This is a genomic window from Amycolatopsis sp. NPDC098790, assembly GCF_044759945.1.
Classification (GTDB): domain Bacteria; phylum Actinomycetota; class Actinomycetes; order Mycobacteriales; family Pseudonocardiaceae; genus Amycolatopsis.
On record NZ_JBIWAI010000001.1, the window covers coordinates 2,669,843 to 2,724,243 of the forward strand.

The 54,401-nt window shown below is 71.1% G+C and carries 59 protein-coding genes and 2 pseudogenes (1 of these 61 cut by a window edge); 25 read left to right on the forward strand and 36 right to left on the reverse strand.

Going from position 1 to position 54,401, the window contains the following annotated elements:
* From ACIQWX_RS13245 to ACIQWX_RS13255, 3 genes and pseudogenes are all read right to left on the reverse strand, one after another.
* A protein-coding gene (locus tag ACIQWX_RS13245; protein ID WP_400868981.1) for an FAD-binding oxidoreductase crosses the window boundary here: on the reverse strand, nucleotides 1–485 show its beginning. 901 nt of this gene lie to the left of the window's left edge; the window shows 485 of its 1,386 coding nt (coding positions 1–485); it begins with the start codon at nucleotides 483–485; its stop codon lies off the left edge, out of view.
* A gap of 89 nt (nucleotides 486–574) precedes the next feature.
* A pseudogene (locus ACIQWX_RS13250) lies at nucleotides 575–2,133 on the reverse strand (multicopper oxidase family protein).
* The gene (locus ACIQWX_RS13255; RefSeq protein ID WP_400868983.1) at nucleotides 2,130–2,480 is read right to left on the reverse strand and encodes a hypothetical protein; all 351 of its coding nucleotides are present in this window, start codon (nucleotides 2,478–2,480) and stop codon (nucleotides 2,130–2,132) included. The pseudogene ACIQWX_RS13250 and the gene ACIQWX_RS13255 overlap by 4 nt, the downstream one beginning before the upstream one ends.
* A gap of 77 nt (nucleotides 2,481–2,557) precedes the next feature.
* On the opposite strand from ACIQWX_RS13255, the gene ACIQWX_RS13260 reads away from it, so the two are divergent.
* Together ACIQWX_RS13260 and ACIQWX_RS13265 are read left to right on the forward strand one after the other, a co-directional pair.
* On the forward strand, nucleotides 2,558–3,433 hold the full coding sequence (locus ACIQWX_RS13260; RefSeq protein ID WP_400868985.1) for a LysR family transcriptional regulator: 876 nt from the start codon (nucleotides 2,558–2,560) through the stop codon (nucleotides 3,431–3,433).
* Between the two features lie 113 nt (nucleotides 3,434–3,546).
* Nucleotides 3,547–4,368, forward strand: a complete 822-nt coding sequence (locus ACIQWX_RS13265; RefSeq protein ID WP_400868987.1) for an aldo/keto reductase — start codon at nucleotides 3,547–3,549, stop codon at nucleotides 4,366–4,368.
* Between the two features lie 540 nt (nucleotides 4,369–4,908).
* Here the strand turns inward: ACIQWX_RS13265 and ACIQWX_RS13270 are convergent.
* On the reverse strand, nucleotides 4,909–5,406 hold the full coding sequence (locus ACIQWX_RS13270) for a DUF3830 family protein (RefSeq protein ID WP_400868989.1): 498 nt from the start codon (nucleotides 5,404–5,406) through the stop codon (nucleotides 4,909–4,911).
* A gap of 2 nt (nucleotides 5,407–5,408) precedes the next feature.
* Complete coding sequence (locus ACIQWX_RS13275; protein WP_400868991.1) at nucleotides 5,409–6,665, reverse strand: aspartate aminotransferase family protein; 1,257 nt, start codon at nucleotides 6,663–6,665, stop codon at nucleotides 5,409–5,411.
* A 92-nt stretch (nucleotides 6,666–6,757) separates the two neighbouring features.
* Here ACIQWX_RS13275 and ACIQWX_RS13280 point away from each other — a divergent pair, with 92 nt between their 5' ends.
* From ACIQWX_RS13280 to ACIQWX_RS13290, 3 genes are read left to right on the forward strand one after another with little or no spacing between them, the layout of a single operon-like run.
* Nucleotides 6,758–8,221 carry an NAD-dependent succinate-semialdehyde dehydrogenase gene (locus ACIQWX_RS13280; protein ID WP_400868993.1) on the forward strand — a complete coding sequence of 488 codons (1,464 nt, stop codon included), beginning with the start codon at nucleotides 6,758–6,760 and terminating at the stop codon, nucleotides 8,219–8,221.
* The gene (locus tag ACIQWX_RS13285) at nucleotides 8,218–9,276 is read left to right on the forward strand and encodes a tartrate dehydrogenase (RefSeq protein ID WP_400868995.1); all 1,059 of its coding nucleotides are present in this window, start codon (nucleotides 8,218–8,220) and stop codon (nucleotides 9,274–9,276) included. The genes ACIQWX_RS13280 and ACIQWX_RS13285 overlap by 4 nt, the downstream gene beginning before the upstream one ends.
* A gap of 60 nt (nucleotides 9,277–9,336) precedes the next feature.
* Nucleotides 9,337–9,798 carry a DUF4262 domain-containing protein gene (locus ACIQWX_RS13290; protein ID WP_400868997.1) on the forward strand — a complete coding sequence of 154 codons (462 nt, stop codon included), beginning with the start codon at nucleotides 9,337–9,339 and terminating at the stop codon, nucleotides 9,796–9,798.
* Between the two features lie 493 nt (nucleotides 9,799–10,291).
* Here ACIQWX_RS13290 and ACIQWX_RS13295 read toward each other — a convergent pair whose 3' ends face one another.
* Genes ACIQWX_RS13295 through ACIQWX_RS13305 form a run of 3 tightly spaced genes read right to left on the reverse strand, consistent with a single transcriptional unit; the run spans nucleotide 10,292 to nucleotide 12,559 of the window.
* Complete coding sequence (locus tag ACIQWX_RS13295) at nucleotides 10,292–11,011, reverse strand: GntR family transcriptional regulator (RefSeq protein ID WP_400868999.1); 720 nt, start codon at nucleotides 11,009–11,011, stop codon at nucleotides 10,292–10,294.
* A gap of 1 nt (nucleotide 11,012) precedes the next feature.
* Nucleotides 11,013–11,759, reverse strand: a complete 747-nt coding sequence (locus ACIQWX_RS13300) for a maleate cis-trans isomerase (protein WP_400869001.1) — start codon at nucleotides 11,757–11,759, stop codon at nucleotides 11,013–11,015.
* A gap of 59 nt (nucleotides 11,760–11,818) precedes the next feature.
* Entirely contained in the window at nucleotides 11,819–12,559 is a 741-nt protein-coding gene (locus ACIQWX_RS13305; protein ID WP_400869003.1) for an Asp/Glu/hydantoin racemase, read from the reverse strand.
* A gap of 104 nt (nucleotides 12,560–12,663) precedes the next feature.
* Between ACIQWX_RS13305 and ACIQWX_RS13310 the strand changes: the two genes are divergently transcribed.
* The 3 genes from ACIQWX_RS13310 to ACIQWX_RS13320 are packed head-to-tail and all read left to right on the forward strand — an operon-like array spanning nucleotide 12,664 to nucleotide 15,357.
* The gene (locus ACIQWX_RS13310; protein WP_400869005.1) at nucleotides 12,664–13,662 is read left to right on the forward strand and encodes a D-2-hydroxyacid dehydrogenase; all 999 of its coding nucleotides are present in this window, start codon (nucleotides 12,664–12,666) and stop codon (nucleotides 13,660–13,662) included.
* Nucleotides 13,659–15,041, forward strand: a complete 1,383-nt coding sequence (locus ACIQWX_RS13315; protein ID WP_400869007.1) for an amidase — start codon at nucleotides 13,659–13,661, stop codon at nucleotides 15,039–15,041. The genes ACIQWX_RS13310 and ACIQWX_RS13315 overlap by 4 nt, the downstream gene beginning before the upstream one ends.
* Before the next feature lie 58 nt (nucleotides 15,042–15,099).
* Nucleotides 15,100–15,357 carry a hypothetical protein gene (locus ACIQWX_RS13320; protein ID WP_400869009.1) on the forward strand — a complete coding sequence of 86 codons (258 nt, stop codon included), beginning with the start codon at nucleotides 15,100–15,102 and terminating at the stop codon, nucleotides 15,355–15,357.
* Nucleotides 15,358–15,371: 14 nt separating this feature from the next.
* Here the strand turns inward: ACIQWX_RS13320 and ACIQWX_RS13325 are convergent, their stop codons facing one another.
* Together ACIQWX_RS13325 and ACIQWX_RS13330 are read right to left on the reverse strand one after the other, a co-directional pair.
* Complete coding sequence (locus ACIQWX_RS13325) at nucleotides 15,372–15,815, reverse strand: hypothetical protein (protein WP_400869610.1); 444 nt, start codon at nucleotides 15,813–15,815, stop codon at nucleotides 15,372–15,374.
* A 38-nt stretch (nucleotides 15,816–15,853) separates the two neighbouring features.
* Nucleotides 15,854–16,048 (reverse strand): annotated as a pseudogene (locus ACIQWX_RS13330) (ArsR/SmtB family transcription factor); the annotation flags it as partial.
* Between the two features lie 56 nt (nucleotides 16,049–16,104).
* On the opposite strand from ACIQWX_RS13330, the gene ACIQWX_RS13335 reads away from it, so the two are divergent.
* Nucleotides 16,105–16,557, forward strand: a complete 453-nt coding sequence (locus ACIQWX_RS13335) for a MaoC family dehydratase (protein ID WP_400869011.1) — start codon at nucleotides 16,105–16,107, stop codon at nucleotides 16,555–16,557.
* Here the strand turns inward: ACIQWX_RS13335 and ACIQWX_RS13340 are convergent.
* The 8 genes from ACIQWX_RS13340 to ACIQWX_RS13375 form a co-directional block, all read right to left on the reverse strand.
* Nucleotides 16,535–17,767, reverse strand: a complete 1,233-nt coding sequence (locus ACIQWX_RS13340) for an MFS transporter (protein WP_400869013.1) — start codon at nucleotides 17,765–17,767, stop codon at nucleotides 16,535–16,537. The two genes, ACIQWX_RS13335 and ACIQWX_RS13340, sit on opposite strands and share 23 nt — an antisense overlap.
* Nucleotides 17,764–18,273: an ArsR/SmtB family transcription factor gene (locus ACIQWX_RS13345; RefSeq protein WP_400869015.1), complete on the reverse strand. Its 510-nt coding sequence runs from the start codon at nucleotides 18,271–18,273 to the stop codon at nucleotides 17,764–17,766. Before ACIQWX_RS13345 ends, ACIQWX_RS13340 begins: the two co-directional genes overlap by 4 nt.
* Nucleotides 18,274–18,328: 55 nt before the next feature.
* Nucleotides 18,329–19,147 (reverse strand): pyrroloquinoline quinone biosynthesis protein PqqB, encoded by an 819-nt coding sequence (pqqB, locus tag ACIQWX_RS13350; protein ID WP_400869017.1) that lies wholly within the window; start codon nucleotides 19,145–19,147, stop codon nucleotides 18,329–18,331.
* A complete protein-coding gene (gene pqqE, locus ACIQWX_RS13355; RefSeq protein WP_400869019.1) occupies nucleotides 19,144–20,208 on the reverse strand; it encodes a pyrroloquinoline quinone biosynthesis protein PqqE in 1,065 nt (354 codons plus the stop codon). Before pqqE ends, pqqB begins: the two co-directional genes overlap by 4 nt.
* Complete coding sequence (gene pqqD, locus ACIQWX_RS13360) at nucleotides 20,199–20,465, reverse strand: pyrroloquinoline quinone biosynthesis peptide chaperone PqqD (RefSeq protein WP_400869021.1); 267 nt, start codon at nucleotides 20,463–20,465, stop codon at nucleotides 20,199–20,201. Before pqqD ends, pqqE begins: the two co-directional genes overlap by 10 nt.
* Nucleotides 20,462–21,151, reverse strand: a complete 690-nt coding sequence (gene pqqC / locus ACIQWX_RS13365) for a pyrroloquinoline-quinone synthase PqqC (RefSeq protein ID WP_400869023.1) — start codon at nucleotides 21,149–21,151, stop codon at nucleotides 20,462–20,464. The genes pqqD and pqqC overlap by 4 nt, the downstream gene beginning before the upstream one ends.
* 3 nt (nucleotides 21,152–21,154) lie before the next feature.
* The gene (gene pqqA / locus ACIQWX_RS13370; protein ID WP_086670354.1) at nucleotides 21,155–21,250 is read right to left on the reverse strand and encodes a pyrroloquinoline quinone precursor peptide PqqA; all 96 of its coding nucleotides are present in this window, start codon (nucleotides 21,248–21,250) and stop codon (nucleotides 21,155–21,157) included.
* A 114-nt stretch (nucleotides 21,251–21,364) separates the two neighbouring features.
* The gene (locus ACIQWX_RS13375) at nucleotides 21,365–22,729 is read right to left on the reverse strand and encodes a wax ester/triacylglycerol synthase family O-acyltransferase (RefSeq protein ID WP_400869026.1); all 1,365 of its coding nucleotides are present in this window, start codon (nucleotides 22,727–22,729) and stop codon (nucleotides 21,365–21,367) included.
* A gap of 80 nt (nucleotides 22,730–22,809) precedes the next feature.
* On the opposite strand from ACIQWX_RS13375, the gene ACIQWX_RS13380 reads away from it, so the two are divergent.
* The 9 genes from ACIQWX_RS13380 to ACIQWX_RS13420 all read left to right on the forward strand — a co-directional run bounded on the left by ACIQWX_RS13380 (nucleotide 22,810) and on the right by ACIQWX_RS13420 (nucleotide 34,721).
* Nucleotides 22,810–23,988 carry an NAD(P)/FAD-dependent oxidoreductase gene (locus ACIQWX_RS13380; RefSeq protein WP_400869028.1) on the forward strand — a complete coding sequence of 393 codons (1,179 nt, stop codon included), beginning with the start codon at nucleotides 22,810–22,812 and terminating at the stop codon, nucleotides 23,986–23,988.
* A gap of 44 nt (nucleotides 23,989–24,032) precedes the next feature.
* Complete coding sequence (locus ACIQWX_RS13385) at nucleotides 24,033–25,655, forward strand: thiamine pyrophosphate-binding protein (RefSeq protein ID WP_400869030.1); 1,623 nt, start codon at nucleotides 24,033–24,035, stop codon at nucleotides 25,653–25,655.
* Nucleotides 25,652–27,673 carry a hydantoinase/oxoprolinase family protein gene (locus ACIQWX_RS13390; RefSeq protein WP_400869032.1) on the forward strand — a complete coding sequence of 674 codons (2,022 nt, stop codon included), beginning with the start codon at nucleotides 25,652–25,654 and terminating at the stop codon, nucleotides 27,671–27,673. The genes ACIQWX_RS13385 and ACIQWX_RS13390 overlap by 4 nt, the downstream gene beginning before the upstream one ends.
* The gene (locus tag ACIQWX_RS13395) at nucleotides 27,670–29,409 is read left to right on the forward strand and encodes a hydantoinase B/oxoprolinase family protein (RefSeq protein ID WP_400869034.1); all 1,740 of its coding nucleotides are present in this window, start codon (nucleotides 27,670–27,672) and stop codon (nucleotides 29,407–29,409) included. Before ACIQWX_RS13390 ends, ACIQWX_RS13395 begins: the two co-directional genes overlap by 4 nt.
* Nucleotide 29,410: 1 nt before the next feature.
* Nucleotides 29,411–30,196 carry an SDR family NAD(P)-dependent oxidoreductase gene (locus ACIQWX_RS13400; protein ID WP_400869036.1) on the forward strand — a complete coding sequence of 262 codons (786 nt, stop codon included), beginning with the start codon at nucleotides 29,411–29,413 and terminating at the stop codon, nucleotides 30,194–30,196.
* Between the two features lie 4 nt (nucleotides 30,197–30,200).
* Nucleotides 30,201–30,887: a GntR family transcriptional regulator gene (locus ACIQWX_RS13405; protein WP_400869038.1), complete on the forward strand. Its 687-nt coding sequence runs from the start codon at nucleotides 30,201–30,203 to the stop codon at nucleotides 30,885–30,887.
* A gap of 264 nt (nucleotides 30,888–31,151) precedes the next feature.
* Nucleotides 31,152–32,129: a helix-turn-helix domain-containing protein gene (locus ACIQWX_RS13410; protein WP_400869040.1), complete on the forward strand. Its 978-nt coding sequence runs from the start codon at nucleotides 31,152–31,154 to the stop codon at nucleotides 32,127–32,129.
* A 31-nt stretch (nucleotides 32,130–32,160) separates the two neighbouring features.
* Complete coding sequence (locus tag ACIQWX_RS13415; RefSeq protein WP_400869042.1) at nucleotides 32,161–33,360, forward strand: CaiB/BaiF CoA transferase family protein; 1,200 nt, start codon at nucleotides 32,161–32,163, stop codon at nucleotides 33,358–33,360.
* A 92-nt stretch (nucleotides 33,361–33,452) separates the two neighbouring features.
* Nucleotides 33,453–34,721, forward strand: coding sequence for an aspartate aminotransferase family protein (locus ACIQWX_RS13420; RefSeq protein WP_400869044.1), 1,269 nt, complete (start codon nucleotides 33,453–33,455; stop codon nucleotides 34,719–34,721).
* Nucleotides 34,722–34,777: 56 nt separating this feature from the next.
* On the opposite strand, the gene ACIQWX_RS13425 is transcribed toward ACIQWX_RS13420, so the two are convergent.
* From ACIQWX_RS13425 to ACIQWX_RS13450, 6 genes are all read right to left on the reverse strand, one after another.
* Nucleotides 34,778–35,215, reverse strand: coding sequence for a VOC family protein (locus ACIQWX_RS13425; RefSeq protein ID WP_400869046.1), 438 nt, complete (start codon nucleotides 35,213–35,215; stop codon nucleotides 34,778–34,780).
* A complete protein-coding gene (locus tag ACIQWX_RS13430; protein ID WP_004561810.1) occupies nucleotides 35,194–35,391 on the reverse strand; it encodes a hypothetical protein in 198 nt (65 codons plus the stop codon). The genes ACIQWX_RS13425 and ACIQWX_RS13430 overlap by 22 nt, the downstream gene beginning before the upstream one ends.
* Nucleotides 35,392–35,510: 119 nt before the next feature.
* The gene (locus ACIQWX_RS13435) at nucleotides 35,511–36,014 is read right to left on the reverse strand and encodes a GNAT family N-acetyltransferase (RefSeq protein ID WP_400869049.1); all 504 of its coding nucleotides are present in this window, start codon (nucleotides 36,012–36,014) and stop codon (nucleotides 35,511–35,513) included.
* A gap of 31 nt (nucleotides 36,015–36,045) precedes the next feature.
* On the reverse strand, nucleotides 36,046–36,834 hold the full coding sequence (locus tag ACIQWX_RS13440) for an IclR family transcriptional regulator (protein WP_400869590.1): 789 nt from the start codon (nucleotides 36,832–36,834) through the stop codon (nucleotides 36,046–36,048).
* Nucleotides 36,835–37,182: 348 nt separating this feature from the next.
* A complete protein-coding gene (locus ACIQWX_RS13445; RefSeq protein ID WP_400869593.1) occupies nucleotides 37,183–38,646 on the reverse strand; it encodes a PH domain-containing protein in 1,464 nt (487 codons plus the stop codon).
* A gap of 77 nt (nucleotides 38,647–38,723) precedes the next feature.
* Nucleotides 38,724–39,236: a PH domain-containing protein gene (locus ACIQWX_RS13450; RefSeq protein WP_400869051.1), complete on the reverse strand. Its 513-nt coding sequence runs from the start codon at nucleotides 39,234–39,236 to the stop codon at nucleotides 38,724–38,726.
* Nucleotides 39,237–39,409: 173 nt separating this feature from the next.
* On the opposite strand from ACIQWX_RS13450, the gene ACIQWX_RS13455 reads away from it, so the two are divergent.
* Together ACIQWX_RS13455 and ACIQWX_RS13460 are read left to right on the forward strand one after the other, a co-directional pair.
* Nucleotides 39,410–40,327: a proteasome assembly chaperone family protein gene (locus tag ACIQWX_RS13455; RefSeq protein ID WP_400869053.1), complete on the forward strand. Its 918-nt coding sequence runs from the start codon at nucleotides 39,410–39,412 to the stop codon at nucleotides 40,325–40,327.
* A 25-nt stretch (nucleotides 40,328–40,352) separates the two neighbouring features.
* The gene (locus ACIQWX_RS13460) at nucleotides 40,353–41,066 is read left to right on the forward strand and encodes a class I SAM-dependent methyltransferase (RefSeq protein WP_400869596.1); all 714 of its coding nucleotides are present in this window, start codon (nucleotides 40,353–40,355) and stop codon (nucleotides 41,064–41,066) included.
* A gap of 115 nt (nucleotides 41,067–41,181) precedes the next feature.
* Here the strand turns inward: ACIQWX_RS13460 and ACIQWX_RS13465 are convergent, their stop codons facing one another.
* The 3 genes from ACIQWX_RS13465 to ACIQWX_RS13475 form a co-directional block, all read right to left on the reverse strand.
* Nucleotides 41,182–41,532, reverse strand: coding sequence for a YciI family protein (locus ACIQWX_RS13465; protein WP_400869054.1), 351 nt, complete (start codon nucleotides 41,530–41,532; stop codon nucleotides 41,182–41,184).
* Nucleotides 41,533–41,554: 22 nt separating this feature from the next.
* The gene (locus ACIQWX_RS13470) at nucleotides 41,555–42,541 is read right to left on the reverse strand and encodes an MCE family protein (RefSeq protein ID WP_400869056.1); all 987 of its coding nucleotides are present in this window, start codon (nucleotides 42,539–42,541) and stop codon (nucleotides 41,555–41,557) included.
* 69 nt (nucleotides 42,542–42,610) lie between these two features.
* A complete protein-coding gene (locus ACIQWX_RS13475; RefSeq protein ID WP_400869058.1) occupies nucleotides 42,611–43,795 on the reverse strand; it encodes an FAD-dependent monooxygenase in 1,185 nt (394 codons plus the stop codon).
* 106 nt (nucleotides 43,796–43,901) lie between these two features.
* Between ACIQWX_RS13475 and ACIQWX_RS13480 the strand changes: the two genes are divergently transcribed.
* Complete coding sequence (locus ACIQWX_RS13480; protein ID WP_400869060.1) at nucleotides 43,902–44,564, forward strand: TetR/AcrR family transcriptional regulator; 663 nt, start codon at nucleotides 43,902–43,904, stop codon at nucleotides 44,562–44,564.
* Here ACIQWX_RS13480 and ACIQWX_RS13485 read toward each other — a convergent pair.
* Both ACIQWX_RS13485 and ACIQWX_RS13490 read right to left on the reverse strand, forming a co-directional pair.
* Entirely contained in the window at nucleotides 44,561–44,836 is a 276-nt protein-coding gene (locus ACIQWX_RS13485) for a YggT family protein (protein WP_400869062.1), read from the reverse strand. The genes ACIQWX_RS13480 and ACIQWX_RS13485 overlap by 4 nt on opposite strands.
* Before the next feature lie 62 nt (nucleotides 44,837–44,898).
* Entirely contained in the window at nucleotides 44,899–45,813 is a 915-nt protein-coding gene (locus tag ACIQWX_RS13490; RefSeq protein ID WP_400869064.1) for an MBL fold metallo-hydrolase, read from the reverse strand.
* An 86-nt stretch (nucleotides 45,814–45,899) separates the two neighbouring features.
* Between ACIQWX_RS13490 and ACIQWX_RS13495 the strand changes: the two genes are divergently transcribed.
* Nucleotides 45,900–46,838 carry an AraC family transcriptional regulator gene (locus tag ACIQWX_RS13495; protein WP_400869066.1) on the forward strand — a complete coding sequence of 313 codons (939 nt, stop codon included), beginning with the start codon at nucleotides 45,900–45,902 and terminating at the stop codon, nucleotides 46,836–46,838.
* On the opposite strand, the gene ACIQWX_RS13500 is transcribed toward ACIQWX_RS13495, so the two are convergent.
* Genes ACIQWX_RS13500 through ACIQWX_RS13520 form a run of 5 tightly spaced genes read right to left on the reverse strand, consistent with a single transcriptional unit; the run spans nucleotide 46,811 to nucleotide 49,554 of the window.
* Nucleotides 46,811–47,452 (reverse strand): YopT-type cysteine protease domain-containing protein, encoded by a 642-nt coding sequence (locus tag ACIQWX_RS13500; RefSeq protein WP_400869068.1) that lies wholly within the window; start codon nucleotides 47,450–47,452, stop codon nucleotides 46,811–46,813. The genes ACIQWX_RS13495 and ACIQWX_RS13500 overlap by 28 nt on opposite strands.
* A 5-nt stretch (nucleotides 47,453–47,457) precedes the next feature.
* Entirely contained in the window at nucleotides 47,458–47,901 is a 444-nt protein-coding gene (locus ACIQWX_RS13505) for a hypothetical protein (RefSeq protein WP_400869070.1), read from the reverse strand.
* Between the two features lie 3 nt (nucleotides 47,902–47,904).
* A complete protein-coding gene (locus ACIQWX_RS13510; protein WP_400869072.1) occupies nucleotides 47,905–48,429 on the reverse strand; it encodes a DUF2589 domain-containing protein in 525 nt (174 codons plus the stop codon).
* Nucleotides 48,430–48,442: 13 nt separating this feature from the next.
* A complete protein-coding gene (locus tag ACIQWX_RS13515) occupies nucleotides 48,443–48,898 on the reverse strand; it encodes a DUF2589 domain-containing protein (RefSeq protein ID WP_400869074.1) in 456 nt (151 codons plus the stop codon).
* Nucleotides 48,895–49,554, reverse strand: coding sequence for a DUF2589 domain-containing protein (locus ACIQWX_RS13520; protein WP_400869076.1), 660 nt, complete (start codon nucleotides 49,552–49,554; stop codon nucleotides 48,895–48,897). Before ACIQWX_RS13520 ends, ACIQWX_RS13515 begins: the two co-directional genes overlap by 4 nt.
* Before the next feature lie 294 nt (nucleotides 49,555–49,848).
* Here ACIQWX_RS13520 and ACIQWX_RS13525 point away from each other — a divergent pair, with 294 nt between their 5' ends.
* The gene (locus ACIQWX_RS13525; RefSeq protein WP_400869078.1) at nucleotides 49,849–50,112 is read left to right on the forward strand and encodes a hypothetical protein; all 264 of its coding nucleotides are present in this window, start codon (nucleotides 49,849–49,851) and stop codon (nucleotides 50,110–50,112) included.
* Between the two features lie 324 nt (nucleotides 50,113–50,436).
* Nucleotides 50,437–51,264, forward strand: coding sequence for a hypothetical protein (locus ACIQWX_RS13530; protein ID WP_400869080.1), 828 nt, complete (start codon nucleotides 50,437–50,439; stop codon nucleotides 51,262–51,264).
* A 686-nt stretch (nucleotides 51,265–51,950) separates the two neighbouring features.
* Here the strand turns inward: ACIQWX_RS13530 and ACIQWX_RS13535 are convergent.
* Both ACIQWX_RS13535 and ACIQWX_RS13540 read right to left on the reverse strand, forming a co-directional pair.
* Nucleotides 51,951–52,325 carry a hypothetical protein gene (locus tag ACIQWX_RS13535; protein WP_400869082.1) on the reverse strand — a complete coding sequence of 125 codons (375 nt, stop codon included), beginning with the start codon at nucleotides 52,323–52,325 and terminating at the stop codon, nucleotides 51,951–51,953.
* A gap of 555 nt (nucleotides 52,326–52,880) precedes the next feature.
* Nucleotides 52,881–53,699, reverse strand: a complete 819-nt coding sequence (locus tag ACIQWX_RS13540; RefSeq protein ID WP_400869083.1) for a hypothetical protein — start codon at nucleotides 53,697–53,699, stop codon at nucleotides 52,881–52,883.
* A gap of 167 nt (nucleotides 53,700–53,866) precedes the next feature.
* Here ACIQWX_RS13540 and ACIQWX_RS13545 point away from each other — a divergent pair, with 167 nt between their 5' ends.
* Nucleotides 53,867–54,085, forward strand: a complete 219-nt coding sequence (locus ACIQWX_RS13545) for a hypothetical protein (protein WP_400869085.1) — start codon at nucleotides 53,867–53,869, stop codon at nucleotides 54,083–54,085.
* Nucleotides 54,086–54,401: the final 316 nt, after the last annotated feature.

Below are 54,401 nucleotides of genomic sequence, written 5' to 3' on the forward strand. Positions count from 1 at the left end.
ACGTTGTTGCGGGTGACGCCGTACTTGACGGCCCGCATGCCACCGGCGTTGGTGCCGACGTTCCCGCCGACGCTCGCGCTCAGCTCGCCGGGGTAGACGGTGTAGCTGAGCCCGGCTTCGGCGGTCTTCGCGTCGAGTTCGGCGAGCGTGACACCGGGCTGCACGACGGCGACGTGGTTCCCGGTGTCGACTTCGAGCACGGCGTTCATCCGCTCGAAGGAGATCAGCAGCCCGTCTTCGCGCGGCCGTGCGGCGCCGGAGAGCCCGCTGCCGGAACCGCGCGCGGTCACGGGCACGTTGTGTTCCGAAGCAGCCTTAAGCAGCTCCGCGACTTCTTCCGCGGTTGCCGGCTTCGCGACGTACGCGGGCTTCTGAGGCTCCGCCGTCAACGCTTCGTCGTGCGCGTAGTCCTCGGAGATCGCCTCGCCGGTCAGCAGGTTCTTGTCCCCGACGATCTCGGCCAGCCGTGCCGCCACGTCGCCCATCGACAGCCTCTCCTCCGCGCCGTTGCTGTGGTTACCGCAGCGTAGTACGTACCGCCGGTACGCCGCTATGAAGGTTTTTCACATTCGGCTCAGACGGTCTCGAAGGTGGCCATCATGCCCATGTCTTCGTGCTCCGCGTTGTGGCAGTGGAACATGTACCGCCCGCGGTAGCCGTCGAACCGCGCGATCACCTCCACCGCCTCGCCCGGCCGCAGATCGACCGTGTCCTTGAGGCCGCCGTCGAACGGCCCGGGCGCGCGGCCGCCGCGGGAAAGCACGCGGAACGGCACGAGGTGCAGGTGGATCGGGTGGTGCACGTCCGCCACGAACCGCCAGACCTCGACGTCGCCGAGCCGCGGCCGCGCGTCGATCCGCGACGGCGAGTACGGTTCCCCGCCGATCAGCCAGCCGTGCCGTCCATTTGTCGGTGCACCGCGGAAGGAGAACTCCCTGATCACTCTCGCCGACGTCCGCTCGAGTGGTTCGACCGTGCTCAACCGGTCCGGGATGTGACTGTCTTCGGTGCCGCGGCGGGCGACGCGAAACCGCAGCACGTACGCGGCGCTGCCGGTGCCCGCTCGGTTAACGAGCGTTATCTCGGTGCCCACCGGGTAACGGCCGAAGTCGACGACGACGTCGTACCGCTCGGCCGGCGCGATCGGCAGGTGGTCGTGCCCGCGTGGTGCGTCGAGCAGGCCCTGGTCCGATCCGATCTGCGTGAAGGCCGGGCCATCCGGCGGAGGCGGGTCGAGGGCGAGGTCGTAGCGGCGGGCGTTGGACGCGTTGAGCAGGCGCAGCCGGTGCCGGGTCGCGGACACCTCCGCCACCGGCCACGGCGCGCCGTTCACCAGGACGAGTCGCCGAACACGCCCGCGGCGTAGGGCTCCTCGACGCCGGGCACGGTGCTCAGCGTCGAGTCGAGGGAGGGGTAGCGCATCGAACCGTCCGCGGCGAACGCGCGGTCGGTGATCATCAGCGGCAGCTCCCGCTCGCCGCGCGGCAGCGGCAACGCGTCCTCTTCGGCGTCCCGGACGAAGTGGAACCCGGCCAGCCCGCGGTGCACGGCCGGGCCCGTGAAGTCCATCCGGTGGTCGTGGTACCAGAGCGCCGATGCCCGCTGCCGCAACGGATACACGTAGTCGCGCACGCCTTGGGTGATCTTCGCGTCCGGGTCGAGCATGCCGTGGTGCGCCGTGCGCCACCCGCTCGCGGGCAGTACGAGGTCGGTGGCGTAGCCGTCGGAATCCGGGGGCGTGCGGCCGCCGTGCAGGTGGACGACGGTCGGCACGGGGAGTTCGTTGCGGTGGCGGACGATCGCCGTCCGGCCGCTGCGGGATTCGATGGTCGGCCCGGGGAAAGTGCCCTGATAGCCCCAGATCGGCGTCCGCAGCCCGGGCAGGATCTCCGCGGTGGCCGCGCGCTGGACGATCTCGTACCGGTCGGCGTCCGGGTCGCGGGAGAGCGGCGACAGCACGGCCGGGATCGGCAGCGGGACCTGGAACGGCGGAGGCAGCGGCACTTCGCTGGTGAGCAGCTCCCCGGTGGCCGCGGCCCGCCCGAGCAGCCTCGGCCCGGCCAGCCCGGCCGCCACGACGAAACCCGCGCCGCCCGCCAGGCCGAGGAACCGGCGCCGGGACAGCCCGCTCATCGCCAGCTCGCGATCAGCACGACGACGGCCAGCGTGACCAGCGCGACGCCCAGGGGGACGTGCAGGTCGAGAGCGCCGGCCAGACCGGCGAAGTACTGCGCGGTCTCGCCGGCGACCAGCAGCAGGCTCGCCCAGAACGGCCACCGCGGTGCGCCGCGCCACCAGAGCAGCGCCGTCGCCACCAGCTGCGCCAGCCCGATCGCGAAGACCAGGTCCGCGCCGAACCGGTGCACCGCCAGCATGGCGTAGTCGCCGGTCAGGTAGCTGCCCGCGAAGACCGGCTGCCCGAAGATCGCGATGGCGTGCACGGTGGCGAACCCGCGCACCACACTCCTTGCTTTGCTCACCCGATCGACGCTAGGGACGTCGATCTATGCTGTCCAAGACCGCAATCGCCATGGAATCATGACTCCGAGGCTATGAAATGGACCTGCTGCAGCTGCGCTACTTCCAGGCGGTGGCCCGCCGCGAGCACCTCAGCCAGGCCGCCGCCGAACTCCGCGTCGCGCAGCCGTCGTTGAGCCGCGCGATCGCCCGGCTCGAGGCCGATCTCGGCGTGCCGCTGTTCGACCGCGTGGGCCGCGGGCTGCGGCTCAACCGGTTCGGCGCCGGTTACCTCCGCCGCGTCGACCGGGCACTGGCCGAGCTGGACGACGCCCGCCGCGAGCTGGCCGACTCCGCGGGGCTCGACCACGGCAGCGTCTCGGTCGCCGCGGAAACCCTGCTCACGCTCACCGGCGTGGTCACCGAGTTCCGCGCGGCGCACGCCGGCGTCGACATCCGGCTGTACCAGTCGTCGGCCACCGAGATGGCGAACCAGCTTCGTGCCGGGGAGGTCGACCTCTGCTTCGCCTCGCAGCCGCTGCCCGGCGCGGACCTGCGGACGCGGGAACTGCTGCACGAGGAGGTGCTGCTCGCCGTACCGGTCGGGCACCGGCTCGCCGGGCGGAAACGCGTGCGGATCGCCGACCTCGCGGGCGAACCGTTCGTCACCACCCGCCCCGGCTACTGGCCGCGCGAGCTGGCCGACCGGCTGTTCGCGGCGGCCGGCCTGCGTCCCGAGTACACCTGCGAGAGCGACGAGCCCGGCGCCACCGGCGACCTCATCGGCGCGGGCCTCGGGATCGGGCTGGTGCCCGCGTACTCCCGCAGTGCCACGCACATCCCGGGCGTCTGGCTGCACGTGGACGCGCCGGGCTGCCACCGCACGCTGAATCTCGTCTGGCGCGCCGACGCGTACTTGTCCGTCGCGGCGGAGCGGCTGTCCGGCTTCGCGGCCGAGTACTTCGGCCGCCGGTAGGGCGGAGGCCGGAGCGTTCCCGGAGGAAATGCGTAGTCACCCGATTACCGGTCAGGATTTAGCTCAGGCTAAATCTCTGGTGGGTGACTGCGCATCGGATGAAGCTTCGTGACATGACATCGACGTACACCTTCGAAGACGGCGTATCGGTGCGGCGGCTCGGTTTCGGCGCCATGCGGCTCACCGAGTGGGACCACGTCCGGGACGGCGCCGCCGCGGTGGCCCGCCGCGCGGCCGAGCTCGGCGTGACGTTCTTCGACACCGCCGACGCCTACGACCTGGGCCTGAACGAGGAACTGCTGGCCGACGCGCTCCACCCGTACGAGGGGCTGTTCATCGCGACGAAGTGCGGACACGCGCGCCCGAGCCGGGGCGAATGGGTGCCGCTCGGGCGGCCCGAATACCTGCGGCAGCAAGCGGAACTCTCCCTGCGGCGCCTGCGCGTCGAGCGTCTCGACCTGCTGCAGCTGCACCGGCTCGACCCGCAGGTCCCTATCGCTGATCAGGTCGGCGCGCTCGCCCGGCTGCGGGACGAGGGGAAGGTCGCCCGGATCGGGCTGTCCGAGGTCAGCGTCGCGCAACTGGCCGAAGCGCGCGCGATCGCGCCGATCGCGAGCGTGCAGAACCGCTACAACCTGACCGACCGCGCGTCCGAAGACGTCCTCGCCTACTGCGAGCGCGAAGGGATCGCGTTCGTCCCGTGGCTGCCGATCGCGCGCGGTGACCACGCGACGGCGGGCGGAACGCTCGGAAAGGTCGCGGCCGGCCTCGGGGCGACCCCCGCTCAGGTGTCCCTCGCCTGGTTGCTGCGGCGCTCGCCGGTGGTGATCCCCATTCCCGGCACGTCGTCGCTCGCACACCTCGAAGAAAACTGCGGCGCGGCCGGATTCACGCTTTCCGACGACGATTTCGCGCGCTTGTCCGAGCTGGCGTGAAAACGGCCCGGCCGCGGTTTCCCGCGGCCGGGCGTCGAGTTCCGGTCAGGCTCAGACGAGCCAGCCGAGAACGTGCGCCAGGTGCGCCAGCGCGCCGGTGATGATGTCGTGGCAGTAGTGGGCGTGCTGGGCGAACGTCTGCATGGAATGGCTCCTTGGTGATTCGAAAATGGTTTCCCTGGAGATGCTCTCGCGAGAGCGGAATCAGGTTTTCACCGTGCTGGCGAGCTGTCAAAGAGCCGTTTTCGAGAGACTCGGGCGCCGCGGAATCTTCCCATGCTAAACACGTAATCCCTTCGTGTTTGACCCCGGGGTGCCCGTTTCGGCGGTCAACCACTCTGGGTAGTAAGCGGGCCGATCATCACTGTCGGTGATGCCATCCTTGATCCGGCATCCCGGGTACGCGGGTAGCTCGATCCGGTGATCACCGGCCACGAATGGTGATTTCTCGATGATCACCCTTTCGGGTGGTCGCAGGCGAAGAAAAAAGGGACGCCGGGCGCGTCACCGCACCCAGCGTCCCCTTGGGGGAGAACGGAATCAGGCTCGCGCGAACGAGAGCGTCTCGCCCTCGACACCCCGCAGCCAGAGGTCCTGCGCGGCCGCCGCCACCTCGGCGAGGCCCTCCTCGATCGTGGCGAACACGTTGCCGGGCACCCAGCCCGCGTCGCCGTTGATCAGCAGGTTGTTGCGCCCGTAGAAGATCGCGAGGTCGGTCGCGCCCTGGTCGCCGTGGGCCTCGCTGTCGTCCTCGTAGCCGTACGCGGGGTTGCCGATCTCCCACGCCTCGAAGCCGAAGTACACGACGTCGCCGGGGATCGGCGTGATCGTCGGGTTCTCGCGTCCCGGCTTCGGCTCCGCGAAGGGCGGCACGAGCGTGTAGACCTCGTTGCGCGCGTACTTCGCGTGGTAGGCCGAGCCGCTCTGCGGCAACGCGTCCCACACCGCCTTGCACGTCCGCGGAGCTTCGTCGTCGAGCAGCCGCGCGCGGCAGGAGACCCCACGCTTGTCGAGGGTGATCGTGATGTACCGGGCCATGCTCAGCTCCCCGTGACCGATGCGACGACTTCGCCCCAGATGCGCAGCGCGTCGTCGACCTGCTCGGCGTTGACGACGAGCGGCGGCACCATCCGGACTACGTTCATGTACGGCCCGCAGGTGAGCAGCAGCAGGCCGTTCTTCGACGCGGTCTGCTGCGCGGCCGCCGCCGTCGCCGCGTCGGGCTCGCCGTCCGCGGTGGTGAACTCCGAGCCGACCAGCAGCCCGAGCCCGCGCACCTCGCCGATCGCCGGCGTCTTGTCCGCGATCACCCGCGCGCCTTCGAGCAGCTGGCGGCCGCGCTCGGCGGCGTTCTCGACCAGGTTCTCCCGCTCGATGACCTCGAGCGTCGCGATCGCCGCCGCGCACGAGACTGCGTTGCCGCCGTACGTGCCACCCTGCGAGCCCGGGAACGCCTTCGTCATCAGCTCCTGCGATGCGGCGATGCCGGACAGCGGGAAGCCGCTCGCCAGGCCCTTCGCGATGAGCACGATGTCGGGGGAGACGTCGAAGTGGTCGTGGCCCCAGAACTTCCCGGTGCGGCCGAAACCGGTCTGGATCTCGTCGACGACGAGCAGGATGCCGTGCCGGTCCGCGCGTTCGCGCAGGCCCGCCATGAACTCGGTGTTCGCCGGGACGTACCCGCCCTCGCCGAGCACCGGCTCGACGAAGATCGCGGCGGTCTCGTTCGGCGCGCTGACCGTCTGGAACAGGAAGTCCAGCTCGCGCAGCGCGAACTTCGTCGCGGTCTGCTCGTCCCACCCGTAGTGGTAGGCGTACGGGAACGGCGCGACGTGCACGCCGGCCATCAGCGGGCCGATGCCGGCGCTGAACCGCGTCCCGGACGTCGTCATCGACGCCGCCGCGACGGTCCGGCCGTGGAAGCCGCCCTGCATGACGATGACGTTCGGGCGCTTCGTCGCCTGCCGTGAAAGCCGCAACGCCGCTTCGACGGCTTCGCTGCCCGAGTTCGCGTAGAAGAGCGAGTCGAGCCCGCTCGGGAGCACCGCGCCGAGGCGCTCGGTCAGCTCCAGCAGCGGCTTGTGCATCACCGTCGTGTACTGCCCGTGGACGAGCTTGCCGATCTGCTCCTGCGCGGCCGCCACGACGTGCGGATGGCAGTGCCCGGTGCTCGTGACGCCGATCCCGGCGGTGAAGTCGAGGTGGCGTTTGCCGTCGACGTCGTAGAGGTAAACCCCTTCACCGTGGTCGACCACGACGGGCGTTGCCTGCTTGAGCAGCGGAGATAGCTGGGCCATGGCAGCGTGCTCCTAGGTCGGTTGAGCGGGTTGTCGATTGTTGACAATATCCATAGCATGGCCCTCGGGACAACACGTGAGGAGCAGTCGGGATGAGCGCGAGCACCGAGTCCGGCGTCGTCGACGCGGTCGGCAAGGAACTGTTCATCGGCGGCAAGTGGGTCGCCGCCCAGGCGGGGAAGACGTTCCCGGTGGTCGACCCGGCCACGGGCAAGGAGCTGTGCCAGGTCGCCGACGCGTCGCCGGCGGACGGCGTCGCCGCGCTGGACGCCGCCGTCGCCGCGCAGGCCGACTTCGCGAAGATGGCGCCCCGCGAACGCGGCGAGATCCTGCGCCGGGCGTACGAGCTGCTGATGAAGCGCCAGGAAGAACTCGCGCTGCTGATGACCCTGGAGATGGGCAAGCCGCTCGCCGAGTCGAAGGGCGAGATCGCCTACGCCGCCGAGTTCTTCCGCTGGTTCGCCGAAGAGGCCGTCCGCATCGACGGCGGTTACGCGACCGCCCCGAACGGCGTGGGCCGGTTCCTCATCACCAAGCAGCCGGTCGGCCCGACGCTGCTGATCACGCCGTGGAACTTCCCGATGGCGATGGGCACCCGCAAGATCGGCCCGGCGATCGCCGCGGGCTGCACGACGGTGATCAAGCCCGCCGCGCAGACGCCGCTGTCGATGCTCGCGCTCGCCGGCATCCTCGCCGAGGCCGGGCTGCCCGAAGGCGTGCTGAACGTGATCACGACCAGCGACTCCGGCGGCGTGATGGAGCCGCTGATCCGCGACGGCCGGGCCCGCAAGCTCTCCTTCACCGGCTCCACCGGAGTCGGCCGGAAGCTCCTCGAACAGTGCGCGGACAAGATCCTGCGGACGTCGATGGAGCTGGGCGGCAACGCGCCGTTCCTGGTCTTCGACGACGCGGACATGGACGCGGCGATCGACGGCGCGATGCAGGCCAAGATGCGCAACATCGGCGAGGCGTGCACCGCGGCGAACCGGTTCTACGTGCAGCGCGGCGTCGTCGAGGAGTTCTCGCGGCGGCTGACCGAGCGCATGCAGGCGCTGCCGATGGGCCGCGGTACCGAGAAGGACGTCGTGGTCGGCCCGCTGATCGACGACAAGGCCGTCGACAAGGTGACTGAGCTGGTCAAGGACGCCACCGACCGCGGCGCGAAGGTGCTCACCGGCGGCTCCGGCGTCGACGGGCCGGGTCACTTCTACCAGGCAACGGTGCTCACCGACGTCCCGCAGGAGGCGCGGCTGACGCACGAGGAGATCTTCGGGCCGGTCGCCCCGATCACGCCGTTCGACACCGAGGAAGAAGCGGTGGCGAAGGCCAACGACACGGAGTTCGGCCTGGTTTCCTACCTCTTCACCAGCGATCTCAAGCGTGCGCTGCGGGTCTCCGAAGCGCTGGAGGCCGGGATGATCGGGCTCAACCAGGGCATCGTGTCGAACCCGGCGGCGCCCTTCGGCGGGATCAAGGCGTCCGGGCTCGGCCGTGAGGGCGGTTCGGTCGGCATCGACGAGTTCCTCGAGACCAAGTACATCGCGGTGGCCCTGTGACGGCCTACCGCTTGGCGAGCATCCCTGGCGACGGGATCGGCGTGGACGTCACGGTCGAGGCCCGCAAGGTCCTCGACCGGGCTTCCGCCCTCTTCGACTTCTCGTTGGAGTGGACGGAGTTCGACTGGAGCTGCGAAAGGTACGCGAAGGCCGGCGCGATGATGCCGGACGACGGCGTCGAGCAGCTCTCGGCGTTCGACGGCATTCTGCTCGGCGCGGTGGGCTTCCCCGGCGTTCCGGACCACGTTTCCCTGTGGGGCCTGCTGATCCCGCTGCGGCGCGCGTTCCAGCAGTACGTCAACCTGCGCCCGGTGCGGCTGCTGCCGGGCACGACGTCCGTGCTGGCCGGGCGGAAGGCCGAGGAGCTGGAGCTGGTCATCGTCCGCGAGAACTCCGAAGGGGAGTACTCCGCGATCGGCGGGCGGCACAACGCCGGGCGGCCGGACGAATTCGTGCTGCAGGAGTCGGTTTTCACGCGCGTCGGCGTTTCGCGGATCATCCGGTACGCGTTCGAACTGGCGCGGACGCGGTCTTCGCGCGTCTGCTCGGCGACGAAGTCCAACGGGCTCATCCACTCGATGCCGTTCTGGGACGAGATCTTCGCCGAGGTCGCGGCCGAGTACCCGGATGTCCACAGTGAACAGATGCACGTGGATGCGTTGGCGGCGCGGATGGTCCAGGCGCCGGACCGGCTCGACGTCGTCGTGGCGTCGAACCTCTTCGGCGACATCCTGAGCGACCTCGCGGCCGCGATCACCGGCGGGCTCGGCATGGCGCCGTCCGGCAACATCAACCCATCGGGTGAACATCCGTCGATGTTCGAAGCGGTCCACGGGAGCGCTCCGGACATCGCGGGACAGGGAATCGCCAACCCCGTGGCGCAGATTCTGGCGGCCGCGATGCTGGTCGAGCACCTGGGTGAAACCGCTGCGGCGCAAGCGATCCGCGCTGCCGTGGACCGCGTGCTCGACGAAGGCCGGGTGCGCACCCCGGACCTCGGCGGCACGGATACCACAGAACGCCTCGGCACGGCGGTGGCCGAAGCGCTGGGCTGAGTTTTTGTCGGTGCCCTCCGGCACGGTGGTCGCGAACCCACCGAGGGGGAGGAGCCACCGATGTGCTTCGAATGCCAGAACCCGGACAGATCCGGTTACGTGCAACGGCTTCGCGACGGCGTCGCGAAGCGCGGCTGGATGGTGCAAGGAGTCGAGAGCGACGGGTCGTACCCGCCATGGGCCTACACGATCGGCCTGAGCGGGTACGGCCTGCCCGAGCTGGTCGTGACGGGCCTGCCGGTCGAGGCGGCGGCCAAGCTGCTCAATGGCTCGGCTGCACGTTTCCTGGACAGCTCGCCACCCGCTGCGGGAGAACGCCTCCCGATGCCGGGCGGCCCAGTCGAGGTGGTCGCGCTGGCCGAACCGTCGGCGCACCTGGTGTTCGCGGCCGACCTGTACGGCCCGGAAATCCGTGCACTGCAACTGGTCCACGCCGACGCTGGCGGTCGTTGGCCGTGGTCCGCGGACTACCGCGACGGCCGCGGCGGACAGCCGGTCCTGGGGGTGCGTGATGGCGCGTAAGTGCGGGTGTAGGCCGCTGACCAACTGCTTTCCGTCGCCCACGCGGGTCGTCACCGTGCGCCTGCCCGATCCGGGGCCGGTGGTCGAGCCGGTGGTCGAGGTGGATGTGCCGCCCGCGCCCGCGTCCGCGCCTACACCGGAGCCGGAGCCGGTGGTTGAGGTGGACGTTCCGCCCGCACCTGTGGCGGTGGTGGAGGTGGGTGTTCCGCCCGTGCCAGAACCGGCACCCGAGCCGGTCGTCGAGGTGGCTGTGCCGCCCACACCCGCGGCGGAGGACGGGCTGGACGTTCCGCCCGCACCTGAGCCGGTGGTGGGTGTTCCGCCCGCCCCGAAGCCGAAGCCGAAGCCGAAGCCGAAGCCGAAGCCGAAGCCGAAGCCGGAGCCGGAACCCGAGCCGGTCGTCCCAGAGCGCGTGCCGCCCCGGCGGCGGTGGCACGCGCCCGCTCTCCGTACACGTGCGCGGGCCCTCAAGTCCCGGCTGCCGGCGCTTCTTTCACGCGTTGCCCGGCACGGGCGGGGCGTGCCCGTCCCGGAGGCTCGTCCCCGGCGCGAGCCGCTGGACGGCGTCCTCCATGTGTGCCTCGAGCAGGCTCAGCGCCGTGTCCTCGTCCCCGTCGCGAAGCGCCTGGATGAGCTTTGTGTGTTCCTCCACGCGTTCCTCGACCCGCTGGTAGGTGCTCTGCAGGGCGGTGAGGCACATCCGCGTCTCGATGAGGAGGGTCCGGGCCATCCGGACGAGCCGCTTGCTGCCGGAGGCGTTGATGAGCGCCTCGTGGAACCTGAGGTCCGCGGTGGAAAGCGCGCTCGGGTCGTCTTCGCTCGCGGCCGTCGCCATCTCCGTGACGGTGTGCTCGAGGACGTCGGCGATCCGGTCGCGTTCGCCACCGCGCAGGGCGCGCAGCATGGCGGCGCGTTCGATCGCCGAGCGGGCCGCGTAGATGTCGTAGACGTCCCCGGGCTCGAGGTCGATCACGAACAGCCCGCGGTGCCGCTCGCTGCGGAGGAGCCCTTCGGAGACCAGGTGCTGCATCGCTTCCCGCAGTGGCCCCCGTGACACCTGGAACCGGGACGCCAGCTCGGTCTCGCCGAGCTGGGTCCCGGGCGGGAGGGCGCCGGTCATGATCGCGTCGCGCAGCTGGCGCGCGATCACCGCGGCCGTCGACTCGCGGCTGACCGGTTCGATCTCGGGCAGCATGCCCGGCGGCAGGGCCATGTCAGGCGCTCCCGCCCGGCAGTTGCCGGAAGAGCGCGCCGAGCGAGCGGACGAGCCGGTGCCGCCCGGTCAGGCGCAGGCCCTCCCACACCGTGACCTGGTTGGCGGTCAGCACGGGCTTCTTCAGCGCGGCTTCGATGATGTTGATGTCCTGGAGCGTCCGCATCGCGGTGTCCGGCACCAGCACCGCGTCGGCGTCCGGGTGGTCGTTGCGCACGGCGAGCTCGACGACGGCTTCCGAGGTCAGGGCACCGACCTCGGCGGCGGTGATGATGTCCGCGCTGGCCATCGAGACGACCTCGATGCCGCCGGCCTTGAGGAAGTCCACGAACAGCCGGGCGATGTCGTCCGGGTAGCTGGCGGCGACGGCGACCCGTTTGACGTCCAGGGCACGCGCGGCGTGCACGAACGCGAAGGAGGTGCTGGAGGCCGGGACCCCGGCGACGGCGGCGAGGCGGTCGGCCTGGTCGCGCGCGCCGTCCCAGCCGTAGACGAAGCTGCCGCTCGTGCAGGCCCAGATGACGGCGTCCGGCTCGTGCTTCTTGAGCAGAGCGGCACCGTCGGCGAGTCTGCTCTCGCTGCCGAGGTCGAGCAGTTCGGGCACCGCGTGCTTGTCGGTGCCGTAGATGTGCTCGACCGCGAGCCGGATGTCGCCCTCGTCGGCCGCCGCGCCGCCGAGCAGCTGCTCGGCCAGCGGGTAGTCGTCTTCGGCCGCGTGGTCGGGGTAGATGAAACCGATGGTGGTCACGGAACCTCCGGAGAGACGCAAATTGTCGACAATCCTAGAGGGGTGGTCAAGGAATACCTTCACGACACGTCACGAAGCCACTTCCCGGGTCCGACGATGGGCAGGTTCATCCGGCGCAGGCACGCCCACATGGTCAGCTGGTTGGCCGTCAGCACCGGCTTGCCGAGCGCGGTTTCCAAGGGCTCGATCAGGTCGTACGTGGGGAGGTTGGTGCAGCTGACGAAGATCGCTTCGGCGTCGCCGTGGTCGGCGGCGAGGATGCGCTCGGCGATGGTGCGGTAGCTGACCTTCCAGATGCCGCCGCCCAGGCCGAGGTGGTCGCTGGCGACGGTCTCGACGTTGAGCTCGGCGAGGAAGTCGTGCAGCGCGACGGTCAGGTCGGCGTCGTACGGCGTCAGCACCGAGACGCGGTGCAGGTCGAGCTGGTGCAGCACCTCGGCCAGCGCGCCCGAGGTGGTGACGGCGTCCGGCGCGCCGGCGTCACAGATCGCCTTGGTCAGCGAACGTTCGTAGTCGACGCCGTTGACGAAGCTGCCCGACGTGCAGAGGTACGCGACGACCTCGGGCTCGACGTGCAGCACGTCGCGCGTCGCGCTGGCCAGGTGGTGGCTGTCGCTGACGAGCCGGGCCATCTCCATGCTGACCGGCACCGGCTCGTAGGGCGTCCGGGCGAGGTGGAGGGACACCTCCATCGGCACCCAGCGCCAGAGCTCGCGTTCCAGCGCGAGGTCGAAGGGCGCGATCACCCCGATGCCGCGTTGCGCCAGCGGGCCGTCGAACGCCAGGAAGTCGAAATCCAAGGCTCAGCCTCCGGAATACGTCTGCACTTGATGACACGTCCGGTGCTCCGGGGGTCGTTCCTCGGATTGTTGACAATCATACGAGCCGCTTTTACCGTGTCAACGTGATCGCCTCGGAAAACCAGGAAGCTCCGGTCCTGGCGGTGCTCTGCGGCGAGCACCGTCCACCGGACATGCGTGCTGTCGAATCCGGGGCGGTCGTGCGTTACACGGATGCGGCGGGCCTTGCCGAGGCGCTGTCCGGAGCCGACGCGCTCTTCGTCTACGACTTCCTCTCCACGGCCGTGCCGGGTGCGTGGCACGCGGCCGATCGCCTGCGCTGGCTGCACATCGCGAGCGCGGGCGTCGACCCGGTGCTGTTCCCCGGACTGGTCGAGAGCGACGTCGTCCTGACCAATTCGCGGGGCGTCTTCGACGACGCCATCGCCGAGTACGTGCTCGGCGTCGTCCTGGCCTTCGCGAAGGACTTCGCGCGGTCGCACGACCTGCAGCGCGAGGGCCGCTGGCGGCACCGCGAGACCGAGCGGATCGCCGGGCGCGAGGTGGTGGTCGTCGGCACCGGGCCGATCGGCCGGGCCATCGCGCGGCTGCTGCGCGCGGCCGGGATGCGGGTGCGCGGCGCCGGGCGTCGCGAGCGCACGGGCGATCCCGACTTCGGTGTGGTGCACGAGTCCTCGCGGCTCGCGGAGTTCCTGCCGCACGCCGACTACGTCGTCGCCGTCGCGCCGCTGACCGAGCACACCAAGGGCATGTTCGACGCGCGCGCGTTCGCCGCGATGAAACCGTCGGCGCGGTTCGTGAACGTCGGCCGCGGCGAGCTGGTCGTCACGTCCGACCTGGTCGCGGCGCTCGAAAGCAAGGCCATCGCCGGCGCCGCGCTCGACGTGTTCGACACCGAGCCCCTGCCGCCGGACAGTCCGCTTTGGACCATGCCGGACGTGCTGGTCTCACCGCACATGTCCGGCGACTTCATCGGCTGGCGGAACACGCTGGTCGAAGTCTTCACCGAGAACTTCCGCCGCTGGCAGGCTGGGGAGCCGCTGCGCAACGTCGTCGACAAGACGCTCGGCTACGTGCCGTCGGGGAACCAGGGAGCCGGATGAACGACAGGATGCTGACCGCCAGCGAGCTCGTCGCCGCCTACGCGACCGGTGAGCTATCACCGATAGAGGCGACGCAGAACGCACTGCAGGCCATCGAAGCCCGCGACGGCGACTGCAACGCGTACTGCCTCGTCGACGCCGACCGGGCGCTGGAGCAGGCCAAGGCGTCGGAGGTCCGCTGGCGGGACGGCAATCCCATCGGCTGGCTCGACGGCGTGCCGTCCTCGATCAAGGACATGTTCCTGACCCAGGGGTGGCCGACCGTCCGCGGCTCGAAGAGCATCAGCCCGGACCAGCCGTGGGACGTCGACAGTCCCGTCGCCGCGCGAATGCGCGAGGCCGGGCTGGTCTTACTCGGTAAGACGACCACGCCCGAGATCGCGTGGAAGGGCGTCACCGACAGCCCATTGCAGGGCATCACGCGCAACCCCGCCGACCCGTCGAAGACGGCGGGCGGGTCGAGCGGCGGCAGCGCCGCGGCCGTCGCGGCGGGGATGGGCGAGCTGTCCGTCGGCACCGACGGCGGCGGCTCGGTGCGGATCCCGGCGTCGTTCTGCGGGATCGTCGGGATGAAACCGACGCACGGCCGCATCCCGCTCTACCCGGCGAGCCCGTTCGGCCCGCTCTCGCACGCCGGCCCGATGGCGCGCTCGGTGGACGACACCGCGCTGCTGCTGGACGTCCTGTCGCTGCCCGACCACCGCGACCCGGCCGCGCTGGCGCCGCCGGTGGCGTCGTTCCGCGAGGCCGTCCGGCGGGACGTGCGCGGCCTGATCGCCGCGTTCTCGCCGACGCTCGGGTACGTCGACGTCGACCCGGAGGTGGCCGAGGTCGTCGCGGCGGCGGTGCGCGCACTGGGCGACGCGGGCCTGCGCATCGAGGAGACCGACCCCGGGTTCGCCGACCCGAAGCCGGCGTTCGACATCCTGTGGTCGTCGGGCGCGGCGAAGCTGCTCGGCACGTTCCCGCCGGGGTCGGAAGAGCGGACGGACCCGGGGCTGCGCAAGGTCTGGGAGCTCGGCGGGAAGTGGAGCGCGAGCGACTACCTCGACGCGACTGCCGAGCGCGCCGCGCTGGGCATCCTGATGGGCGAGTTCCACACGCGCTACGACGTGCTGATCACGCCGACGGTCCCGATCCCGGCGTTCGAAGCGGGACACGACGTGCCGCCGGGCAGCGGGCTGAGCGAGTGGCCGGAGTGGACGCCGTTCACGTACCCGTTCAACATGACCCAGCAGCCGGCGATCAGCGTCCCGGCCGGTCGCACGTCAGCGGGCTTGCCGGTCGGCCTGCAGATCGTCGGGCCGCGGCATTCGGACGACCTCGTGCTCGCGGTGGCGAAGCTCCTGGAGGAAGTCCGGCCCTGGGCGCCGGCCTGACCACACGTGAGGGTGAAACCCGTGCCGGGGCGGCGAAGGCTGTGCCAACCTCGGCCGGGTGAAGGCTGAAGGCTGGCGGTACGAGCGCGTCATCCCGACCGTCGACCCGGCGGGTGAACCGACCCGGCTGGTGGTGGGCCTGATCGAGCAGGGCGACCGGCTGACGGCGGCCCTCCGGGTGGACGACGGCAAACCGGCGCTGGTCCCCCTGGAGACGGGCGGCGAGCTGTTGAAGGTGCTGCGGGAGACGCTGGAGAGCTGGTGGCGCCTGGACGGCCACCGCGACCGGACCCCGGAATTCCGGGTGGGTCGGTGAACCCGGGCGCGGGCTCAGCCGAGGTCGTACTCGGCGAGTCCTCGACGCCCTGCCTCCGTCACGCGCAACGCGCGTCCGCCCGGCCGGCGGCGTAGCCACCCTTCGTCGAGCAACGCCGTCAGCAACGCGGACCCCAAGACCCCCGCGAGGTGCGCGGTCCCGTGCGACCAGTCGAGACACGCGCGCACCGGCGGTCCGGCGCCGCGCAGCTCCATGATCCCGAGCGCCGTCAGCAGCGGGTGGTCGAGGGTGCGCACCTCGCCGGTCTCGCCGGGGGCCAGCTCGCCGACCACGCCGTCCTTGCGCAGCAGTTCCGCCAGATCGATGCCCAGCCGGCCGGCCAGGTGCCCGTAGCACGCCCGGGCTCGCAGCAACGGTCCCGACGGCGGTTCGGGCTGGAGCCGGGACGGCAGCCGGGGCGGGGCGAGCGCCGCCAGTGCTTCCACGAGCTGGGCCACCTCCGGTCCCGCGAGGCGTGCAACCGCCGTCGCCCCGCGTCGGTCGCGACGACCAGGCCCGCGTCGCACAGGCGGCGCAGGTGCGTGCTCGCCGTGGAGGGTGCGACTCCGGCGACCGTGGCCAGCGCGCGGGCGGAATGCGCGCCGCCGTCCATCAGCTGCAGGAGCATCGCCGCCCGGGCCGGTTCGCCGATCGCCTGGGCGACCGCGGCGATGTCGGGCTCGGCGACCATGCCGGCAGCCTAACCGTTCGCTCCGGATCGAAGTGTTTCTGTGGCACCCTGCGGCCATGACCAGCGATCGCTACTTCGAGGACTACGTCCCCGGCGTCACCCACGACTGCGGCAGCGTCGAGGTGACCGAGGCCGACGTCCTCGGCTTCGCCCGCCGCTACGACCCGCAGAGCTTCCACGTCGACGCCGCCGCCGCGGCGGACGGGCCCTTCGGCGGGCTGATCGCCAGCGGCTGGCACACCGCGAGCCTGATGATGCGCCTCTTCGCCGACCACTACCTGTCCGCCGTGTCCAGCTTGGGCAGCCCGGGCGTCGACGAGCTGCGCTGGCCACGGCCGGTGCGGCCCGGGTCGGTGCTGCGGCTGCGGGCCACCGTCACCGAGGCCCGGCTCTCGCGGTCGAAGCCGGACCGGGGGCTGGTGCGCACGCACGTCGAGCTCGTCGACGCCGGGGACGACGTCGTCTTCAGCGCCAGCTTGCTGAACCTCATCCTGGTGCGCCCGGGCTGACCGGCGCGTGGCGGACCAGCCCGCGGATCTGCGGGTTGAGCAGGACGACCGCCGTCGCGGCGACGACCAGCGCCGCGGCGCCGACCAGCGTGGCCGACCGGCCGGCGTGTTCGGCGAGCGGGCCGGCGGCGATCTGGCCGAGCGGCATCGCGACGAACGAGCCCAGCATGTCGTAGGAGTAGACGCGGGCGAGCTTCTCCGGCGGCACGTTCTCCTGCAGCGAGACGTCCCACGCCACCGCGAACTGCTCGATCGCGACGCCCGACAGGAACATCGCGAACAGCAGCGGCAGGACGTACGGCGTAAGGCCGAGCGCCAGCATCGGCAGGGCGTCGACCACCACCAGTGCGACGCCGATCAGCAGCATCCGGCGGGGTTGCCAGCGTGCCGCGACGACACCGCCGAGCAGCGACCCGGCGGTCTGCACCGCCAGCGCGAGGCCCCAGCCGGTGCGGCCGAACGTGTCGTCGGCGACCAGCGGCCCGATCACCAGTAGAGCGCCCGCGTTGACCGCGTTGACGATCATGAACTGCAGCACGACCAGCCACACCCACGACCGGGAGCGGAACTCGCGCCAGCCTTCGGCGAGCTCGGCGAGCGGGCGGCTGCCGGGGATCCGTTCGCCACGCGGCAGGTGGATGCGGCGGTAGGAGACGGCGGCCGCGAGGAACAGGACGGCGTTGCCGGCGAGCGCCCACCCGGAGCCGGCGAAGGCGACGAGGACGCCGGCGAGGCCCGCGCCGGCGATGCGGCCGGCGTTGGAGAGCAGCCGGACCAGCGCGTTCGCCTGGGCGAGCAGCGGCGCGGGCACGGTCAACGGCGTGAGCGACGCGGCCGCGGGCAGCGAGATGGCCGAGACGGCGCCGTTGACCAGGCTGAGCCCGACCAGCAGCGGGATCGAGGCGAATCCACAGAGGACACTGGCGGCGATGGCGGCCTGCGTGAGCGCGGCGGCGGTCTCGGTGCCCTGCAGGATGACCGACCGCGGCAACCGGTCGGCGAGCATCCCGCCGAAGAGCACGAGCAGCACGTTGGCGATCGACCGTGCTCCGACGACGATCCCGAGGTCGACGGCCGAACCGGTCAGATCGACGACGGCGAAGGCGAGCGCGAAGGGAGCGACGGCGTTGGCGAAGTCGGCGAAGGTCCGCCCGGTGACGAGCGCGCGGAACCGGGCTTCGCGAAGCGGGGCGAGCAGGGAGGTGTTCATCTGGATTCCCCCAGTTCGAAGAGTGCCACACTCGCGCTGACCCGGACCGTCCCCGGCGTTCGCGGTGGCTGGGCCGCCGCGTGGAGTTCCTGGCTCAGCGCCGAGGCTTGCTCCAGCACCCGCGCCCACACGGCCGGGTCCACCCACAGCTCCGCGTCCGTCAGCGAGGCACGACGGTCCGGGGCGCGCTGTCCGGCGCGCCGGAGCAGCTCCGTCGCGATCGCCTGCGTCAGCATCTGGTTCTCTATCGGTGATCGGGTGGTCAGGCGGCGCCCCGAGTCCGGGTCGTGGCGGTAGCGCTTCGCCCGGCCGCCGCGGATCGTCACCTCCTCGGCCACCTCCAGCAGGCCCGCTTCGTGCAGACGACGGATGTGGTAGCTGATGTTCGCCTGCGTGTCGTCCAGCTCGCGCGCCGCTTCGGCCGCACTCAGGGCGGTCCCCGTCAACAGCGACAGGATCCGCATGCGGAGCGGGTGCGCCAGAACGCGCAGGTTGTCGTGGGGCATGACGTCAGTCTGGCATGACCGTCAAAGAGTTATTTGGGGGTTCTGGGAGTCGCGGTCAGAGCACGTACGACGTGCCGTCCGGGGGCAGCTGGGCGCCGGCCGCCAGGACGGCGGCGTGCTCGGGTGACGCCGGGTCCAGCACCGGGTTCGTGTTGTTGAGGTGCGTGTACGCCCAGCGCCGCCCCGCGATCCGCGGCAGGCTCGCCGTGATCGGCAGGTGCCCCATCGCGAGCTGGTCCGGCCCGCCGACCCCCGCCATCTCGTCCGGCGCGTAGAAGGTTCCGTCGAGCAGAACCAGTGACGCACCGTCCACAAAGGAATCAAATCCGGCCGGCCAGCTCTTCAGGCACGGTGCGTAGACCAGGACACCGCCGGTCGCGAGGTCCGTGATCCGGTAGGCGACCACCCACGGACCGTCCCCGGCGGCCGCGTACTTCGGCTTCTTGTCGCTCACCGGCAGCACGTCGACGTGCAGCCCGGGCAGGTCCGAGAGTGACGTCCAGCCGCCGTAGCCGTCGGCTATCGAGCGGAACGGCGCCAGCGCGCGCCATACAGCGTAAGGTGCCCGCACCGGCAGCCCACCGGCCTCACGCAGCATCAGCAAGCCCAGCGAGTGGTCGAGTTCGGCGTCGGTGAGCAGTACCCCGCGCAGCGGGATCTCCCGCGGGCCCGGGCCGGCCCGCAGCTCCGGCGTCCCGAGGATCTGTGCGCGGATGTCCGGGGAGCAGTTGAGCAGGTACCAGCCGGCGCCGTCCGCGCTGATCGCGACGCAGTCCTGCGAGCGCGGCGGCAGCCCGGACGTGCACAGGCGGCACGCGCAGTTCCACTGTGGACACCCGCCGCCCGCCGCGGTGCCGAGCAGGATCACCTTCACCGGCGCATCACCAGATCGGCGGCCGGAGGCTGCGACAGCACGAGGTCGACCACCGGACGCTCTGGAGACCGCGAGCACACCGGGTCCGTCGCCGCCGCGTCGCCGGTGAGCAGGAACGCCTGGCAGCGACAGCCGCCGAAGTCGAGCCCGCGGCGGTCGCACGTGCGGCACGGCTCCGACATCCAGTCCTCGCCGCGGTAGGCGTTGAACGACTCGGACCGGTACCAGATCTCGGCCAAGGGCGTGTCCCGGACGGAGGAAAGCCGCAGCGTCGAAATCGCCGACGCCGCCGGGCACGGCAGCACCGTCCCGTCCGGCGCGACGGTCAGCTGCCGTGCGCCCCACCCGTACATGCACGGTTTCGGGTACGGCTCGTAGTAGTCGGCGACGACGTAGACGATCTCCATCGTGCCCCGCAACCGCGAAACCGCCGCACGCACGATCGGTTCCGCCGCCGCGAGCTGCTCGGGAGTCGGCATCAGCGCCGCCCGGTTGCGCAGCGCCCAGCCGTAGTACTGGGTGTTCGCCAGCTCGAGCCGGTCCGCGCCCATCCGCTCGGCCAGCTCGATGATCCCGGCCAGCTGGTCGTGGTTGCGGCGGTGCAGCACGACGTTCAGCGACAGCGGCAGCCCGGCCGACTTCACCGAGGCGGCCGCGGCGAGCTTGTGGTCGAACGCCCGCGCGCCGGCCAGCAGGTCGGACCGCTCCCGCGTCGCACCCTGCGCCGACAGCTGGACGTGCGCCAGCCCCCGCGAGACGAGGTCGTCGAGCCGGGCGGCGGTGAGCCCGAGCCCGGAGGTGACGAGGTTGACGTAGCAGCCGAGCGAACTCGCGTGTGCCACCAGCTCGGGCAGGTCCGGCCGGGCCAGCGGCTCGCCGCCGGACAGGTGCACCTGCAGCACGCCCAGTTCGCGCGCTTGCGAGAGCACCGAAATCCAGTCCGCTGTGGACAGTTCGGCGTCGCGGGTGACCAGTTCCACCGGGTTCGAGCAATAGGGACAGTGCAGCGGGCAGCGGTGGGTCAGCTCGGCCAGCAGCCCGAGCGGCGGGTTCACGTCCACGCGACCACCCGCCTTTCGCCCAGCCGGGCCAGCACGTCGAGGACGTCCTGCTCCCGGACCCCGGTGAAGCGGGTGCCCAGCACCGAGGCGATGTCGGTGACGGTCCGGGCACCGTCGCAGAGTTCGAGGACCGCCGCCGCGGTGGTGTTCGGCACCAGCACGCCTTCGGGGAACAGCAGCACGTGCGTCTCCCGGACGTGGTCGAAGGACAGCCGGACACCGCGCCGGAGCTGCGGGACCGAGCCTGCGGTGATCACCGCGCCGCCCGTTCGACCGCGTCGAGCATCGACCACAGGACGTCGCACTTGAACGACAGCGCGGCGATCGCGCGGTCCTGCTGCTCCCGCGTGACGCAGTGGCGGACCACGATGTCGAGCGTGTCCTTGCCCTCGCCGGAGACCTTGTCGATGCGGTTGGTGAAATACGCGAGGTCTTCGGGCGCGATAAAGGAGTAGTGCGCGAGCATGTCCGCGACGCGCTGCTGCATCAGGTGCCCGGCGAACATCTCGGTGAGCCCGGACGCAACGGCCTCCCACCACGGCTTCGTCCGCGCGAGCGTCACGTAGGCGTCGACGGCGAACCGGACGCCGGGAGCGACGTGCCGCTCGTCGAGCACCTCGTCCCGGTCCAGGCCGACCGCCTCGCACAGCCGCAGCCACCGCTCGATCCCGCCGGCGCCGGCGTGCGCTCCGTCGTGGTAAACGATCCGGTCGAGCCACTGGCGCCGGATCTCCGGCAGCGGGCAGTTGCTGATGATCGCCGCGTCCTTCTGCGGCAGCATGCTCTGGTAGTACCAGCGGTTGGCCGCCCAGGTCCGCAGCCCGTGCGCGTCGAGCTCGCCCGCGTGCAGCCGGTGGTGGAACGGGTGCGTGCCCCAGTAGCGGGCCGAAAGCCCGCGCAGGGCCGCGATGAATGCGCTTTCCGCGAGCGGCTCGACGGGCACCGGTCAGTCCGCCATGCGGGCCGCGTAGGCGGTGACCTCCATGGGGGTTTCGTACTCGACGAAGTCGGGAGTCGTCCACACCTCAACGGATTCGGTCATTTCCTGCTCCTCTCCGGGACTGATCGCCGCCACCCTAGGAGCGTGTGGACGCGACTGACCAGCCGGTTCGGAAAGATTCCTTCCGATGGGGGAGCGGGCGTGTCGGTGAGCGGGTTACCTTACCGCAGCTTCGAGTTCCACCAAGGCTGTGTCGAGGTGTGTCAGGATCCGCTGCAGGTGCGGAACGCTGCGGCGGCACCCGGTGACGCCGAAGTCGAGGTGGTCGCCGTTGCTGGTCAGCGTGATGTTGACGGCCTGGCCGTCGAGCAGCACCGACGCCGGGTAGATGCCGTCGAGCTGCGCGCCGTTCCAGTACATCTGCTTGCGCGGCCCCGGCACGTTCGAGATCACCAGGTTGAACGGCGGCCGCGTGTTGTTCACGATCCCCGGGATCGGCGAAACGCCGAGCTGTGCGACGTTGACCGCCGACAACAGCAGCGTCTGCAACGGCGTCAGCTCCGAGAACAGCCGCTTGCCGTTGCGCATCGACTGGTGGATCGTCACGAGCCGCTTGCCCGCGTCGGGCAGGTCGGTGGCGAGGTTGCACAGCAGTGCGCCGATGTTGTTGCCGGCCGCTTCGCCCGGGTCGTTCTGCCGGCGCAGCGACACCGGCACCATCGCGATCAGCGGCGCGTCCGGCAGCGCGCGCTGCTCGATGAGGTAGTCCCGCAGCGCGCCCGAACACATCGCGAGCACGACGTCGTTGCGCGACACCCCGGCCGCCGTCGCGACCTGCCGGACGCGGTCGAGCGACCACGACTGCGCCGCGAACCGCCGCGCGCCGCCGATCGGCACGTTCAGCATCGTCCGCGGCGCCTGCCCGGGCAGCGTCAACGTGTGTTCACCGAACGCTTCGCGCGCGACCTTCATCGCGGCCGGCGCCAGGCTCGCGAGCTGGTTGGCGGTCTTGCTCGCGGTCTGCAGGAACGAGCGAGGACGCTTGACGCGGCCTTCGCCCGCCTTGCGCCGGCTGCCCCACCACGGCGGGCAGTCGAGATCCGCGGGGTCGTCCGAGAGCGTGCCCTGCAGCTGGCGCAGCGCCGATACACCGTCCATCAGCGCGTGGTGGACCTTGGTGTAGACGGCGAACCGGCCGTCGGCGAGCCCCTCGATGAGGTGCGTCTCCCAGAGCGGGCGGTGCCGGTCGAGCAGGGTGCTGTGCCAGCGGGACGTCAGTTCGAGCAGTTCGCGGATGCGGCCCGGCGACGGCAGCGCGGAGTGCCGGAAGTGGTAGTCGAGCTCGAGGTCGGTCTCCGCGCGCCAGGCCACGTGCCCCATCGTGTTGACGGGCCGGGCCGGGCGGCGCCGGAACACCGAGCGCATGTTGTCCGATTCGAGCAGGTTCTTGCGGATGTCGCGCAGGTACTCGGGTCCGGCGCCATCGGGTTTCTTGAACAGCTGCAGGCCGCCCACGTGCATCGGATGCTCGCGCGTTTCGACGAGGAGGAACATCGAGTCGGTCACGGGCATCATCGCCATGGGACATCACCTTCCGCACTCGGCACGCCGACTCTACGCGCTCGGCGGCCGCCGGTGGATCACGTTCTACATTGGCGAGTATGACCGTCGCCGGCGCCCGGGAAACGTCGTTGCCACCGATGGCCGAGTGCGTCGTGATCGGCGGCGGTGTGATCGGCGTGAGCTGCGCGTTCCGCTTGGCGGAAGCCGGCGTCGACGTCCTGCTGCTGGAACGCGGCGGGCTGGGCGAAGGCTCGACGGCGAAGGCCGCGGGCGGGATCCGGTCGTCGTTCACCAGCCGCGTGAACGTCGAGCTGGGACTCCGCGGGCTCGAGGGATACAGCGCTTTCTCGGAGCGGTTCGGCACGCAGATCGACTTCCGCCGCGACGGTTACCTGTACCTGCTCACCGATCCGGCGGACGTCACCGCGATCGGGCAGTGCGCGGAGCTGCAACGCGAGTACGGCGTCCGCAGCCACCTGCTCGATCCGGCGGAAGCGCGAGATGTTCTACCACTGATAGAGACGGACGGGATCGTCGCCGCACTGTGGTCCCCGGACGATGCGAAGGCGACGCCGGACGCGGTCGTCCGCGGGTACGCGCGTGCGGCGCGGGCGTGCGGAGCGACGCTGCGCACCGGCGTCGAGGTGACGGGCATCGAGCGCGACGGCGACACGTTGACCGGCGTTGATACGACCGAGGGGTTCGTCCGGACCGGCGCGGTCGTGTGCGCGGCGGGCGCGTGGTCCGGACGCATCGGGGAGCTGGCCGGACTGGATCTCCCGGTGCGGCCGTTCCGGCGGCAGGTCGTGTTCACCGGCCCGGTGCCCGGGCTGCCGGAGCGCGTCCCGCTGACCATCGAGCTGCCGTCGGCGTTCTACTTCCACCGCGAAGGCGCGGGTCTGGCGATGTCGTTCTCCGAGGACGACGGCTTCCCGGGGTTCGACGGCCACTACGAAGCGGGCGAGTGGCTGCCGCGGCTGGCCGGACTCGCGGGGCGCCGGATTCCGGCCGTGCTCGACGCCGGCGTCCGGACGGCGTGGGCCGGCCTGTACGAAATGACGCCGGACCGCAACCAGATCATCGGGGAAAGCGTCCTGCTGTCACGGTTCTTCTACGCGACCGGCTTTTCGGGCCACGGCTTCCAGATGGCCCCGGCGACCGGCGAGCTGATCCGGGACCTCTACCTGGGCAGACCGGCTTCGGTGGACATCACCGAGCTGGACGTCCGGCGCTTCGGCCGCGCCGATACCGCACCGGCGGAGCGGCACATCGTCTAGGGGCTGATTGCCAGATCGTTGAACGATCTGGCAGTATCCGGGCCGTGGCTGTGAGTGGTGCTCGGGAGCTGGTGGACGCGCTCGAAGGGCTGGGGACGGAGATCGTTTTCGGCCTCCCGGGGGTGCACAACCTGCCGTTGTGGGAGGCGCTCTCCGAGACCCGCATCAAGCTCGTCGGGGTCCGCCACGAACAGACCGCCGGCTACGCCGCCGACGGCTACGCCCGCGCGACCGGCAAGCTCGGCGTCGCCCTCGTGACGACCGGTCCGGGTGCCGCGAACACGCTCGGCGCGGTCGGCGAAGCCATGGCGTCCGCGGCTCCGGTGCTGGTAATCGCCACCGACATCCCGTCGACGCTGCGGCGGCCCGGCGTCGTCCGCGGCGTGCTGCACGAGACGTCCGACCAGCAGGCGATGTTCGCGCCGGTGACCAAGGGCGGCTTCACCGTGCGAGCCGCGGACCAGATCGGCACCACGGTGCACCGCGCGGCGCGGCTCGCGCTGCAGCCGCAGAGCGGTCCGGTCTACCTCGGCGTGCCGACCGACTACCTGCGCGAGACGGTGCCGCACCGGCGTCCGCCCGCGCCGCACCGCAAGCCCGACGGCGACGTCCCCGACCTCGCGCGCGCCGAGGCGCTGCTGTCCGACGCGGAGCACCCGCTGATCTGGGCGGGCGGCGGCGCGCTGCGGTCCGGGGCGGGGGACGCCATCGGCGCGCTCGCCGAGAAGATCGCCGCGCCGGTCATCACGACCTTCGGCGCCCGCGGCCTGCTCCCGCTCGACCACCCGTGCCTCGCCCCGAACCCGGTGCACACGCCGGAAGTCGGCGAGCTGTGGGACGAGGCCGACGTCGTGCTCGCCATCGGCACCGACTTCGACGGCCTGATGACGCAGAACTGGCGGATGCCGAAGCCGCGCAAGCTGATCGCGGTCAACGTCGACGCCGACGACGCCGCGAAGAACTACCAGCCCGATCTGACGCTGGTCGGCGACGCGCGCGGGATCGTCGAGCGGCTGCTGCCGAAGGAACGGGCGGGTCTCGACGACATCACCCTGCGGCTGGCCGGCATCGGCCGCCGGGTGCGCCAGCGGATCCGCGAGGAAGAACCGCAGGCCTACGACTTCCTGTCCACTTTGGACGAAGTGCTGCCGTCGGACGCCGTGCTGGTGTCCGACATGTGCGTCGCCGGGTACTGGGTCGGCGGCTTCCACCGGGTGCGGGCGCCGCGCAAGCTCGCCTACCCGATGGGCTGGGGCACCCTGGGCTACGGCTTTCCGGCGTCGCTCGGCGCCGCGGCGGCGGGCGTCGGCCGCGCCATCTGCATCACCGGTGACGGCGGTTTCCTCTACGGCTGCGGTGATCTGGCGACGCTCGCGCAGGAACAGCTGCCGGTCACGGTCGTCCTCGTCGACGACGGCGGGTACGGCATGCTCCGCTACGACCAGGACCGCTCGGGTCTCGCGCGGCGTGGGGTCGACTGGGACAGCCCGGACTTCGTCGGCCTCGCGCGGTCCTTCGGCGTGCACGCGGACCGCGTGTCCGGCTTCGGGCGCGCGTTCCGGCGGCTGCTCGGCGAGTTCGTCGAGTCGGACGAGCCGAACGTCCTGGTCGTGAAGGCCAGGCTGAAGCCGCCGCTCAACACGTCGCCGCGGTGGTACCGCACATGAGGATCGGCGTCGACATCGGCGGCACGTTCACCGACGTCTGCGCAGTGGACGAAAGCGGGATCGTCGCGGTCGCCAAGGTCCTGACCACGCACGACGAGCCCGCCCGGGCGGTCGAAGAGGGCCTGGCCGCGCTGCTCACCGACGCCGGCGCCGTCGAGCAGGTCGTGCACGGGACGACGCTGGTGACGAACGCGCTGATCGAGCGCAAGGGTTCGCGGACCGCGCTGCTCGCGACGGCGGGCTTCCGCGACGTCCTGGAAATGCGCCGCGAGCACCGGTACGAGCTGTACGACCTGCACCTCGAACTCCCCGAGCCTCTGGTTCCGCGGCACCTGCGCTTCGACGTCCCGGAACGGATGCTCGCGGATGGATCCGTCCACACCGCGCTCGACGAGTCTTACGTCGTAAGGCTGGGGCGGGAACTGGCCGACCGCGGGATCGAAGCCGTCGCGGTCTGCTTCCTGCATTCGTTCACGAACCCCGCGCACGAACGGCGCGTGGCGGAAATCCTCGCGGAGGTCGCGCCGTCGCTCCGGGTGGCGTTGTCGTCGGAGGTCGTCCCCGAGATCCGCGAGTTCGAACGTGCGTCGACCACCGTCGCCAACGTCTACGTCCAGGACCTCACCGAGCGCTACCTGCGCGACCTCGAACACCGGCTGCGGCGGCTGGGGATCACCGGTGCGCCGCACATCATGCTGTCCAACGGCGGTCTGGCCACTGTGGACACCGCGGCGAAGCACCCGATCCGCATCCTCGAATCGGGCCCGGCGGGCGGGGCGCTGGCGGCCGCGTCGATCGGGCCGGACGACCTGCTGGCCTTCGACATGGGCGGCACGACGGCGAAGCTGTGCCTGATCGCCGGCGGCGCGCCGCTGGTCACGCACCAGTTCGAAGTGGACCGCAAGTACCGGCTGCTGCCCGGCTCCGGGCTGCCGGTGCAGGTGCCGGTCACCGACATGATCGAGATCGGCGTCGGCGGCGGGTCGATCGCCCGGATCGACGCACTGGGCCTGCTGACCGTCGGTCCCGACTCGGCCGGGTCCGAGCCCGGCCCGGTTTGCTACGGCCGCGGCGGCATCGAGCCGACGGTGACCGACGCCGACCTGGTGCTCGGCTACCTCGACCCGGACTACTTCCTCGGCGGCGGCATGCGCCTGGACGCCGAAGCGTCCCGATCAGTGCTAGAGGCGAAGATCGCCGCGCCGCTCGGGGTGAGCGTCGAAGAGGCCGCCTGGGGCATCCACACCAGCGTCAACGAGGACATGGCCAACGCCGCCAGGGTGCACGCCGTCGAGCGCGGGCACGATCCGGCGAAGCTGCCGATGTACACGTTCGGCGGCGCCGGTCCGGTGCACGGCGTCGGCGTCGCGCGCGCTCTCGGGGCGCCGTCGGTCGTCGCACCGCCGGCCGCGGGTGTGCTCAGTGCGGCCGGGTTCCTCACCGCGCCGCTGGCGTTCGACTTCGTCCGCTCGGCCCGCGCGGCCGTGCACGACCTGGAGTGGGAGCAGGTCGACGCGTTGTTCGCGGAGATGGAGGCCGAGGGGGCGGAACTGCTCGCGAAGTCCGGCGCGTCCGAGGTCACCCACCGGCGGATCGCCGAGATGCGCTACGCCGGGCAGGGCTACGAGATCCGCGTCCCGGTACACGGCGGCAGCTGGCCTCGAACACTGATAGAGGAGTTCACCCGCACCTACCGCGCGCTCTACCAGCGATCGGGACCGGAGGTCGGCGTCGAGGTGCTGAACTGGCGGGTGGTTTCGAGCGGCCCCGCGCCGGACGTCACCCTGCGGCTGAAAGCGTCGGCGCACGGCGGGGACGCGCGCAAAGGCACCCGCAAGGCGTACTTCCCGGCGGCCGGTGGATTTGTCGACACGGCGATCTTCGACCGGTACCTCCTGACACCCGGCGAGCGTGTTGCCGGACCGGCCATCGTCGAGGAGCGCGAGTCCACCGTGGTCGTCCCGCCGGGCGCGCACTGCGTCGTCCGGGACGACGCCGCGCTGGAGGTGACGGTGTGAGCCCCGCCGACGCAATCCCTCCCGCGGAGGCGGCATCGGGCACGGACCCCATCCTGGTCGGGCTGTTCGGCAACCGCCTGCATTCGATCTTGGCCGAGCAGCAGAACGCGCTGGTCAACACGGCGTTTTCCGCTGTCGTCCGCGAATCGCTCGACCTGGCCTGCGCGGTGTTCGACTCACGTGGCGAGATGATCGGCCAGTCCGTCGGCGGCACGCCCGGCCACATCAACGCGATGGCCACCGGCATGCACCACTTCGTCGCCGCGTACCCGCCGGAGACCCTCGAACCCGGCGATGTCCTGCTCACCAACGACCCGTGGCAGACGGCCGGGCAGATCAACGACATCACCGTCGCGACCCCGGTGTTCCGGCGCGGCAGGCTGGTCGCGTGGTTCGCGTCCTGCTGCCACGCGCCCGACATCGGCGGCCGGCTCGTGTCCGCCGAAGCCCACGAGGTGTTCGAAGAGGGCCTGCGGCTGCCGATCCTGAAGTTCCTGAACGCCGGTGTCGTCAACGCCGACCTGGAACGGCTGATCCGGGCCAACGTGCGGACGCCGGAGGAGACCATCGGCGACCTGTACGCGCAGGTCACCGGCAACGAGGTCGGCGCGGCGAGCCTGCTGCGGCTCCTCGAAGAGTTCGGCCTCGACGATCTCGACGACGTCGCCGCCGAGATCATGAACCGGTCCGAGAACGCGCTGCGCGACGCCCTGCGAGAACTGCCGGACGGTGTCTACACCAACGAAATCGCCACCGACGGCTTCGACGACGAAGAGATCGTCCTGCGTGTGGCGGCCACTGTGGACGGTGACGGGATCCACCTCGACTTCGCGGGTTCGTCGCCGCAGAGCCGGCGCGGGATCAACGTCGTGCTGAACTACACGCGGGCGTACGCGTCCTTCGCCGTCAAGGCCGCGATCTCTCCCGAGGTACCGCACAACGCCGGCTCGTTCCGGCCCGTGCACGTCACCGCGCCCGAGGGCTCGGTGCTGAACTGCCTGCCGCCGGCGCCGGTCGCGTCCCGGCACCTCATCGGGCACTTCCTGCCGTCGTTGCTGATCGGCGCGCTGCCCGGCGCCGCGATCGCGCCGAGCGCGGACGCGCTGTGGATGACCATCTGGCGCGGCCCCGGGTTCATGCTCAACGTCTTCCAGACCGGCGGCATGGGTGCGCGCGCCGACAAGGACGGCCTCAACACCACCGGGTTCCCGAGTGGACTGCGCTCGACGCCGACCGAGGTCGTCGAGACGATGGCGCCGCTGGTCCAGCACACGCGCGAGCTGCGCGTGGACTCAGGTGGCGCCGGGCGGTGGCGCGGCGGCCTCGGCCAGGTGACCACGATGGCGCTGCGCGACGGCGAATCGTGGAGCGTCAACGGGAACGTCGACCGCGTGCGGGCGGCGGCTTCCGGGGTGGCCGGCGGATCGCCCGGTGCGGCCGGGCGGCTCGGCCTGCTCGACGGGCCGAACCTGCCCGCTAAGAGCCGCGTCACCCTGACACCGGAGTCGCTTGTAGAGGTCACGCTGCCGGGCGGTGGTGGGTACGGGTCGCCGTTCGAGCGGCCGGTGGCGGCGGTGCTCGCCGACGTCGTGGACGGTTACGTCTCCGTGGACGCCGCACGCGACCGATACGGCGTATCGATCCGATACAGCGGATCCCCGGAGGCGCTCGTCCGGCTGCCGGAGGACTACGCCGTGGACGAAGAGCAGACAGCACGACTGAGAGCGGGGAAGTGACATGGGTCGGTTGGCCGGCAAGGTGGCGGTCGTCTTCGGCGGCGCGCGGGGCATCGGCCTCGCCACGGTCAAGGAGTTCCTCGCCGAAGGGGCGACGGTGTTCGCTTCCGACATCCGCGAACCCGCGGAGCCGATCGAGGGTTACCAGCACTCCATGGTGGACGCCACGGACGAAGACGCCGTCGCGGCGTTCGTCGACGGCGTGCTCGCCGAGGCGGGCCGCATCGACGTGCTGTTCAACAACGTCGGCATCCACCTCGGCAAGCCGCTCGCCGACACGACGCTGGCGGAGTTCGACAACATCTTCGCGCTCAACGTCCGCGCCGCGTTCCTCGGCACCCGCGCCGTGCTGCCGCACATGATCGAGCGCAAGGCCGGCAGCATCATCACGACGTCATCGAACGGTGGCGTGATGGGCCGCCCCGGCGACCCCGTCTACAACGCCACGAAGCACGCGCTGGTCGGGCTGACGAAGTCGATCGCCGTCGCGCACGCGCACCAGGGCATCCGCGCCAACACGGTGAACCCCGGCGCGATCGACACCGACATGCTGCGCAGCACCCTGAACTCCCCGGAGGAGTTCGAAACCAAGCAGCACCAGCTGGTCGCGAGCACGCCCGCGGCCCGCGTCGGCGAAGCCTGGGAAGTCGCGAAGGCGGTCGTGTTCCTGGCCAGCGACGAGTCGCGGTTCATCAACGGCGTCGTCCTGCCGATCGACGGCGCGAAGGCCGCGGGCGCGATGCCGGGCAACCGCTACAGCCTCGACTTCGACCTCGGCGTCAGGTAGCGCCGTGTCCATCGACGCCTCGGGGCTGGAGCGCGCGCGGCACCTGCTCGAGCGCAGTGGCACGGCCGAACGGGTCGCCGCGATCCTGCGCCAGTACATCACCGACGGCGTCTTCGCCCCCGGTGAACGGCTATCGGAGCCGGTGATCAGCTCGGCGCTCGGCGTCTCGCGCAACACGCTGCGCGAGTCGTTCCAGCTGCTGGCCCACGAGCGGCTGGCGGTGCACGAGCTGAACCGCGGGGTGTTCGTCCGCGAACTGACCACGGAGGACATCGAGGACCTGTACGTCGTCCGCCGGGCCACCGAATGCGGGGCCCTCCGGCGGGCGGCCGAGCTGTCCACTGTGGACCTGGCGCCGGTCGAGCAGGCCCTGCGGGACGGCCGGACGGCGGCCGGAGCCGAGGACTGGCCCGCCGTCGGCACCGCCAGCATCCACTTCCACCAAGCGCTCGCGGACCTCGCGGACAGCGAGCGCATCTCCGCGACCATGCGCCAGGTGCTCGCCGAGACGCGGCTGTTCTTCGTCCTCAACGAGAACACGCGCGAGTTCTACGAGCCGTTCCTCGACTGCCACGAACAGATCCTGCGCGACCTGCGGCGCGGCCGGTTCGCGGCGGCGGAGGCCGCGTTGGACCGCTACCTCCGGGACGCCGAGGCCCTGCTGCTGGCGCTCAGCTCCCGTACAACGTAAGGGACCCGTACAACGTAAGGCTTGCGGTAGGTGGTCGCGTGGTAGATCCCGTCCGGGCCGGCCGACCAGCTGCGCCAGGCGACGGTGCGGACGACCGTGTTCGAGGCGGGTTCGGCCGCGGCGGGCGGTGCCGGAGCGAGCACCACCGCGGCAAGGGTCCACGCGAGTCCTCGGAGCACGGCGTCAGTCAACCGCGCTTGCGCCGCCGGCCGGAAAGGATTCGAGCCGGTTCAAATCCACCGCGGCGGCTGTTACCGTCGGCCGGTGTTCACGCTGCGCGTCGACGCGGAGACGGTGGCCAGGACCCGGTTCTCGCCGTCGCTCGCGGCGGAGTCCCTGGCCTGGCTGAAGCTCGCCGCCGGCTCCGCACACCATCCCGTGTTCGGGGACCCCGGCCCGCTCGCCCGCGCCGCTCTCGCCCACCCCGACGTCGCCCTGCTCCTGGACCTGCTGCCGCGGCCCGGCGAGATCTACACGCCCGACCTGCTGACCCCGCAGCCCGGCACGGCCACCCGCCACCGCGACCTGCTCGACGAGCAGCTCGCGCGGATCGAAGCGACACCGCAGGACGACCTCGAGGAGCAGGTGCTCTCCTACACGAGCGTGCACTGGAGCAGGCCGCTGCCGGCCACCGCCCGCCGCGCCGCGGAGTCGGGGACGATGCCGCGGCGACTGGCCAACGGGCTCGCCCGGTTCTGGCGCGACGCGCTGGCCGAGGGCTGGTCCGGGCTGCAGTCCGTCCTCGACCGGGACATCACCCACCGCGCGAAGACGATCGCCGGCCACGGCGTCGGCGCGGCGCTCGGCACGCTGCACCCGAGCATCGACTGGGCGGGCGACGCGATCACCCTCGCCAAGCCGTTCGACGGCGAGGTCGACGTCGCCGGCCGGGAGCTGGTCCTCGCGCCGGGCGTGCTCAGCTGGCCGGGCACCAGCGTCCAGGTCGACGTCCCGGGGCAGGTCGTGCTCGGCTACCCCGCGTACGGCATCGGGACGGGCGGGGCGCCTCCGCCGGACCGGCTCGCGCCGGTGGTCGGGCCGGCCCGGGCGGCCCTGCTGGCGGACCTGGAAACCGCGCGCTCGACGGCCGAGCTCGCCACGCGGACGGGGTACGCGCCGGGCACCGTCTCCTACCACCTCGGCGCACTGCACCGCGCGGGTCTGGTCAGCCGGAGCCGGGACGGCCGGTTCGTGCTCTACCAGCGGACCCCGCGGGCCGTCGTCCTCCTGGACGGCGTGTGACGGTCTCTCGATCGGTGCTAGAGAAAGGGGCATGATGCCTGCCGACCACCCCGGGTTCCGCCCGCTGGACGGGATCAAGGTCGTCGACTTGTCCCGCATCCTCGCCGGGCCGTACTGCACGCAGTACCTCGGCGAAATGGGCGCGGACGTGGTGAAGGTCGAGCCGCCCGGGCACGGTGACGACACACGCGGCTGGGGACCGCCGTTCGTCGGCGAGAGCGACGAGGCCGTGTACTACCTCGCGGCGAACCGGAACAAGCGCGGGATCGTGCTCGACCTCAAGAGCGACCGCGGCCGCGACGCGCTCCGGCGGCTGGTGGCCGGCGCGGACGTGCTCGTCGAGAACTTCCGGCCGGGGACGCTGGAGAAGTGGGGCATCGGGTACGAGGTGCTGGCGGAGCTGAACCCGCGGCTGATCCACGTGTCGATCACCGGGTTCGGGCAGACGGGCCCGTACCGCGACCGCGCGGGCTACGACCTGGTGGCCCAAGCCCTCGGCGGCGTGATGTCGCTGACCGGCGAACCGGACGGCGCGCCGGCGAAGGTCGGGCTGCCGGTGGCGGACCTGAACGCGGGAACGTGGGCGATCATCGCGGTCCTGATGGCACTGCAGGCCCGCCACACGACCGGCCGCGGCCAGTACCTCGACGTGTCCCTTTTGGACAGTCAGCTGGCCTGGCACGTGTACGCCGCGGGGGCTACTTTTTACGACACCGCGCGGCCGCGCCGGATGGGTTCGGCGCACCCGAGCATCGTCCCGTACCAGGCGTACCACGTCTCGGACGGCTGGCTGATCATCGCGGTGGGCAGCGAAAAGCTGTGGCACGCGTTCTGCGGGGCGCTGGACCTGGACATCGCGGCGGACCCGCGGTTCTCGTCGAACGCCCTGCGCGCGGCCCACCGCGACGAGCTGAACGCGCTGCTGGAGCCGGTCCTGCTGACGCGCCCGGCGGCGGACTGGCTGAAGTCGTTCGAGGAGGCGGGCATCCCGGCGGCCCCGATCAACGAGATCGACGACGTGTACGCGGACCCGTGGACAACCGCGCGCGACCAGGTGGTCCGGCTGCCGCACCCGACGGTGGGGACGTACGTGGGGACGGGCTTCCCGGTGAAGGCGTCGGAGACTCCGCCGCGGCCGACGTCCGCGCCGCCGACGTTGGGTCAGCACACTGCGGAGGTGCTGGCGGAACTGGGCTACTCGGCGGAGGAGATCGCGGAGTTCCTGGACTGAATGGCAGGTCCGCCGGCTCGGACTGTGCACGATGGAGTGTTCGCGCTCGCCGCTTCGCACTGGTAGGGATGGGGGAGGACTGAGGAGGACCGATGTCAGTACAGCACGCCCTTTGGCACCCGTTCGCCGACATGGGCGCGGTCGCGAACGACCGGATGGTCATCACCCGCGGCGAAGGGTCCTACGTCTGGGACGACGCCGGCCGGCGGTACTTCGATGCCGCCGCGTCGCTCTGGTATGCGAACTTCGGCCACGGGCGGCCCGAGATCACCGAGGCCGTCGCCAAGCAGCTGCAGACGCTCGACTCGTACAACCTGTTCGGCTACAACGCCAACGAGCCGGCCATCGAGCTGGCCGACCGTGTTGCGGGGCTGGCGCCGACGCCGGGTTCGAAGGTTTTCTTCGGCTCGGGTGGCGGGGACGTCATCGACACCGCCGTGAAGCTCGCGCGCGCGTACTTCGCGCAGACCGGGCGGCCGGAGAAGGTGCACGTCATCGGCCGGGCGCAGGGGTACCACGGCACGCACGGCTTCGGCACGGCCGTCGGCGGCATCCCGGCCAACGCGGCGGGCGTCGGGCCGCAGCCGCCCGAGTTCTCGCACGTCCCGTTCGACGACGCCGCGGCTCTGGAGACCGAAATCGAGCGCGTGGGCGCCTCGCGGGTGGCGGCCTTCTTCTGCGAGCCGGTGATCGGCGCGGGTGGCGTGCTGCTGCCGCCGGACGGGTACCTCGAGGAGGTCGCCGCGATCTGTCGCCGGCACGACGTGCTGTTCGTCGCGGACTGCGTGATCGCGGCGTGGGGCCGGCTCGGGACGTGGTTCGGCATCGACCGCTGGGCGGTCGAACCGGACATGATCACGACGGCGAAGGGCATCACCGGCGGCACGATCCCGCTGGGCGCGCTCGTGGTGGCGCCGCGCGTGGCGGAGCCGTTCTTCACCGGAGCGCCGGGAGCACCGATCTTCCGCCACGGCGCGACGTACGCGGGTCACCCTGTGGCGTGCGCGGCCGGCCTGGCGACGTTGGACATCTACGAGCGCGACGGCCTGATCCCCCGCGGCCGCGAGCTGGAGAAGCCCCTGGCCGACGCGGTATCGGCGGCGGCCGGGCACCCGCTGGTGAAGGAAGTCCGGGCCGGGTTGGGCTTCCTCGCGGCCGTCGAGTTGACGGCGGAGGCCATGGACGCTGACCCGGGAGCCCCGGTGAAGCTGCAGCGCGCGTGCCGCGACGAGGGCGTCATCGTGCGCAACCTCGGCCGGGGCATCGCGGTGTCGCCGCCGCTCGTGGCGGGGGAGACCGAGCTGGATCTGCTGGCTTCCGCGCTGCCCAAGGCCCTGGACCGCCTGGCCGCTCGGAGCTGACGTGCGGAACGGCTCTTTCCTGTCCTGGAGACGGCGGGAAAGAGCCGTTCACGACGTCACGAGATGCAGAACTCGTTGCCCTCCGGATCGGCCACGGTCACCCAGCTGTGCGGCCCCTGCCGGCCGCGGTGCAGGAACTTCGCCCCGCGCGCCGTCAGCTTCTCCAGCGTCGCCTCGACGTTGTCCGCCCCGACCCACACGTCGATGTGGAGCCGGTTCTTCACCGTCTTCGGTTCCGGGACCTCCTGGAACAGGATCCGCCGCGGTGGACCCTCGGCCGGCGAGTCGGGATGGCGGATCGCCGCCCCCGTTCTCCACACCAAGGATCCGTTGTAGGTCCGGGTTTCCTCTTCCTTCGCGTACCCCTTCGCGATCATCTCGCGGATGAAGTCCTCGTCCGTCGGTTCGACGGGCCAGCCGAGCGTCTCGGCCCACCAGTCGGCGAGCACGTGCGGGTCGGCCGTATCCACCACTACCTGGAAGTCATGCGCCATACGGGCACGTTAACGACCGAGTCCGACATTTTCCGGAGCATCGGGTCCTCGGGCACGACCGTGAAGCGCCACTTGTCGACGCCGCCGCCCATGATCTCGGCGTAGCGGCGGGCCCCGTCGGCGTTGGCGAACCGCACCTGCTGGCCGTTCGTCAGGTGGGTGATCTTGACCGCCATGACAACCTCCCGAAAGTTGTGGGCCGGCCCAGGAGCTTCCCCCTCCGAGGCCGGCGAGCACAGTAGAACACATGTTCGACCGACCGCGCCACCGGATCCCCCGCGCAGGTGAGAAGCGTTCAGAGTGGCCGGATCATCGCCACGCGCGGCCAGGCGTCGAGGCCGCGGGCCGCCTCCGCGCGGCGGATCGCCCGCAGCCCGTCGCCGATCTCGGCGTCGGCCAGCACCCGGAACCGCAGCCGCTCGTAGTACGGCGCGTTCCACGGCACAGCTTCGTACGTTGTAAGGGTCAACGCCGGCAGTCCGCGTGCGGCGGCCCACTCGGCGAGCGTCTCTATCAGTGATCGACCCAGCCCGCGCCGCGCGTGCGACGGGCGCACCGAGACCTGCTCGACGTGCGCGCACCCGTCGACGACCTCCGCGACGAGGTACGCCACCGGCCGGTCGCGGTCGTCCACGGCCACCCACGCGCGGCCGTCGCGCTGGTACACCGCCAGCGCCGCCACCGAACCCGGGTCGTCGTCGGCGATGGCGGCCATGTCGACGGTGCGGAACAGGCTGCCCGCCTCGCGTTCGACGTCGATCAACGCGGGCAGGTCGTCGGGGCGCGCGAGCCGGATCACGACGACAGTCGTACGCGCCCCGCCGGGATTTTCACAGCGAATAAGACGAAATCGTGCGCTCGATGCGGGTCGCGTAGCTCTGCAGGGCGGTGATCGCGGTGTGCCGCGCCTCGTCGGTGATCCGCGCGGCCGGGCCGGCCATGGTCAGCACCGTCGGCCGCCGTCCGTACGCCGTCACGGGCACCGAACACGCCCAGACGCCGTCGTCGATTTCCCCGGAGCTGACCGAATACCGGTTCTCCAGCGCGTGTTTGAGCTCGTCGCGCACGAACGTGCCGCGCTGCTCGACGACCGGCGCCAGCCGCCGGTCACGCTCGATCTCGGGCAGCAGGGCGAGCAGCATCTTGCCCGAAGCGCCGAGGCCGAGCGGCAGCGAATGCCCGGGCTCGAACGTGAAGCGCATGGCGCGGTCGCACTCGACGCGGTCCGCGCACACGGCGGCGTCGCCGAACTGCTGGAACAGCATCACCGTCTCGCCGAGCTCCCGCGCGGCTTCCTCCATCGACGGCTTCGCCAGCCGCACGAGGTCGTTCGCCAGCTGCGCGGCCCGCGCGAGCGGCATCACCTGGCTGGTGAGGTGGTAGTGCCCGGCCCGGCCCTCCTCGAGCAGCTGCAGCTCCTTGAGGAGCGCGACGTAGCGGTAGGTCGTCGCGACCGGGGTGCCGATCGTCGCGGCGAGCTCGGCCACGCTGGCTTCCCAGCGCCGTTCGGAAAAGGCGAGGAGCAGCTGGAGGACCTTGCGGGAACTGCTGGCGCCGGGAGTCCGGCGCGGGGCGGTGGTGGTGGCGGAACCGTCGACGGCACTGACGGCAGGCGTCATCATGACCTCTCGGTGAGACAAAAACGACCTTCGCTATCACGCGCGGTGAATAAATTAGCACGTTGTGTTAATCGAAGGCCAGCATTGTGCCGACGGAGCGCCAATCGGGAAAAAGCGGGGCCGGAGCGTGAGGAACTCGCCCGGTTTCGTCACCACCGGTGACTCGACGTCAGGTCCTCGTTGTTGCCCGGCCGGTAGCGCGGTCGGTTTGTGGTTCCCCTTGACCTGACGGACATTGAATATCCACCGAAACGTACCGACCTGCTGTTTGTTGTAGTACAACCAGCCGCGGGCAGTGCCATTGCCGTGGAAGGCGGATTTCACGTCGGGAGCCGCGCGGGTGGAGCGTCAGCCGCGGTCCCGCTGATCGGTCAGGAACGGCGTCAGCAACCCGGGAACGGCCCGGTCGGCGAGTGCGAGCCCGTCGGACTCGCCCACGTCGAGCACGCGGTAGTGGCCCTTGCCGGCGGCGACCGGCGCGATGATCGTGACCAGTCCGGCGCGCCGCTGGAAGTACGAGCGTTCGACGACGACGCCGGTCATCCCGTCGCAGCGGACCGCCGCGGTGCCGCGGTCCAGCGACCCCGAGCGCGTCACGAGGTAGCGGCCGGTGAACGCGTGGCCGAGGCCGCGGTAGCGGTCCCAGCCGACGAGCGCGGCGAACGGCAGCAGCACCAGCGCCGCCTGCCACGGCCAGTCCGGCAGGGCGCCGAGCCACGCCAGGCCGTAGAGCGCCGCGGCGAGCAGCAGCACGCCGACGACGGCCCGGGTGAGCCGCCGGTACAGCGCCCGGCGCGGGTGGCGCACCAGCGGCGTCGCGGCGGGGTCTTCACCGAGTACGTCCGCGACGACTTCGTGCGCCTTCGCGAGCGGCGCGGGCGGGAGCAGCAGGCCGCCGCTCTTGTCCGCGCCCTTGCCCTCTCGCAGGCCGCCGGCGATGGCGACGCACCGCGCGCCGCCGGCCAGCCGCAACGGCAGCGGCTCGCGGATCTCCGCGCCGCGCAGGCGGTCCTCCTCGATCGACACCGAGCGCGTCGTGATCAGCCCACGCCGGATGTGCAGCGTGCCGGCGGGCTCGCGGGTGAGCCGGAAGTTCCAGAACGAGAGGATGTACCCGCCGATCGACAGCAGCGAGACGAGCAGCAGCAGCCCGACGGCGGCGAGCACCAGGCTCACCCACGTCGGGGTGTCGGCGAAGTGCCCGACGACCGTCCGGACCAGCGAGAACTGGATCGGGTCGAAGTGCAGCTCGTGCGCGAAGTGGTAGACGGTGCCGACGGCGGCGCCGACCACGGCCAGCCCGGACAACGTGAACGGCGCGTACCGCAGCCACTTCTTGTCGACGGCGACGACCAGCTGTTCCGGCGGCGCGGCGGCCTCTTCGGCGGTGGTGGCCACGGCCTTACGGTGTAAGAGCAGGGTCCGCAGCCGCTGCGCCTCGGCGATCGTGACGGCGTCGAGGACGAGCTCGTCCTTGCCCGGTCCCTTGCCGTGCGAGTGGCGCCCGGTGCCGATCCGCGCGGCGGCCAGCGAGAACAACCGGTGCTTCGGCTCGGACGTGACGTCGACCGTGCGGATCCGGTCGCGCGGGATGGCGCGCTGCTTGCGCAGCAGCAGCCCGGTGTGCCATTCGACCTGCGTCTCGGTGATCCGGTAGCGCGAGGTCAGCACGTGCGAGACACCGGTGCACACGGCGATCACGGTGAAGACGAGGCCGATCCACTGCCAAGGTTCGCCGTGGCCGAACAGCAGCGCACCCAGCAGCACCGGCAGCGAGCGCACCAGGTCCAGCACCGGCCGGATGAGCAGCATGCGCCGGTCGAGGCGGTGCCACGGCGCTTCCGGCGTCCCCTCGGCGGGCGGCGTCACGACGGCTTCGGCGCTGCTGCTCACGTCGCATCTCCGCGGACTGCTTGAGTCGTCTTGGTCAGCTCGTCGGCCAGTTCGAGCGCGCGGTCGTGCGCCAGGCCCGAGATGCGCAGCGGGCCCGCCGCGGACGCCGTCGTCACGGTGATCTTCGCCAGCCGGAAGAGCTGCTCGCCGGGGTCGCGCTCGATGTCGACGGTCTGGATCCGGGAGATCGGCGCGATCCGCCACTCCTGCTTCAGCCAGCCGGACTGCGTGTAGACGGCCTCGGCGGTGACCTCCCAGCGGTGCACGCGGTAGCGCCACTGCGGCATCACGATGAGGTGCAGCGGACCGACGACGCAGGCGACCACGAGCGCCACCGTGAGGAACGCCGGCGGATCGTCGCTGGTCACCACGATGGCCGTCAGGATCCCGATGACGACGATCCAGGAGATCGACGCCATCGCGGTCCAGTAGCCGATGGCCCGGCGGCTGACCCGGTGCGCCGGCGGCCGCAGCCGCAGGGCCGCCGTGTTCGTGGTGTGTTCGCTCACGCCTCAAGCGTGCCCGATCGGCGCCTTGCGCGCCCACGACAAGTGTCATGATGCCGATCCGGTCCGGGTTCGATCGCGTCCCGTTACGATCGGCCACACCGTCGGAGGAATGGATTCGCCGTCGGGGTGTGTTGTGCTTGAAGGATTGATGTGTAGGCGAGCAGGAGGCTCCGGTGGGACTCGATCCCGACGACCTGTACGAGGTGGACTCGGACGTCCCCGACCTGACCGGGGCGGTGCTGCTGCACCACTTCGAAGGGTTCATGGACGCCGGTTCGGCGGGGCGCCTCCTAGCCGAGCACCTGCTCGGCGGTGAGCACCGGGTGGTCGCGCGCTTCGACGTCGACCGGCTCATCGACTACCGCTCGCGCCGGCCGACGATGACCTACGCCGTGGACCACTGGGAGGACTACGACGCGCCGGAACTGGTCGTCCACCTGCTGCACGACGGGGACGGGACGCCGTTCCTGATGCTGTCGGGCCCGGAGCCCGACCACGACTGGGAGCGGTTCTGCCTCGCGGTGCGCAACCTGGTCGAACGCTGGGGCGTCCGGCTCACCGCCGGCTTCCACGGCATCCCGATGGGCGCGCCGCACACCCGCCCGCTCGGCGTCACCGCGCACGCCACCCGCAAGGACCTGGTCGGCGACCACCAGCCGCTGCCGAACCGGCTGCAGGTGCCGGGCAGCCTGGCCGCGCTGCTGGAGTTCCGGCTCGGCGATTGGGGGCACGACGCCATCGGGTTCGCCGCGCACGTGCCGCACTACCTCGCGCAGTCGACGTACCCGGCCGCGTCGCTGATCGTGCTCGACGCGCTGAGCCGCTCGACCGGCCTGAGCCTGGCCGAGGGCGAGCTGCGCGCGGCGGCCGAACTCGCCGACGCCGAGATCAACCGCCAGGTCGCGGAGTCCGACGAGATCGCCGACGTCGTCCGCGCGCTGGAGCGGCAGTACGACACGTTCATCGAGGCTTCGGAGCGCGGTTCGCTCCTGGCGGAGTCGGTCGAGCACATGCCGACCGCGGAGGAGCTGGGCTCGCAGTTCGAGCGGTTCCTCGCCGAGCAGAACGGCGGCGACGGTCCCGATCGCTGATAGGGAGAGGGCGCGCTACGACCGGATCGGCGTCGGCTACGCACTAGGGAGGCGGACCGACCCGCGCTGGCTCACGCCGGTGCTCGATGCGCTGGGTGACGCCGCTTCGGTGCTCGACGTCGGGTCCGGGACGGGCTCCTACGAGCCGCCCGGCCGGCGGGTCGTCGCGGTCGAGCCGTCGGCGGAGATGATCCGGCAGCGTCCGCCCGGCGTCGCGCCGGTCGTGCGCGCGGTCGCGGAGGCACTGCCGTTCTCCCGATCGGTGTTCGAGGCCGGGCTGGCGGTGCTGACCGTGCACCACTGGGGTGACTGGCGCCGCGGGCTCGACGAGCTGCGCCGCGTCTCGCGCCGTCAGGTCGTCCTGGCCTACGACACCGCACTGCACAACGACTTCTGGCTCGTGCGGGAGTACGTGCCGGAGGTCGCCGCGCTGGAGCTGTCGCGTCCGTCGGCCCCCGAGATCGCGGAGTACCTCGGCGCGGCTTCGGTGCGCGAGCTGCCGGTGCCCTGGGACTTCACGGACGGCGTGTTCCCGGCGCACTGGCGGCGGCCGGAGGCGTACCTCGACCCGGCGGTGCGGCGCGCGTGTTCGGCGCTCGCGCAGACTGCGCCGGGGGCCGTCGAGCGGGGAATCGCCCGGCTGCGAACGGACATCGAGTCCGGGCGCTGGCACGAAGAGCACGCGGACCTGGTGAACCTGACGGAGTGGGACGCGGGGTTCCGGTTGATCGTGCGCTGAGCCGGATGGCCGCCGAGCTCCGCGAAGAGATCACGCCGCAAGGTGGAATGGCGCTGGAGTTCGGCGTCGCGTCCGGCAACACACTGCGGACGATCGCCTCCGCGCGCGGTGAAGATCACGAAGCCGCAGGCGGCCCGTCGGGGATTTCGCGCAGCTCCAGCGTGCCGACCTCGGCCCACGGGTGCCGGGACGCCACCTCGACGGCCGTCGCGCGGTCCGCGCACTCGAGGACGTTGTAGCCGCCGATCTGCTCCTTCGTCTCGGCGAACGGGCCGTCGGTCAGCAGCACTTCGCCGTCGCGCACCCGGATCGTCTTCGCTTCGGCGGGCGGGCGCAGGCCCGTGCCGGCCTGCCGGACGCCCCGGCGTTCGGCCTCGGCGGCCCATTCGTGGCAGCGCCGAGCCATCTCCGGGCCGGCCGACGCGGCCGCGGACTCGTCACCGCAGAGCAGGAGCAGGTAGCGCACGGCGCCAGCATGCCACGCGGGCTCAGCCGTGGCAGCCCTCCTCGTTGAGCGGCCCGATCGACGGCAGGATCAGCCCGCACAGGTAGCCGTCGATGAACCGGCCGCTGCCGGAGATGTTGGTGCCGAGCCGGACCAGCGGCGCGAACCCGCGGATGCCGGCGGCGAGCGCGTCCTGGTTGCGCTGCAGCATCGACGTCAGCTGGTCGAGCTGGGTGAGTAACGGGTCCAGTTGGGTGTCGTTGTCCTCGATGAGCCCGGACAGCTCGGTGGCGAGCCGCCGCGAACCGTCGAGCAGGGAACTGATCGCCTGTTCGCGGTCGCTGACCTCGGCCAGCAGCTGGTTGCCGTCGTTGAGGAGCTGCTGCACGGCGGCGTCGCGGTCGACGAGCGTTTGCGAGACCGTTCGCGTGTTGCCCAGCAGCGTGGCGAGCTGGTGGTCGCGCGTGGCGAGCGTGTCCGACAGCCGGGACAGCCCGGTGAGCGCGGCGCGGACGCTCTGCGGGGTGTTCGCCAGCGTCGCGGACAGCGTATCGAAGCTCTTCGCCAGCTGGACGGTGTCGATGCGGTCCACAGTGGACGAAAGCTCGCCGAACGCCGTTAGTACGTCGTAAGGCACAGTCGTGCGCGAGCGCGGGATCGGCGTGGCGGGGTCGAGCGTCCCCTCGCCCTGCGGGTCCAGCGCGAGGTACTTCTGGCCGAGGACGGTCTTCAGCCGGATCGCCGCGCCCGTCGCGTCGCCGAGCCACGCGCCCTTCACCCGGAACGAGACCAGTACGCGGTCGCCGCGCAGTTCGACGTCCGAGACGCGGCCGACCTCGACGCCGGCGATGCGGACGTCGTTGCCTTGGAACAGCCCGGCGGCTTCGCTGAACTCCGCGGCGTAGGCGGTGCCGTCCCCTATCACTGGTAGGGAACGCGCGTTGAGTGCCGTCAGCACGCCCAGGGCCAGCACGGTCAAGCCGGCGAGCGCCGTCCTGACCGGGACGTCGGCGGCCCGGCGTATTGACATGGCGTAAATAGTGACGCACGCCACCCCGGGCCGCCAGCGGAGTCCCCCGAAGAGACGAAGATCGCCGGGTCACGCGGAAGTCAGCGCGGGGTACTCACGATATTCCAGTGCGTTGGCCGCGCGGTCGGTCATCCAGGTGAACACCTTGCCGAACAGCCGCGTGCTCAGCATCCGGTAGGCGCGGTTGCGGCTGCGGATCTTCGCGGCGGTGCGCGGCGCGAGGAAGTTGCCGGAGCCCTTGCCGTTCTTCTGCCCGACCGTCGCCGGCTTGCGGAGGCGCTCCTCGTACTTCGCGAACGCCGTCACGTGGTCGCCGCCGGCCGCCGCGAGCTCGCCCGCCAGCACCTGCGCGCCCATCATGGCGAGCCCGGTGCCTGACCCGCCGGGGCCGGCGCACCAGGCGGCGTCGCCGAGCAGCACGACCCGGCCCCTCGACCAGTGATCGAGGTGGATCTGGCTGATCGAGTCGACGTACAGGTCGTCGGTGTCCGGGAGTGCTTGCAGCAGCTTCGGCGTCTCCCAACCGGTGTTCGAGAAGAGCTGCGTGACGAGGGCGCGCTGCTCGTCGGGGGTGCGGCGGCGGAACTCGACCCCGTCGGCCGCGAAGACCAGGGCGACGTGCAGCTTGTCCGGCAGCCGGTGGCTGCCCACGGTCAGGCCGCGGCCCGGCTCGTTGTACATCACGCTGGTGTGGTCGAGGCCGAGGTGGTTGGGCGCGGTGAAGCCGGCGATGCCGAACCCGAGGTCGCGCCGGAAGTCCGCTTCGGGCCCGAACGCGGCGGCCCGCACCCCGGAGTGCACACCGTCGGCGCCGACGACGAGGTCGAACCTGCGCGGCGCGCCCCGGCGGAAGGTGACGTCGACGCCGTCCGCGGTCTCGGTGAGGCCGGTGACGCGGTCGCCGAAGACGTATTCGGTGTAGTCCTTCGTGTGGTCGTAGAGGACGCGCGCGAGGTCGCCGCGCAGGATCTCGACCTCCCCGCTCCAGGCGGCGCCGGGCACGGTGAGCAGGGGACGGGCGTCGGGGCCGAGCAGCGTCTGGTCGCCCATCGCGGTCTCGAACCGCCGGACGTCGTCGAGGACGCCCATGGCGCGCAGCAGCTTCACCTGCTCGCCGCGGAAGTCGACGGCCTGGCCGCCGGGCCGCAGCGCAGGCGCGGTCTCGACGACGGTCACGCGGTAGCCGTAGCGGTGCAGCCAGTAGGCCGCGGACGGGCCGGCGATGCTGGCCCCGGACACGAGCACGGTCTTCATCGGGTTTCCTCTCGGTCGTGGTGACCCGAGACTGCGCGGGCGCGCTGACGGTCCGCGCACGATCCGCTGACCGTTCGGCCGGTGGTGTCCGGTTCGAGTGGCTAGCATGACGCGCGTGGACCGCTCCGCCGAAGACCGGATCCCGCAGGACGGTGAAGACGCCGCCGTCGAGACGCGCATCCTGAACGCCGCCGCGCACGTCGTCGCCGACGAGGGTTTCGGCAGGCTGAAGCTCGGGGCCGTCTGCGCCCGGTCCGGCTACGCGCGGTCCGTCATCTTCCAGCACTTCGGCGACAAGGACGGCCTCGGCAAGCGGCTGGTCGAGTACGCCGTCGAGGAGTTCACGAACGCCTACAGCGAGGCCGTCGCGGCGCGGACGGGCGCGGCCACCGCCACGCCGATGGACCTGCTGCGCGCGCTGCTGGACATCATCTTCGAGCTGATCCGCACGATGCCGACGCTCAACCAGGCGTTCCTGGCGCTTTGGGGCGACGGCGCGGCGGAGTACTCGGCGTTGCGCGGCGCGCTGACCGAGGCCGACCGCCGGTTCCGGTTCGCGATCGCGCAGACGCTGGCCAGCGGCGTCGCGGACGGTTCGATCACCGGCGTCCGCGACGCCGACGCGTACGCCTCGGCCCTGCTGGCCCAGCTGCGCGGCATCTCGATGCAGGCGCTGATCGACCCGGACGGCGTCGACCTGCGCGGCGTCCGCACCGAGCTGGAGCGCGGCATCGACCGCCTTTCGGCGGGCTTCCGCGGCAGTCTTTAGAGAGCGAAGACGATCCCCCGCAGCACGATGACGCCGATGAAGACGAGCGTGAACGCGAGGTCCAGCGAAATCCCGCCGATCCGGACGGGCCGCACGACCCGCCGGACGGGCCCGATGACCGGCTCGGTGGCCGCGTAGGCGAGACTCCGCGCGCGCCGCGTCCACGGCGGGCTGTCGGCGACCATCCCGACCCAGTCGAGCACCATCCGCGCGACCAGCACGAGCAGGTAGACGGTCAGCACGAAGCCGAGCAGCGTCCCGAGTGCACCCATGGTTCCTCCTCCGTCCCCTTGAGAACGCGCGGGCGGGGCGGGGAGTGCCAGATCTGTCCGATTCACAGCGTTTCAACAGGATCGTCCGCCCAGCGGCGGATGGCGAACCGGCTTCCGTCGCGGCGGACTTCGGCGGCGCCGGGACCGGCGAAGTGGGCGGGAACGACGAGTTCGCGGTTGTCCGCGGCCCGCGCGAGGACACTGCGCCGGGTCACCGCGGCTTGCTCCTCGTCTTCGCAGAAACAGCTGCTGTGCCGCGGCTCGAGGATCTGCACCGGACTGTGCAGCAGGTCGCCGACGAACACCGCCCGGTCGCCGCCGGAGTCCAGGCGGACGACGGATGAGCCGGGCGTGTGGCCCGGCGCCGGTTCGAGCGTCAGGTTGCGGTCGATGCGGTGACTTCCCTCCCACAGCACGGCTTTGCCGAGCACGGGGGCGATGCTGTCGGCGTAGACGAGCAGGCTGCCTTCGCGGCGGAGCTGGTCGTGTTCGGTGCGCGGGGTGGGCCGCCGATGGGCGTTGCGCGGGTCGAAGTACGTCTGGTCGGCGCGAGGGATCAGGTACATCGCGTTGGGGAACGTGGGCACCCAATCGCCGTTGCGCGGCACCGTGTTCCAGCCGACGTGGTCGTAGTGGATGTGGGTGTTGACGACGACGTCGACGTCTTCCGGCCGGACGCCGGCGTCGGCGAGCCGGTCGAGGAACGGCGTCGACAGGTGGTCGAAGAGCGGGATCTGCGGGCGCTGCCGGTCGTTGCCGACGCCGGTGTCGACGAGGACGATCCGGCCTTCGCTGCGCAGCACCCACGTCTGGACCGCGCCGCGGTAGCCGCCGGTCTCCGCGTTCCAGTGGTCGGGGGCGAGCCAGCCGGCGTTGTCCCGCCAGAGCTCGGCCGGGCTGGGCACGATCGTCCGGGCGGGCGCGATCTCGCCCTGCCACTCGACCACCTTCACGACTTCGACATCACCGATGTGCATACCTCCACGGTGACGCGCTCAAGTGAGCTTTCCAATGTTTCGAAAGATCATTCTGATACGCGATCGGCTCACGGTATGGTCGTTCGGTGGACCTGTTGAGCGACGCGATCGCGGCGGTGCGCATCGGCCGTCCGACGTCGAACCGGCTGCGCGCCGGCGACGAGTGGTGCTACCGCTTCGCGCCGTACGAGGGCGCGGGCTTCCACGTGCTGCTGCGCGGAAGCGGCTGGCTGATCGGCCCCGGCGGCTCGCCGGTACCGCTGAGCGCGGGCGACGCGGTCCTGGTGCCGCACGGCGGCGAGCACACCCTGTCGTCCCGCCCGGACGGGACCGGCGCGCTGCCCTTCGAAGCGGCGGTCGCCGATCCGGCCGGACGCACGGAGTTCTTGTGCGGCAAGTACCGCCTGTCCCGGGCCCGCCGCCACCCGGTGCTGGCGACGCTGCCGGAGGTGCTCCACATCCCGGCCCGGATCGGCAGCCACCCGGAGCTCCGGGCGGCGATCGACCTGCTGGGCGGCGAACTGGCCGCGAACCGCCCGGGCTCGGCGACGGTGCTGGCGGGGTTGCTCGACCTGCTGCTGGTCTACCTGCTGCGGGCGTGGCTGGCGGAGAACCCGGGGCCGGGCTGGCCGGAGGCGTTGCGCGACCCCGCGATCGCGGCGGCGCTCGAGGCGCTGCACGCGAACCCGGAGGCGCAGTGGCGGAGCGAAGACCTGGCGAGCCGGGTGGGCTTGTCCCGGGCCACGCTGAATCGCCGTTTCACGACACTGACGGGCTACCCACCGATGGCGTACTTGACGTGGTGGCGCTTGACGACCGCGGCGCGCTTGTTGCGGGACACGGAGCTGCCGCTGCCGTCGATCGCCGCGAAGGTCGGGTACGGCTCGCCGTTCGCGTTCTCGCACGCGTTCAAGCGCGAGTTCGGCGTCGCGCCGGGCGGCTACCGGCTGGAACCGCGCCGCGAGCACCCCGGCTCGCGGCGCGGCCCGGCTCCGGATCAGCCGGCGAAGCTCCACAGGATGTAGCTCGCGTGGAGGTCCATCCGGTGCTCCCGGTACGCCGCGGCGATCGCGAGCAGCAGCGTGCGCAGCTCGGTTTCCGACTTCGCCGCGAACTCGCCGATGTTCGGGTCGAACAGCCGGACCTCACCGCCGGAGTGCCGGTAGACGCCGAGCGAATGACCGCCCGAAGCGCCCTTCAGCGACAGGATGAACGCCCGAGAGCGGACGTCGAACGCCGCGTGGACGATCTTCTCGGGCTCGTCGTTCGGCTTCTCCGTCGCGAAGCCCCACTGCGCCGACGCCGTCGTGTCCCGGATGACGAACCCGAGGCCGGCCGCCGAGAGCGCTTCCTCGGTGGCCGTGTCGACCACGAACCGCGACTCCGCGACGCGCCGGTACTCGGCCTGCAGGTCGACCGCCTTGGACAGTCTCGTCGCGGCCGCCAGCAGTGGCTCGGTCACCTTTCCGCGGTCGGTCCAATAGTCCTCACCGCGTTCTTTCGCCACCAGCCACTGCACCACCAGGGCCCGGCACACGCCGTTGCCGATCCGCACGCGTTCGCGGGCGGCCTCGACCGACTGGTCGAATTCCTGCACGCCGGAGCCGCGCACCTTCGAGCTGATCTTTGCGTAATCCATGATCTTCACCTTTCTTTCGTGGAACGGGGTTTCACGGGGACGGCCGTCCCCGGGCCGCGGACCCGGTCGCGGGCCGCGACCACGACCGCGTACCGGCGGCCGCGGCGCAGGGGGCAGAACGGCAGCACCGCCGTCGTGCCGCGGACGGTGCTCGTGCGGAGCGTGACCCCGCCGCGCACCAGCCGGACGACGTAGGCCGTCGCGTCCGGCACGGGAGCCCAGCGCGCCACGAGCCGGCCGGCGCGCCGCCGGACGGTGACGCACGCGGGCGTGGGCACCGGTGCCGCCGACACCCGCACGGCACCGCGGTCGACGGTGATCCGCACGGCCCGGGCACCGCCCGGCGCGGCGACCCAGAACGCGGCTTCGAGCGCCCGCATCGGGACCGCGCCGAACTCGCCGTTCAGGTCGTGGAACAGCGTCCGCACCCGGTCGGCGGCGGTGTCCACCGGTCAGTCCTTCGCCGGCGGCCGCGGGACCGCGGTGACCGACTGCGCCATCAGGTCGAGCACGCGCGCGAGGGCCTCCGACGGCGGCGCCGCCGACGCGCGCAGGTCGACCGTGTACTTCGCCGTCTTGTCGGTGTCCCGTGTGTTTTCCCGCTGTGCCGCGGGTTTCACGAGCACCTGCGGTGCGTCGCCACCCGACGGCGTCAGCGAGCGGATCTCGAGGCTGAAGTGCGTCTCGAAGGTGTCGATCCGCAGGCTGGGCACCGAAACCAGGGCCAGCAGCGGCAGCGAGACGTGGACGTCCTGGCCGACGACCGCCGGCTCTTCCGCCGGGCCGGGCTGCTCGGCGGGACGGCTGAACGCGAAGTCGACGGTCCGGACCGCGCCCTGTTCGTCGACGCCGACCCGGCGCACGAAGTCCGCCGACGCGTCCGCGAGGGCTTCGGCCGCCCGGGCCGCCGAAACGACGGGCGCGGCGATCATCTGGTCGAGGGACAGGGTGTCCGCCGGCGGATCCGGTGTGGTCACGGCAGTTCTCCTTTCACGGGACGTTGTTCGTGGTCAGCCGGTCGAGCAGCCGGGCGAACGCCTCGGGCCGCTCGCCGGTCTCGAAGGTGACCTTGAACTGGGCGAGGTCGCCGTCGACGCCGGAGCCCAGCGACGCCAGCAGCGGGGCGGCGGCGGCCGGGTCGCCCGGCGCGTCCGGAGCCGTGCCGAGGCCGAGCAGCCGGGCCCGGAAGCTGACGGTCAGGTCGTGGATCCGCAGCGGGTGCGGCGGGGCGAGCGCCAGCACCGGCACCTGGATCTCCTGGTCCTCGGCTTCGGGCAGGGTGCCCGGGATCGTGACCGGCAGCAGCTGCGGTGCGCGGGCGGCGCCGGCTTCGTCGAGCGTGTGCCGGCGCAGCTGCCGCACGTGCTCTTCTTCGGCCAGCCGCTGCGCGTCGAGCACGGCGTGGTGCAGCGAGCGCAGGATGGTCGCGACGGTCTCGGACGTCATTTCGCCGCGACCGCCTTGTCGGCGGGCTTGTCCGGCAGGACGGTCGTCACCGGGGCGATCGACGTCGCCATGATGTCGAAGACCCGGGCGAGGCCCTCGGGCATCGCGTGGTTGGTCGCCTTGACGGCCACGTGGTACTTGGCGGAGTTGTCGGAGCTGCGGGTGTTCTCCTGGTGGGTCGCGACCTTGCCGTGCACCGACACCGACAGGCTGAACGGCCCGATCCGGCCTTCGCCCTTGGCGTCGAGCGACGCTTCGACGTCCTTGCTGTCCTTCGACTGCTCGGCGGACTTCACCTCCATGTCGAAGGCGACGTCGACGGTGTCCACCTGCAGGTTCGGCACCGGGACCATGGACAGCAGCGGCACCGAGAGGCTGACGTCTTCGGTCACCGCGGTCCCGTCACCGCCGGCGTCGCCGGTGGGCGGGACTTCGCGGGGGCGCTGGAAAGCGAACTTCACCGTGCGCAGGCGGGCGAAGCCGGCCTGGTCGGTGACGGGCCCGTCGGCGGGCCGGTCGAAGCCGACGGTGTTGATGTAGGTCGCGGTGGAGTTGGCGAGCATCACCTGGGCGTTGCAGGCCGCGGTGAGCGGGCCGCCGATGAGCGATTCCATCGGGAGTCCCTGGAACTGGTCGGACATCTTTTCGAGGGCCATGGTTCCTCCGTTCGAAAGCGGTATCTTCCGAGAGGGAACTGTAGATGTGAAACCGGGAAAAGAAATGTATGAGGCCGGTTGTTCGCCGCATCGGACCAATTACACCATTGTGTTTGACGATTTGACGTGAACGCATCAAAGCGCTTTCCGGCGTTGCGTCGAGTACCTTGTGGACGGGCGCTGGCCTGCCTCGATCGTGCTGATCTTGTCACTCCAATGGCCGTCTGGTCATTCCCGGTGCGCGTGCTCAGACTCGAAAGGAGTGATCAACCGTGCCGAGTAAAAGAGGACGAAATGGCCAGCCGAGAACGCGTCGACGACCCTGCGGAAGATCCGGAGGACCTGCGGATCCTCACGGTCGAAACGGTGACGGCGCACCGCGTGAGCGTTTATCTGCACCCCGACGACGCACGGGTGCTGCGCCAGGGCCGGGTGGACGACGGAGCCGACGTGAACACGCGCATCCGGGCGTTGCTGGCGGTGTACCGAGCGGACGTCGAGGTCCGCGAGAGAGTGGACGCATTGGCGCGAAGCGCTTCCCGCCGTGGCCGCCACTGACCCATTCGGGCCCGGCGGGCCTCGATCGAGTGAGAGGTGATAACACAACGCCACTTCGGCCGCCGGCGGGACGTTGCCGTGAGTCCGGTGCGGTCGCTGTCGACGGATTGTCGACGGGGCGTGGCACGGTGGCTTCCAGTTCCGGGAGGGAACGGCTGGGGGCAGGGCGGTGGGCGCCCCCGGGTCAATTCGGCCGGTGTTCCGGTCGAGCGACATCGGCGTCGGCCGGTTGGGAGTACCGGAGTGGAAGTTGTGCGCAAGAGCAGGTTCGGCTCGCGGGGCCTGCGTGTGGTGATGAGTTTGGTGATAGCAGCGGGAACGTGTGTGGCGGCCGCGGCACCGGCGGCCGCCGTGGGCACCGTGCAGATGATCGTGGGGCCCTTGTCGGTGAGCAACTCGCTGTCACCGAAGTTCGCGCCGCCGGCGATGTGCCCGGCGGGCACGAAGGTGCTCGGCGGTGGAGGCTGGGCGCAGGTTCAGGCGCGGACGCCGGAGTCGGAGCGGGTGGTGTTGTCGGAAATGCGACCGGCACCCTCGACGACCGGTGGACGGGACAGCTACGAGGCGGGCGCGTTCGAGCTTTCGCCGGGGACGACCGCCAACTGGTCGGTGCAGGCGTTCGCGATCTGCGCGCCGCCGATCGCGGGGATGCACCTGGTCGTGGGCCGGTCGATCTCGTCGAACTCGACGCAGATCGCGCGGGCCGACTGCGGGTCCGACAACGAAGCGGTGCTCGGTCTCGGTGCGCAGATCCTGGGCGCCGACGGGCAAGCGACGCTGGTGTACGAGTTCGCCGAGACCTTCCGCGTGGCTCAGGCCAAGGCGCTGGAGGACGCCGACGGGTTCGGCGGCATCTGGGAGCTCGACGTGTTCGCGGTCTGCGCCCCGTTCCCCGGCAACTACGGGACCAGTTTCGGGCTTTCGTCGCCGACGACCCCGAACTCCGACCCGGTGCAGGTCGCGTTTTCCCGCTGTGGCAACGGGAACGGCAGCAAGACGCTCGGCATCGGTGCCGCGATCAACATTCCGTTGCCCGGCATCGGTCTGCAGGTGGTCTTCCCGGGCAGCCAGCTGGAGTCGGCGGCCGTCGAGGCGACGCCCACCAACGCCAACTGGGGACCGACCGCGGTGCAAGGTATTTGCGGCGACTGATCGACGGTCAGGAAGAGCGGGCCGGCTGGTGCCGGCCCGCTCGGCTCGACGACCACGCCGACGCCCGGGAACCGCTCGGCGACGTCGAGTGCTTGGCCCAGCGTGGAAATCACGCCGCGGTCGGCGGCGTAGATCGGGTTCATCGATTCCTCGATGGCACGGGTCCGCTCGCCGGCCGGTCGTACGACCTCCGGCACGCCGCCGTGAGTACGTGGCTTGCCGCCGGAGTTCCGGCCGCGACGGTCGCCCTGTGGGCCGGCCGGCCGATCGCCGTCTGCTGGAGGTCTACGCCAGCTTTCTTGGCCGTGGGGAGCAGGCCGCCCGGCGGCAGGTCGAGACAGTGCTGGGCACGCGCCGGTGAGCGTGGCCGTACATTGGCCGCTGGATTCGGCTGTGGTCCGCCGGGGTTGGCCGGGTAAGACGCGAATCAGCCCCTACCGCGTTCTCGCTGGTAGGGGCTGGTTGGCCGGAGTAAAAAGAAGTGCCCTCGGCAGGATTCGAACCTGCGACACCTGCCTCCGGAGGGTGGTCGGCAGCGGTGACTATGACCTCTACCTGCGACTTCGGCCTCAGAATTGTCTTGGGCGTCACCCCTGGCCACCCTTATCGACAGGGTTTCGCGTCACGACTGAAGTCACGGAAATAGATGTTCCCCTTCGGGCGTGTCGCGCCGTCGGACATGGCGGTCACTCCTCCAAGCGTTGGAGTTCGGCGGCCTGGCGGTCGCCGGCAGCGGCGAGGCCGTCTACCAGGCGGCGCCATCGGGTAGTTCCTTCGGGAACGCCAAGTCCGGCTTCGCGCAGGAGGCCGAGCCAATCGGTCAAGAACCAGCTTCGATTGACGAAGATGTCGTACTGTCCGTCAACCACCTGTTCAACCCAGTCGAGTGCCGTGGTGAACTGCCACGGCATCGGACCACACTTGGCGAGCGAAGCGATCGCATCGGCTGCCCGCTCGCCGGCTGCCCCTTCAGGCGGACGACTGATTGGCAGCTGAGCGACGAACAGATCGCCGCGCCGGCCCAGCAAGTCCTCGAACGGCAGCCCGCCGAAGCCGCGCACAGTCCTGCTGGTGTACGAGGCCGCTGAGCGGCCGTCGATCGGCGGTGGACGGTGGTCGCGCTGCCCGATGACACGACCTATTTCAAGCCGACCGACGGACAGCTACGCCAGTCGCTGATCCCGGCGCACGCCTCCGCGCTCGCCCCGCCTGGACCGAGGTCGCCAGCTGCTGACCGAAGGTAAATCGCCTCATTGAGCACGATCCGCTGACCCGCAAGTGCCACCGCAGTCGTCCCGGCGGATGCGACGACAGGAGACAGCGGGGTAACCGACCCGGCGGGGCGCATGGTTCAACCGGGCGGAGTTCGGCGGGGAGGCCGGGTTCGCCAGGGCGAAGTTAGGCGGGGTCGCGCGGTTCGACGAGGCGGAGTTCACCAAGGGGTGCCGTCCGAGATGGCTTCCTCGCGTCCCGGAGCGTCGCTGCACATTCTCCTGCGCCCAGCGACGACGAGACGGGTACTCCCGATTCGTGATCGACCATCGCGCGCCGCGTCGTACTTGCTCCGGTCGCCTAACACCCGACCACCGATGCGGCGCGTGCATCATCTGTGTGGTTCACATTGTTGAGGTGCCAGCTTCAGACCGATGCGAGCGCTCCTGTCGTCGCCGGATCCGCTCATCGAGCGGTTCAACTGGCTCCTCGCTCCAGTGCGGATGGTCGCTCCAGACCCAGTAGCGCAGCTGATAGCTGGCATGAGGCTGGGCGACCGATTCGTCGTCCGCGGCCAGTTCTTGCAAGCTTTCCAGGTCTCCCCGCTCTGCGTAGAGCTCGGCCAGGCGCTGGCCCGCGTACGCGTCGTTCTCTCGGGTTTTCGCCTCCAGCCCGTCGACGTCGGCGGCGTCGGCCATCGCGTCGACGACCAGTTCGGACAGTGCGACCGCAACCTCCGGATCGTCGGGAGCGATCCAGTCTTCTAGCCCTTCGGCACCGTACTCGCGGGCGTATGCCTCCACGAGCATTGTCGCGAGTTCCGAATGCGGCCCTGTGATCAACTCCGCCGAAGGCGGAGTCTGCTCGCCGCGCTCCTCCTCCGCAGCCAGCGTGGTTTCGGCCGCTGGGCTCCTTTCCGCCTCGGCGGCAGCCTGCACCAGCGCATCGAAACGGTCCAACGTCGCCTCGACTTCGACGTTGCGTGCCTTGCCCGCCAGGTACTCGACGACGCGCATCAGGTTCTCGGTCACGGGAACGGTCGGGTTGCTGAAGACCCGTTGCACGGTCGACTTGCTGAGCGGCCGGTCGGGGTCGGCCTCCTTCAATGCCTTGGCGATCGTTGTGCAGCTGGGCCTGTGCGCTCGGGCGTGGAGCTCGTGCAGTGCGTCGTTCAGCTCCTTGAGCGGGCCATCAGGTAGCGACGGTTTCGCCAGCCTCGGCACGGCATCCTCCCCGGTCGTCCCATCTCGGACCGCTTCGGCCCAGTTCGACCCATTGTGGACCGGCGCCGACCCACCCCGCACCGATTCGGCTCATCGGGCCCTGGTGGCCCCTGATGCTGGTGGCACACGGACATCACCCGTGACGCCGCACCGGAAGGACCTCTCCCATGGAATTGCCCACGATGATCATTCTCGCCGCCATCCCGGCCTTCATCGCGCTGGGGGGCTACGGGATGCGCTTGGTCTTCCTCTTCAAGATCTACCGGGAGGGCGGGCTCGAGCACCTGCTGATCGTCACACGGGGATGGCACGCTTCCCGGCGGGGTGGCCCCGATGGCATCGCTCCGTTCCCGGGGATGCCCAGCCCGCCGCGGGCAAGTCGGTGATCTAGTCCGCGTGGCCGACGTCGTCAACGCGAGCGTGATGAGCGGAAACGACGTCGGTCCGCTGCCGGCGGAGCTCAGCCCCCGCCTGCTTCCGCCACCGCAGCCGCGAGCCAGTCCTGCGATCGGGCGTGGCGGGGGAGGGTGCCGCCGGCGGCGGGGACCAGCCCGGCCTGCACTTCCGGAACGTGCAGCTCACACCGGTAGGCCGCCCTCGGCCACCGCGCGGTCGGCAAGGTGTCTGGCAGCGCCAGCTTCGGCAGCATCGGCTCAAGTGCGCTCTGGGCAGCGTCACCACCCGCGTCGACCCCAGCACGCT

Coding starts and splice junctions, on each gene's coding strand:
- ACIQWX_RS13260 (WP_400868985.1), top strand. CDS start 2,558: ATGGACCTGCTGCAGCTGCGCTACTTCCAGGCGGTGGCCCGCCGCGAG.
- ACIQWX_RS13265 (WP_400868987.1), top strand. CDS start 3,547: ATGACATCGACGTACACCTTCGAAGACGGCGTATCGGTGCGGCGGCTC.
- ACIQWX_RS13270 (WP_400868989.1), bottom strand. CDS start 5,406: ATGGCCCGGTACATCACGATCACCCTCGACAAGCGTGGGGTCTCCTGC.
- ACIQWX_RS13275 (WP_400868991.1), bottom strand. CDS start 6,665: ATGGCCCAGCTATCTCCGCTGCTCAAGCAGGCAACGCCCGTCGTGGTC.
- ACIQWX_RS13280 (WP_400868993.1), top strand. CDS start 6,758: ATGAGCGCGAGCACCGAGTCCGGCGTCGTCGACGCGGTCGGCAAGGAA.
- ACIQWX_RS13290 (WP_400868997.1), top strand. CDS start 9,337: ATGTGCTTCGAATGCCAGAACCCGGACAGATCCGGTTACGTGCAACGG.
- ACIQWX_RS13295 (WP_400868999.1), bottom strand. CDS start 11,011: ATGGCCCTGCCGCCGGGCATGCTGCCCGAGATCGAACCGGTCAGCCGC.
- ACIQWX_RS13315 (WP_400869007.1), top strand. CDS start 13,659: ATGAACGACAGGATGCTGACCGCCAGCGAGCTCGTCGCCGCCTACGCG.
- ACIQWX_RS13335 (WP_400869011.1), top strand. CDS start 16,105: ATGACCAGCGATCGCTACTTCGAGGACTACGTCCCCGGCGTCACCCAC.
- ACIQWX_RS13340 (WP_400869013.1), bottom strand. CDS start 17,767: ATGAACACCTCCCTGCTCGCCCCGCTTCGCGAAGCCCGGTTCCGCGCG.
- ACIQWX_RS13345 (WP_400869015.1), bottom strand. CDS start 18,273: ATGCCCCACGACAACCTGCGCGTTCTGGCGCACCCGCTCCGCATGCGG.
- pqqA (WP_086670354.1), bottom strand. CDS start 21,250: ATGACCGAATCCGTTGAGGTGTGGACGACTCCCGACTTCGTCGAGTAC.
- ACIQWX_RS13375 (WP_400869026.1), bottom strand. CDS start 22,729: ATGGCGATGATGCCCGTGACCGACTCGATGTTCCTCCTCGTCGAAACG.
- ACIQWX_RS13380 (WP_400869028.1), top strand. CDS start 22,810: ATGACCGTCGCCGGCGCCCGGGAAACGTCGTTGCCACCGATGGCCGAG.
- ACIQWX_RS13390 (WP_400869032.1), top strand. CDS start 25,652: ATGAGGATCGGCGTCGACATCGGCGGCACGTTCACCGACGTCTGCGCA.
- ACIQWX_RS13400 (WP_400869036.1), top strand. CDS start 29,411: ATGGGTCGGTTGGCCGGCAAGGTGGCGGTCGTCTTCGGCGGCGCGCGG.
- ACIQWX_RS13415 (WP_400869042.1), top strand. CDS start 32,161: ATGATGCCTGCCGACCACCCCGGGTTCCGCCCGCTGGACGGGATCAAG.
- ACIQWX_RS13420 (WP_400869044.1), top strand. CDS start 33,453: ATGTCAGTACAGCACGCCCTTTGGCACCCGTTCGCCGACATGGGCGCG.
- ACIQWX_RS13425 (WP_400869046.1), bottom strand. CDS start 35,215: ATGGCGCATGACTTCCAGGTAGTGGTGGATACGGCCGACCCGCACGTG.
- ACIQWX_RS13430 (WP_004561810.1), bottom strand. CDS start 35,391: ATGGCGGTCAAGATCACCCACCTGACGAACGGCCAGCAGGTGCGGTTC.
- ACIQWX_RS13440 (WP_400869590.1), bottom strand. CDS start 36,834: ATGACGCCTGCCGTCAGTGCCGTCGACGGTTCCGCCACCACCACCGCC.
- ACIQWX_RS13445 (WP_400869593.1), bottom strand. CDS start 38,646: ATGCTGCTCATCCGGCCGGTGCTGGACCTGGTGCGCTCGCTGCCGGTG.
- ACIQWX_RS13470 (WP_400869056.1), bottom strand. CDS start 42,541: ATGTCAATACGCCGGGCCGCCGACGTCCCGGTCAGGACGGCGCTCGCC.
- ACIQWX_RS13475 (WP_400869058.1), bottom strand. CDS start 43,795: ATGAAGACCGTGCTCGTGTCCGGGGCCAGCATCGCCGGCCCGTCCGCG.
- ACIQWX_RS13480 (WP_400869060.1), top strand. CDS start 43,902: ATGACGCGCGTGGACCGCTCCGCCGAAGACCGGATCCCGCAGGACGGT.
- ACIQWX_RS13485 (WP_400869062.1), bottom strand. CDS start 44,836: ATGGGTGCACTCGGGACGCTGCTCGGCTTCGTGCTGACCGTCTACCTG.
- ACIQWX_RS13490 (WP_400869064.1), bottom strand. CDS start 45,813: ATGCACATCGGTGATGTCGAAGTCGTGAAGGTGGTCGAGTGGCAGGGC.
- ACIQWX_RS13500 (WP_400869068.1), bottom strand. CDS start 47,452: ATGGATTACGCAAAGATCAGCTCGAAGGTGCGCGGCTCCGGCGTGCAG.
- ACIQWX_RS13515 (WP_400869074.1), bottom strand. CDS start 48,898: ATGACGTCCGAGACCGTCGCGACCATCCTGCGCTCGCTGCACCACGCC.
- ACIQWX_RS13520 (WP_400869076.1), bottom strand. CDS start 49,554: ATGGCCCTCGAAAAGATGTCCGACCAGTTCCAGGGACTCCCGATGGAA.
- ACIQWX_RS13525 (WP_400869078.1), top strand. CDS start 49,849: ATGGCCAGCCGAGAACGCGTCGACGACCCTGCGGAAGATCCGGAGGAC.
- ACIQWX_RS13545 (WP_400869085.1), top strand. CDS start 53,867: ATGGAATTGCCCACGATGATCATTCTCGCCGCCATCCCGGCCTTCATC.